The 57,129-nt window shown below is 59.6% G+C and carries 50 protein-coding genes and 2 pseudogenes (2 of these 52 cut by a window edge); 24 read left to right on the top strand and 28 right to left on the bottom strand.

Features of this window, described 5'->3' with window-relative positions; genetic code table 11:
* The 4 genes from ACM6JQ_RS10070 to ACM6JQ_RS10055 form a co-directional block, all read right to left on the bottom strand.
* A protein-coding gene (locus tag ACM6JQ_RS10070; RefSeq protein ID WP_414893694.1) for a zinc-dependent alcohol dehydrogenase family protein crosses the window boundary here: on the bottom strand, window positions 1-33 show its 5' portion. It extends 951 nt beyond the left edge of the window; the window shows 33 of its 984 coding nt (coding positions 1-33); its start codon is at window positions 31-33; its stop codon lies off the left edge, out of view.
* A 61-nt stretch (window positions 34-94) separates the two neighbouring features.
* Window positions 95-397: an ArsR/SmtB family transcription factor gene (locus ACM6JQ_RS10065; RefSeq protein WP_007910618.1), complete on the bottom strand. Its 303-nt coding sequence runs from the start codon at window positions 395-397 to the stop codon at window positions 95-97.
* A 185-nt stretch (window positions 398-582) separates the two neighbouring features.
* Window positions 583-1,416 carry a helix-turn-helix domain-containing protein gene (locus tag ACM6JQ_RS10060; RefSeq protein WP_414893693.1) on the bottom strand — a complete coding sequence of 278 codons (834 nt, stop codon included), beginning with the start codon at window positions 1,414-1,416 and terminating at the stop codon, window positions 583-585.
* 35 nt (window positions 1,417-1,451) lie between these two features.
* Window positions 1,452-1,955 (bottom strand): VOC family protein, encoded by a 504-nt coding sequence (locus tag ACM6JQ_RS10055; RefSeq protein WP_038366082.1) that lies wholly within the window; start codon window positions 1,953-1,955, stop codon window positions 1,452-1,454.
* 131 nt (window positions 1,956-2,086) lie between these two features.
* Here ACM6JQ_RS10055 and ACM6JQ_RS10050 point away from each other — a divergent pair.
* A pseudogene (locus ACM6JQ_RS10050) lies at window positions 2,087-2,278 on the top strand (hypothetical protein); the annotation flags it as partial.
* 213 nt (window positions 2,279-2,491) lie between these two features.
* On the opposite strand, the gene ACM6JQ_RS10045 reads toward ACM6JQ_RS10050, so the two are convergent.
* The 3 genes and pseudogenes from ACM6JQ_RS10045 to ACM6JQ_RS10035 form a co-directional block, all read right to left on the bottom strand.
* Window positions 2,492-3,160 (bottom strand): class I SAM-dependent methyltransferase, encoded by a 669-nt coding sequence (locus ACM6JQ_RS10045; RefSeq protein WP_007910612.1) that lies wholly within the window; start codon window positions 3,158-3,160, stop codon window positions 2,492-2,494.
* A gap of 130 nt (window positions 3,161-3,290) precedes the next feature.
* Window positions 3,291-3,641: pseudogene (locus ACM6JQ_RS10040) on the bottom strand (carboxymuconolactone decarboxylase family protein); the annotation flags it as partial.
* 232 nt (window positions 3,642-3,873) lie between these two features.
* Entirely contained in the window at window positions 3,874-4,239 is a 366-nt protein-coding gene (locus tag ACM6JQ_RS10035) for a DUF6124 family protein (protein ID WP_007910609.1), read from the bottom strand.
* A gap of 628 nt (window positions 4,240-4,867) precedes the next feature.
* On the opposite strand from ACM6JQ_RS10035, the gene ACM6JQ_RS10030 reads away from it, so the two are divergent.
* On the top strand, window positions 4,868-5,260 hold the full coding sequence (locus tag ACM6JQ_RS10030) for a GFA family protein (RefSeq protein WP_414893692.1): 393 nt from the start codon (window positions 4,868-4,870) through the stop codon (window positions 5,258-5,260).
* 110 nt (window positions 5,261-5,370) lie between these two features.
* Here the strand turns inward: ACM6JQ_RS10030 and ACM6JQ_RS10025 are convergent, their stop codons facing one another.
* The gene (locus tag ACM6JQ_RS10025; RefSeq protein WP_095047914.1) at window positions 5,371-6,201 is read right to left on the bottom strand and encodes an alpha/beta fold hydrolase; all 831 of its coding nucleotides are present in this window, start codon (window positions 6,199-6,201) and stop codon (window positions 5,371-5,373) included.
* Window positions 6,202-6,467: 266 nt separating this feature from the next.
* Here ACM6JQ_RS10025 and ACM6JQ_RS10020 point away from each other — a divergent pair, with 266 nt between their 5' ends.
* From ACM6JQ_RS10020 to ACM6JQ_RS10005, 4 genes are read left to right on the top strand one after another with little or no spacing between them, the layout of a single operon-like run.
* The gene (locus ACM6JQ_RS10020; RefSeq protein ID WP_003224136.1) at window positions 6,468-6,923 is read left to right on the top strand and encodes a (2Fe-2S)-binding protein; all 456 of its coding nucleotides are present in this window, start codon (window positions 6,468-6,470) and stop codon (window positions 6,921-6,923) included.
* Between the two features lie 22 nt (window positions 6,924-6,945).
* Entirely contained in the window at window positions 6,946-9,108 is a 2,163-nt protein-coding gene (locus ACM6JQ_RS10015; RefSeq protein ID WP_414893691.1) for a molybdopterin cofactor-binding domain-containing protein, read from the top strand.
* Window position 9,109: 1 nt separating this feature from the next.
* Complete coding sequence (locus ACM6JQ_RS10010; protein ID WP_007910597.1) at window positions 9,110-9,688, top strand: hypothetical protein; 579 nt, start codon at window positions 9,110-9,112, stop codon at window positions 9,686-9,688.
* A 55-nt stretch (window positions 9,689-9,743) separates the two neighbouring features.
* Complete coding sequence (locus tag ACM6JQ_RS10005) at window positions 9,744-10,709, top strand: sensor domain-containing diguanylate cyclase (protein ID WP_095111842.1); 966 nt, start codon at window positions 9,744-9,746, stop codon at window positions 10,707-10,709.
* Between the two features lie 273 nt (window positions 10,710-10,982).
* Here ACM6JQ_RS10005 and ACM6JQ_RS10000 read toward each other — a convergent pair whose 3' ends face one another.
* Window positions 10,983-11,408, bottom strand: a complete 426-nt coding sequence (locus ACM6JQ_RS10000) for a VOC family protein (RefSeq protein ID WP_007910594.1) — start codon at window positions 11,406-11,408, stop codon at window positions 10,983-10,985.
* 109 nt (window positions 11,409-11,517) lie between these two features.
* Between ACM6JQ_RS10000 and ACM6JQ_RS09995 the strand changes: the two genes are divergently transcribed.
* Complete coding sequence (locus ACM6JQ_RS09995; RefSeq protein WP_095111843.1) at window positions 11,518-12,372, top strand: LysR family transcriptional regulator; 855 nt, start codon at window positions 11,518-11,520, stop codon at window positions 12,370-12,372.
* A gap of 179 nt (window positions 12,373-12,551) precedes the next feature.
* Here ACM6JQ_RS09995 and fabI read toward each other — a convergent pair whose 3' ends face one another.
* The 8 genes from fabI to gloB form a co-directional block, all read right to left on the bottom strand.
* Window positions 12,552-13,346: an enoyl-ACP reductase FabI gene (gene fabI / locus ACM6JQ_RS09990; RefSeq protein WP_007910591.1), complete on the bottom strand. Its 795-nt coding sequence runs from the start codon at window positions 13,344-13,346 to the stop codon at window positions 12,552-12,554.
* A gap of 19 nt (window positions 13,347-13,365) precedes the next feature.
* On the bottom strand, window positions 13,366-14,976 hold the full coding sequence (locus ACM6JQ_RS09985; protein WP_273915542.1) for an ABC transporter ATP-binding protein: 1,611 nt from the start codon (window positions 14,974-14,976) through the stop codon (window positions 13,366-13,368).
* A 1-nt stretch (window position 14,977) separates the two neighbouring features.
* Complete coding sequence (locus ACM6JQ_RS09980; protein ID WP_414893690.1) at window positions 14,978-15,997, bottom strand: ABC transporter permease; 1,020 nt, start codon at window positions 15,995-15,997, stop codon at window positions 14,978-14,980.
* 1 nt (window position 15,998) lies between these two features.
* Window positions 15,999-17,072 (bottom strand): microcin C ABC transporter permease YejB, encoded by a 1,074-nt coding sequence (locus tag ACM6JQ_RS09975; protein ID WP_007910584.1) that lies wholly within the window; start codon window positions 17,070-17,072, stop codon window positions 15,999-16,001.
* A 4-nt stretch (window positions 17,073-17,076) separates the two neighbouring features.
* Window positions 17,077-18,918 carry an extracellular solute-binding protein gene (locus ACM6JQ_RS09970; protein ID WP_095111846.1) on the bottom strand — a complete coding sequence of 614 codons (1,842 nt, stop codon included), beginning with the start codon at window positions 18,916-18,918 and terminating at the stop codon, window positions 17,077-17,079.
* Window positions 18,915-20,747 carry an extracellular solute-binding protein gene (locus ACM6JQ_RS09965; RefSeq protein ID WP_414893689.1) on the bottom strand — a complete coding sequence of 611 codons (1,833 nt, stop codon included), beginning with the start codon at window positions 20,745-20,747 and terminating at the stop codon, window positions 18,915-18,917. Before ACM6JQ_RS09965 ends, ACM6JQ_RS09970 begins: the two co-directional genes overlap by 4 nt.
* Before the next feature lie 439 nt (window positions 20,748-21,186).
* Window positions 21,187-22,650 carry a transglycosylase SLT domain-containing protein gene (locus tag ACM6JQ_RS09960; protein ID WP_007910577.1) on the bottom strand — a complete coding sequence of 488 codons (1,464 nt, stop codon included), beginning with the start codon at window positions 22,648-22,650 and terminating at the stop codon, window positions 21,187-21,189.
* Between the two features lie 99 nt (window positions 22,651-22,749).
* Entirely contained in the window at window positions 22,750-23,517 is a 768-nt protein-coding gene (gene gloB / locus ACM6JQ_RS09955) for a hydroxyacylglutathione hydrolase (RefSeq protein WP_414893688.1), read from the bottom strand.
* Between the two features lie 66 nt (window positions 23,518-23,583).
* On the opposite strand from gloB, the gene ACM6JQ_RS09950 reads away from it, so the two are divergent.
* From ACM6JQ_RS09950 to ACM6JQ_RS09930, 5 genes are all read left to right on the top strand, one after another.
* The gene (locus tag ACM6JQ_RS09950) at window positions 23,584-24,342 is read left to right on the top strand and encodes a class I SAM-dependent methyltransferase (RefSeq protein ID WP_007910573.1); all 759 of its coding nucleotides are present in this window, start codon (window positions 23,584-23,586) and stop codon (window positions 24,340-24,342) included.
* 90 nt (window positions 24,343-24,432) lie between these two features.
* Window positions 24,433-24,903, top strand: a complete 471-nt coding sequence (rnhA, locus tag ACM6JQ_RS09945; protein WP_007910572.1) for a ribonuclease HI — start codon at window positions 24,433-24,435, stop codon at window positions 24,901-24,903.
* Between the two features lie 210 nt (window positions 24,904-25,113).
* On the top strand, window positions 25,114-25,872 hold the full coding sequence (gene dnaQ, locus ACM6JQ_RS09940; RefSeq protein ID WP_007910571.1) for a DNA polymerase III subunit epsilon: 759 nt from the start codon (window positions 25,114-25,116) through the stop codon (window positions 25,870-25,872).
* Between the two features lie 189 nt (window positions 25,873-26,061).
* A complete protein-coding gene (locus ACM6JQ_RS09935) occupies window positions 26,062-28,317 on the top strand; it encodes an Orn/Lys/Arg decarboxylase N-terminal domain-containing protein (protein WP_007910570.1) in 2,256 nt (751 codons plus the stop codon).
* A gap of 14 nt (window positions 28,318-28,331) precedes the next feature.
* Window positions 28,332-28,946, top strand: coding sequence for a GNAT family N-acetyltransferase (locus ACM6JQ_RS09930; protein ID WP_007910569.1), 615 nt, complete (start codon window positions 28,332-28,334; stop codon window positions 28,944-28,946).
* Here ACM6JQ_RS09930 and ACM6JQ_RS09925 read toward each other — a convergent pair.
* Complete coding sequence (locus tag ACM6JQ_RS09925) at window positions 28,912-29,805, bottom strand: LysR family transcriptional regulator (RefSeq protein ID WP_007910568.1); 894 nt, start codon at window positions 29,803-29,805, stop codon at window positions 28,912-28,914. The genes ACM6JQ_RS09930 and ACM6JQ_RS09925 overlap by 35 nt on opposite strands.
* 85 nt (window positions 29,806-29,890) lie before the next feature.
* Window positions 29,891-30,121 (bottom strand): hypothetical protein, encoded by a 231-nt coding sequence (locus tag ACM6JQ_RS09920; RefSeq protein WP_007910567.1) that lies wholly within the window; start codon window positions 30,119-30,121, stop codon window positions 29,891-29,893.
* Between the two features lie 184 nt (window positions 30,122-30,305).
* Between ACM6JQ_RS09920 and ACM6JQ_RS09915 the strand changes: the two genes are divergently transcribed.
* Entirely contained in the window at window positions 30,306-30,863 is a 558-nt protein-coding gene (locus ACM6JQ_RS09915) for an NADPH-dependent FMN reductase (RefSeq protein WP_007910565.1), read from the top strand.
* A 156-nt stretch (window positions 30,864-31,019) separates the two neighbouring features.
* Window positions 31,020-32,303, top strand: coding sequence for an arsenic transporter (locus tag ACM6JQ_RS09910; protein ID WP_116029626.1), 1,284 nt, complete (start codon window positions 31,020-31,022; stop codon window positions 32,301-32,303).
* Between the two features lie 289 nt (window positions 32,304-32,592).
* On the opposite strand, the gene ACM6JQ_RS09905 is transcribed toward ACM6JQ_RS09910, so the two are convergent.
* On the bottom strand, window positions 32,593-33,543 hold the full coding sequence (locus ACM6JQ_RS09905; RefSeq protein ID WP_414893687.1) for a DUF1853 family protein: 951 nt from the start codon (window positions 33,541-33,543) through the stop codon (window positions 32,593-32,595).
* Window positions 33,544-33,658: 115 nt separating this feature from the next.
* Here ACM6JQ_RS09905 and ACM6JQ_RS09900 point away from each other — a divergent pair, with 115 nt between their 5' ends.
* Genes ACM6JQ_RS09900 through pepN form a run of 6 tightly spaced genes read left to right on the top strand, consistent with a single transcriptional unit; the run spans window position 33,659 to window position 40,175 of the window.
* On the top strand, window positions 33,659-34,549 hold the full coding sequence (locus tag ACM6JQ_RS09900) for an NAD(+) kinase (protein ID WP_003224174.1): 891 nt from the start codon (window positions 33,659-33,661) through the stop codon (window positions 34,547-34,549).
* Window positions 34,549-35,520 (top strand): metallophosphoesterase, encoded by a 972-nt coding sequence (locus ACM6JQ_RS09895; RefSeq protein WP_007919225.1) that lies wholly within the window; start codon window positions 34,549-34,551, stop codon window positions 35,518-35,520. Before ACM6JQ_RS09900 ends, ACM6JQ_RS09895 begins: the two co-directional genes overlap by 1 nt.
* On the top strand, window positions 35,517-36,386 hold the full coding sequence (locus tag ACM6JQ_RS09890; RefSeq protein ID WP_095111852.1) for a rhomboid family intramembrane serine protease: 870 nt from the start codon (window positions 35,517-35,519) through the stop codon (window positions 36,384-36,386). Before ACM6JQ_RS09895 ends, ACM6JQ_RS09890 begins: the two co-directional genes overlap by 4 nt.
* Window positions 36,387-36,419: 33 nt before the next feature.
* Window positions 36,420-36,680: a YeaC family protein gene (locus tag ACM6JQ_RS09885; RefSeq protein WP_007919229.1), complete on the top strand. Its 261-nt coding sequence runs from the start codon at window positions 36,420-36,422 to the stop codon at window positions 36,678-36,680.
* Entirely contained in the window at window positions 36,677-37,507 is an 831-nt protein-coding gene (locus ACM6JQ_RS09880) for a DUF2797 domain-containing protein (protein WP_414893686.1), read from the top strand. The genes ACM6JQ_RS09885 and ACM6JQ_RS09880 overlap by 4 nt, the downstream gene beginning before the upstream one ends.
* 10 nt (window positions 37,508-37,517) lie before the next feature.
* Window positions 37,518-40,175, top strand: a complete 2,658-nt coding sequence (gene pepN, locus ACM6JQ_RS09875; protein WP_414893685.1) for an aminopeptidase N — start codon at window positions 37,518-37,520, stop codon at window positions 40,173-40,175.
* Window positions 40,176-40,462: 287 nt separating this feature from the next.
* On the opposite strand, the gene katG is transcribed toward pepN, so the two are convergent.
* The gene (gene katG / locus ACM6JQ_RS09870) at window positions 40,463-42,733 is read right to left on the bottom strand and encodes a catalase/peroxidase HPI (protein ID WP_414893684.1); all 2,271 of its coding nucleotides are present in this window, start codon (window positions 42,731-42,733) and stop codon (window positions 40,463-40,465) included.
* Window positions 42,734-43,067: 334 nt separating this feature from the next.
* Here katG and ACM6JQ_RS09865 point away from each other — a divergent pair, with 334 nt between their 5' ends.
* Window positions 43,068-45,104, top strand: coding sequence for a TonB-dependent receptor (locus ACM6JQ_RS09865; RefSeq protein ID WP_007915963.1), 2,037 nt, complete (start codon window positions 43,068-43,070; stop codon window positions 45,102-45,104).
* 118 nt (window positions 45,105-45,222) lie between these two features.
* On the opposite strand, the gene ACM6JQ_RS09860 is transcribed toward ACM6JQ_RS09865, so the two are convergent.
* Window positions 45,223-47,433: an LTA synthase family protein gene (locus ACM6JQ_RS09860; protein WP_414893683.1), complete on the bottom strand. Its 2,211-nt coding sequence runs from the start codon at window positions 47,431-47,433 to the stop codon at window positions 45,223-45,225.
* A gap of 408 nt (window positions 47,434-47,841) precedes the next feature.
* On the opposite strand from ACM6JQ_RS09860, the gene ACM6JQ_RS09855 reads away from it, so the two are divergent.
* Window positions 47,842-48,858 carry an ABC transporter substrate-binding protein gene (locus ACM6JQ_RS09855; protein WP_414893682.1) on the top strand — a complete coding sequence of 339 codons (1,017 nt, stop codon included), beginning with the start codon at window positions 47,842-47,844 and terminating at the stop codon, window positions 48,856-48,858.
* 36 nt (window positions 48,859-48,894) lie between these two features.
* Here the strand turns inward: ACM6JQ_RS09855 and ACM6JQ_RS09850 are convergent, their stop codons facing one another.
* Window positions 48,895-49,092: a helix-turn-helix transcriptional regulator gene (locus tag ACM6JQ_RS09850; RefSeq protein WP_414893681.1), complete on the bottom strand. Its 198-nt coding sequence runs from the start codon at window positions 49,090-49,092 to the stop codon at window positions 48,895-48,897.
* A complete protein-coding gene (locus ACM6JQ_RS09845; protein ID WP_414893680.1) occupies window positions 49,089-49,463 on the bottom strand; it encodes a hypothetical protein in 375 nt (124 codons plus the stop codon). Before ACM6JQ_RS09845 ends, ACM6JQ_RS09850 begins: the two co-directional genes overlap by 4 nt.
* A gap of 233 nt (window positions 49,464-49,696) precedes the next feature.
* Here ACM6JQ_RS09845 and ACM6JQ_RS09840 point away from each other — a divergent pair, with 233 nt between their 5' ends.
* Entirely contained in the window at window positions 49,697-50,197 is a 501-nt protein-coding gene (locus ACM6JQ_RS09840) for a hypothetical protein (protein WP_414893679.1), read from the top strand.
* 80 nt (window positions 50,198-50,277) lie between these two features.
* On the opposite strand, the gene ACM6JQ_RS09835 is transcribed toward ACM6JQ_RS09840, so the two are convergent.
* From ACM6JQ_RS09835 to ACM6JQ_RS09820, 4 genes are all read right to left on the bottom strand, one after another.
* The gene (locus tag ACM6JQ_RS09835; RefSeq protein WP_007915979.1) at window positions 50,278-50,757 is read right to left on the bottom strand and encodes a copper chaperone PCu(A)C; all 480 of its coding nucleotides are present in this window, start codon (window positions 50,755-50,757) and stop codon (window positions 50,278-50,280) included.
* The gene (locus tag ACM6JQ_RS09830; RefSeq protein WP_007915980.1) at window positions 50,757-51,362 is read right to left on the bottom strand and encodes an SCO family protein; all 606 of its coding nucleotides are present in this window, start codon (window positions 51,360-51,362) and stop codon (window positions 50,757-50,759) included. Before ACM6JQ_RS09830 ends, ACM6JQ_RS09835 begins: the two co-directional genes overlap by 1 nt.
* Window positions 51,363-51,518: 156 nt before the next feature.
* The gene (locus tag ACM6JQ_RS09825; RefSeq protein WP_123376747.1) at window positions 51,519-52,913 is read right to left on the bottom strand and encodes an efflux transporter outer membrane subunit; all 1,395 of its coding nucleotides are present in this window, start codon (window positions 52,911-52,913) and stop codon (window positions 51,519-51,521) included.
* A gap of 33 nt (window positions 52,914-52,946) precedes the next feature.
* Window positions 52,947-53,741 (bottom strand): helix-turn-helix transcriptional regulator, encoded by a 795-nt coding sequence (locus ACM6JQ_RS09820; RefSeq protein WP_095111863.1) that lies wholly within the window; start codon window positions 53,739-53,741, stop codon window positions 52,947-52,949.
* A 475-nt stretch (window positions 53,742-54,216) separates the two neighbouring features.
* Here ACM6JQ_RS09820 and ACM6JQ_RS09815 point away from each other — a divergent pair, with 475 nt between their 5' ends.
* Window positions 54,217-57,129: the 5' end (the start) of an amino acid adenylation domain-containing protein gene (locus ACM6JQ_RS09815; protein ID WP_414893678.1), read on the top strand. The gene runs 3,498 nt beyond the window's last position; only the first 2,913 of its 6,411 coding nucleotides appear in the window; the start codon lies at window positions 54,217-54,219; the stop codon falls past the right edge of the window.

Raw genomic sequence — 57,129 nt, 5'->3', positions numbered from 1 at the left:
GCCGCCAAATGAAGTAAGGATCATCGCTTTCATTGCATTTCCTCGTTTCGGTAAAAAGGGATATCGGGAATTCTCGATATTTTGGGGCAAAAAATTACAGCTCGCTGCCGATGATCTCGGCCAGCGCACTGATCGCTGCTTCGTTACGTTTGTAATAGGTCCACTGCCCAATGCGCCTGACCTCGACCAGGCCTGCGCGTTGCAGCGTCGCCAGGTAATCGGACACCGTCGACTGCGACAGCCCGACGCCTTCCTGAATACTGCTGACGCAAACGCCCACCGTGTGCACGTCACCTTCATCCTGGGGAGGAAAGTGCTTCTCGGGATCCTTCAGGCCTTTGAGGATTTCCAGGCGTGTGCGGTTCGAGAGGGCTTTGAAGATTTCGAGTAGGTCCATGCCGCGAAGATATCGGAATTTACCGATATGTCAATATCTGAATGTGTTGGCCAGCGATTGATCGTTCCCATGCTCCGCGTGGGAATGCTTCATCGGACGCTCTGCGTCCGGCTCTGGAAGGGACGCGGAGCGTCCCGGGCTACGTTCCCACGCAGAGCGTGGGAACGATCAATCGGGGCAAACCATCAGCCGCGATATTGGCCGGGCGTTGCCGCCAAATGCTGCTTGAACGCTCGCTGAAAATGCGCCTGATCGGCAAACCCGGCTTCCAGCGCCACATCCGCGATCAACTGGCCGCTGCGCAGGCGCTCGCGGGCAAACTGGATGCGTTGGTTGACCACAAAGGCGTGGGGCGTCATGCCGTAATGCTGTTTGAAGGCGCGGATCAGGTACGAAGGCGACAGTTGTGCCGCCGTGCAGATGTCGTCGAGGTTCAGCAGCTCGGTACAGTGTTCGCGGATGAAATCGGCCGCGCGTTCCAGCTTGAAATTGGGTTCGCGCAGCGAGGGGCCGGCGGGATTCAACCGCAGTTGCAGGTCGCTGAAAAACTCCACCGCAGCGCTTTGTTTGCGCAGTACGTCCTGCTGCTCGTCGACCAATGTTTCATAAAGTCCATTCAGGTCGTTGAACAGCGCGGTGTCGTCGAGATGAGTAGTGGAGAAACGCCGAAACTCAAGATCACTGGCGAACCCCAACTGATGCTGCAAATCCGTCAGCCATGGCGTCTCGACATACAGCATCACATACGACCAGGGCTGATCATCGATCGGATTGCACGCATGCACATCGCCGGGATTCATCAGCACCACGGTGCCTGCCGCGACTTCGAACTGCGCCTGCTCATGCACATAGGTGCTGCGACCGGCGGTGATCGCGCCGATGGAAAAGTGCGCGTGGGAATGGCGCGCATAGCAGACCTCGCGGCCATCGGCGATGGCCCGCGCTTCAATGAACGGCAGCGCCGCGTCACGCCAGAAACGCGGGGCTTTTTCAGGGTTTTTGGCGGCAGCGTGTTTCATCGTTGTTATTCCCGGCAGGCCAGCGCGCCAGTGTATTAGCTCTGGCCGGCAAAGGCGCGTTCGAGTTCGGCAATGTCGAGTTTTTTCATCGTGAACATCGCCTGCATCGCTCGCTGCGATTTGCTGGTGTCGGCATCCAGCATCATGTGCATAAAGGCCACCGGCACGATCTGCCACGACACGCCGAACTTGTCCTTGAGCCAGCCGCATTGCTGGGCTTCGACCGGGCCACCCTCGGACAGGTTGCCCCAGAAATGGTCGACTTCTTCCTGATTCTGGCAGTTGACCTGAAACGAGATCGCCTCGCTGAATTTGAACATCGGCCCACCGTTGAGGCCGGTGAAGGTCTGGCCATCGAGTTCGAAACTGACGGTCATCACCGCACCTTCCGGCTTGCCGTGAAATTCCTGACCGACCTTGCTGTAGTGGGTCAGGCCGGTGATTTTCGAATGATCGAAGATCGAGCAATAGAACTTCGCAGCGGCTTCGGCCTGATCGTCGAACCACAGGCAGGGCGTGAGTTTCTGAAAGCGTTGCATGGCAGTCATCCTCGGCAGGTTAGACACGCAGGATTAACAGCGTAGTCAGTCCTTGGTCGATTGCCGGTGCCGTAGATCGACAAGTTAGCGGGCGTCAGATCGTAGTCATAACGACTAGAGATTGAGTCAAATTGACCGGCATCTACGGCGCTTATCTCTACAACGGTCAGACGCCGATTGCGCTGCTGGTGGCGATGCACGCCCTGACCATCCTCGGCCCAACCCTGATCAAGATCGGCTACGTCATGCGCCTGCTGGCGCAGCACCGCATCCGTGGTCCCGAAACCACTGTGGGAGCTTGCCTGCAAGCGATTGCGGTCTGATATTCAACATTGATGTCGCCTGAAATACCGTCATCGCGAGCAGGCTCACTCCCACAGGTTTGTATGGTGGTCGCAAATTCCTGGCACACCCAAAACCACTGTGGGAGCTGGCTTGCCAGCGATGAGGCCAGCACCTTCAACATCAATGTTGACTGACCCGACGCCATCGCTGGCAAGCCAGCTCCCACAATGATTGATGGTGTTTCTGAAATCTCAGCGGCGCTCGGCAACCATCAGCAACGACTGCGGCACTGGACTTTGCGGATGCTGTGGCTCCTGCAAACCGGCCAATTGGAACCCGGCCATGTCCAGCGCATTCAGCCAACTCGACAACGTGCGGAAATACCACGGCATCGGCTGCCACTGACCTTTGAATCCCGCGAACGATTCTTCGCGCCAGCCATCCTGATAATCGCCTGCCGCGACAGACCATGGATGCAGTGTCTGAATGACCACAACACCTGTGGGAACAAGCAAGGCATTCATCGCGGCAAGCAGCGGAATTATGTCTTGATGCAGTAGCGAGAAATTCGCGCACACCAGGTTGTAGTCACGACCGATATCGACCTTGCCATCGACCAGCGCTTCGTAACTCGCAACATGCACCCGCGCCGCCCCCGCCAGACGCGCCGCCTCGATCAGCCGCGCATCGCCATCCACACCGACAGCTTCAATCCCGCGATCCGCCAGCGCCCGCAACAACCAGCCTTCGCCGCAACCCAGATCAAGTACGCGCTGCGGTTGGCGGCCCATGATCGCCAGCACAATCGCCTGATCGGTAACCTGCTGACGGCTTTCAATGGCGCCGCTGCGGATCGCTTCGATCCAGGCATCAGCGTTGGCATGCCAGCTCTGCAAAAGGCTGGATTCGGGGGAGGGCATGGCGGTGTCCCGACTTTTGAAAACCACAGTATGGACGCTGAACGCGGGCAAGGGCTTGTAGATCAGCGCATTCACCACAACCCCGAACGCCGATTTTCTTTAAGACATCGATATCAGGTCCATTTTCAGGTCATTTTTTCGAAGCCGCCAAAACCTCCTTGAGCGCTGCATTCGCACGTTCGGCAGTCTGCGCATCCTCGTGTTTTTTCAACTGCTCAGTGACCTCGCCCAACTGTGCCGCGCTGAGCCCGACGCGCAAGCTTGCCGCCATATGCGCGCGCAGTTGCGGTTCCACGCCCGGCGTCGCTGCCAGCGCGCCGACAGTGGCCAGTTCACGGCTTCGCCAGTCGAGGTTGTCGCGTTCGAAGATGTCGCCGAACAGGTGGGTTTGCAGGAACCGGTTGATGACTGGCGCGAACTCGAACACCGGGCCTTTGACCGGAGCGCCCGAGATCTTCGTTTGATTCGCGGTGCCGGCGGCACGGCTCAGGCCCATGCAGCCAAAGCCGAGGGCGGATACTTCGAGTGAACGGATGCCGAGTGTGCGCTTGTGCATGTCGATCTCCCATTGGGCGTGGGGGAAAGACTAAGCGAGGTGACTGGTGGGGACTAGACGGATAAATCGGGATGGCTTGATGAGTTCTGCTCATCAATCTGCGGGAGGCGGCAAAGCGAAAGTGAGGGTGTGACCCCTCACTCAGTCCGTCTGTTGACTACTGCGGGATGCGCAGCTTGTCCAGCAGTCGGTTGACCAACAACTCGTTCAGCATGATCACCTGTTGCAGCGCCAGCAGCGGTTTGCGCTCCGGGCCGCCTATCGAGTTGGCGATGTTACCGGCCATGGAGTGGGCGTAGGAAAGCGACTCACAGGCTTCGACCAACAGGGTTTCTTCATCCAGCGTGGGGTCGACCAGATAGACCGGGCGAAACGGGGGCGAGCTTGGTGGAGCACCCAGTGCTTCGGGTCGCAGGTAGTAGTCGAGGGCGCGGTCGGTGGCTTCTTTGACCTTTTGCGGGTCAAGCGCGGGGTCGTGAGGGATTGGATCGGTGGGCGGTGGATTTGGCGTGATCTTGAACATAGATAAAGCTCCAATTTGAAAAAATGGGAGCCATCACCCTCGCTACCAAACGGCGGGTGGCGGCCATGCGCGGGTTGGTAGACCGGTCAAATTGGGTAACCCGGCGCTCACGGATGAGCCCCACGCATGCCCACCATTCAAAGCCATACCTCAAAAAAAGGAGACAGCATCGACGGTGTCGCAACAACGACAATTTAAAGCGGGCTACCAAACCCGATCACTGTTTTGCAGTGACAGGCCAACGATATAGCCCGGCCCATAGCCGTGTAAGCCGGCGGATTCTGGCGTACGCGTAGGTAACGACGCAAGGTGTTGTAGGGGGGATGGCGTAACGGTTTGTGTGTTTTAAACGCGATCACGGCTTAGTGTTTATTGATGAAAATACTGGATGGCGGGGGCTTTGTGTTTTGCGGTGTGTCAGTGCGATTCCCCCCTCACCCCAGCCCTCTCCCCCAAAGGGGGCGAGGGGGAAAGGGAGCAGATCTCCAGGCCTTTCAAAACCTGAGTTCGACTCGGTATCTCAAGTCGGTGCAACTTGCACATTCAGCGCGGTCAGTTCCCTCTACCTCTGGGAGAGGGTTAGGGTGAGGGCTGTCGGTAATATAAAAATCTGAAGAGGAGGTATGACATGAATCGATTGACTGGCGGCTGCCTATGCGGCGATGTCCGTTTCGAAGTGACAGGTCAGCCCTACCGTGTCGGCATCTGCCACTGCCTCGATTGCCGCAAACGCCACGGCGCGCTGTTCGGTACCTCGGCCATATTTCCCGAGGATGCGTTGAGGGTCACCGGCGAAACCCGCGACTATAACGGGCGCTTTTTCTGCCCGCGCTGCGGCTCACCGGTGTTCACGCGTTCGGCAGATGAAGTGGAGGTCAACGTCGGATCGCTCGATGAGCCTAATCAGTTCAAACCCACTTACGAACTCTGGACCATTCGGCGTGAATCATGGTTGCCGGCGTTTCCACTGGCTCACGACTACGAGCGTGATCGCGAAAACACTGGCCGAACCGAAGATTAATTGCAGCCCACAATCTGCTGTGTAGGAGCTGCGGAACGCTGCGATCTTTTGACGTTGATTTTCAAGGCGCAAAATCAAAAGATCGCAGCGTTCCGCAGCTCCTACATTGTTCAGCCGCGAATAAAGGCCAACAGATCCGCGTTAATCGTCTCGGCCTCCGTCGTCGGCATCCCGTGCGGGAACCCCGGATACGACTTCAGCGTGCCATTGGGCAGCAACTTGGCCGACAACGGCCCCGAGTCCGCATACGGCACAATCTGGTCATCCTCGCCATGCATCACCAGCACCGGCACGGTGACTTTCTTCAAGTCCTCGGTGAAATCCGTCTGCGAGAACGCCACGATCCCGTCGTAATGCGCCTTCGCCCCACCGATCATGCCCTGACGCCACCAGTTGGCAATGATCCCCTCTGAAGGCGTGGCACCCGGCCGGTTGTAGCCATAAAACGGTCCGGTCGGAATATCGCGATAAAACTGCGCGCGATTCGCCGCCAGTTGTGCCTGAAAATCATCGAACACCGACTTCGGCAGCCCGCCCGGATTGCTCTCGGTCTGCACCATCAACGGTGGCACCGCACTGATCAGCACACCTTTGGCGACGTTGGCCTGGCCATGCCGGGCGATGTAATGAATCACCTCACCGCCACCGGTCGAGTGACCGACATGCACCACGTTCTTCAGGCCCAGATGATTAACCACGGCCAGCGTATCGTCGGCGTAATGATCCATATCGTGCCCGTCCCAGACCTGGCTCGAACGCCCATGCCCACGGCGATCATGGGCAACCACCCGAAAGCCCTTGCCCAGGAAAAACAGCATCTGCGCATCCCAATCGTCGGAACTGAGCGGCCAGCCGTGGTGAAAGTGGATCACTGGCGCGTCTTTCGGGCCCCAGTCCTTGTAGAAAATCTCGACGCCGTCTTTGCTGGTGACAAATCCCATGTTCGCAACTCCAGACCAATCTGATGGATAACCCGCGCGGTAATCGCGGACCGGTTTCGCTCATGACGAGTTTTCTACTGTGCAGGCTCGGTGAGAGCCGTTATCAACTGTAGGATTAAAGTCGACATCTGCATGACCGGTGGTCGCAACGTCTGGCTTCGTACGCAAATTAGGCTTTGCTGAAAGGGATAAGCCGAGGCGCGCGTAGGCATCGATGGCCACAGCGGCGCCCCTTCAGAACACCGTGAGTCTGAGGAATTTCCCCGATGCTGACCTTGAATATCAATGGCAAGGATCAGGAGCTCGATGTCCCCGCGGACATGCCGTTGCTCTGGGTCCTGCGCGATGTTGCGCACCTGACCGGCACCAAATTCGGCTGTGGCATGGCCCAGTGCGGGGCCTGCACCGTGCACGTTGACGGGGCGCCGTTGCGCGCCTGCATCACCCCCGCGACTGCCGTGGCCCATGGACAAAAAATTCTTACCATCGAAGGCCTGTCCACCGACGGCTCGCACCCGGTGCAGCAAGCCTGGGCCGAACTCGACGTGGTGCAGTGCGGTTACTGCCAGTCGGGACAGATCATGTCTGCGGCGGCACTGCTGGCGAAAATCCCCAAACCCACCGACAGCGATATCGATCAGGCGCTCTCCGGCAATATCTGCCGCTGCGGCACCTATCCCCGTATTCGCGCAGCGGTTAAGCGTGCATCGGAAATCGGCTGATTCAATCTGTGGGAGATAGGTGATGAACAGTCCTGTATCGCGTCGGGGTTTTCTCAAGGGCAGTGCCGTGTTGGGCGGCGGGTTGGTGGTGGCGTTTGTCGTCCCCGGCGGCCACAAATTTGCCTATGCGGCGGAGAATGAAGGCAAGGTTTTCGCGCCGAATGCGTTCCTGCGGATTGCCGCAGACAACAGCGTCACCGTGCTGCTCGGGCATTCGGAGATGGGCCAGGGCATCTGGACCGGCCTGACCATGTTGATTGCCGAGGAGCTGGACGCCGATTGGTCGAAAATCCGCGTTGAACATTCGCCGGCGTCAGCGGCGGATTACGGCATTCCGGGGTTTGGCGGCATGCAGATTACCGGCGGCTCGACGTCGACGTGGATGGAGTTCGACCGTTATCGACTGGCAGGCGCGACGGCGCGGCAAATGCTGGTAGAGGCAGCGGCGAAGCGCTTTGAAGTGGCACCGTCGGCGATTCGTACCGAATCGGGCGTGGTCATCGCTGGTGACAAGCGCGCGACTTACGGCGAGCTGGCAGATGCCGCCGGACAACTGCCGGTGCCGGATCCGAAGTCGATCACTTTCAAGGAAGCCAAGGACTGGAAAATTATCGGCAAACCGACCAAGCGCCTCGATACCCCGGAGAAAATCACCGGTCGCGCCAAGTTCGGCATGGACGTGCAGTTTGAAGGCCTGATGACCGCGATGGTTGCGCGCCCACCGGTATTTGGTGCCAGCGTTAAATCCTTCGAAGGTGCTGAGGCGCTGGCGGTGCCGGGCGTGCACAAAGTGGTGCAGGTGCCGAGCGGGGTCGCGGTGATTGCTGATCATTACTGGGCGGCGAAACTGGGCCGTGATGCGCTGAAAGTCGATTGGGAATTGGGGCCGAATGCGGACCTGAGCAGCGAAAAACTGCTGGCGAGTTTCCGCAAACTGGCCGCCACGCAAGGCACGTCAGCCAGTCAGGCCGGTGATGCCAAGGGCAGTTTTGGTAAAGCGGCGAAGAAAATCGATGTCGAATACAGCGTGCCGTATCTGGCTCACGCGCCGATGGAACCGCTCAACTGCACGGTGAAGATCAGCGCTGAAAAATGCGAGATCTGGACCGGTACACAATTCCAGACGCTCGATCAAATGGTCGCCGGCAAGATCACCGGGCTGAAACCGGAGCAGGTCGAGATTCACACCGAATTCCTGGGCGGCGGTTTCGGGCGCCGGGCCAACCCGACTTCAGACTTTGTCGCCGAAGCCGTGCAAGTGGCTAAAGCCGCGGCCATGCCGGTGAAAACCGTGTGGTCGCGGGAAGACGATATTCGTGGCGGTTACTACCGTTCGATGTTCCTGCATCAGGCGCGGATCGGGCTCGGTGCCGATGGCCTGCCGTCGAGCTGGCAGCATGTATTGGTCGGGCAGTCGATCATGGCCGGCACGATGCTGGAAAAAACCATGGTCAAGAACGGCGTTGATGCAACGTCGGTCGAAGGCGTTTCCGACAGCCCTTATGTCAAAGGCCTGGCCAACCACCAGGTCGATCTGCATTCACCGCAAACCGGGATCAATGTGCTGTGGCTGCGCTCGGTAGGTCACAGCCACACGGCGTTTGTCATGGAATCGCTGATCGATGAGATGGCCACGGCGGCAGGCAAAGATCCGGTGGAATACCGACGAACCTTGCTCAAGGAGCATCCTCGGCATTTGGGCGTGCTCAATCTGGCGGTGGAGAAAGCCAACTGGAAAGCACCGTTGCCGGACGGCCATGCGCTGGGCGTGGCGGTGCACGAGTCGTTCGGCAGCTACGTGGCGCAGGTCGCCGAGGTGTCGCAGGACAATCTGGCGATTCGCGTGCATCGCGTGGTCTGCGCGGTGGACTGCGGGATCGCGGTGAACCCGCAGAGCATCGCGGCGCAGATGGAGTCGTGCATCACTTTCGGTCTGGGCATGGCACTGCACAGCAAGCTGACGCTCAAGGACGGCGCGGTGGTGCAGTCCAACTATCACGATTATCAGGTGCTGCGGCTCAACGAGATGCCGGTGGTGGAAGTGCACATCGTGCCCAGCAGCGACAAACCCGGCGGCATCGGCGAGGCCGGTGTGCCGCCGACCGCGCCGGCGGTGGCCAACGCGGTGTTCGCCCTGACCGGGCAGCGCCTGCGCGAGTTGCCGCTGCAACTGTCGGGGGTGTGAGATGAAACGACATCTAGTGTTGGGCACGGTGGTTTTACTGGGGCTGGGCGGTTATGCCTCGGACCTGTTCGCCGATGATCAGGAAGCGCTGAAAGCGTTCGGCACGGTGCAGAAAGTTTTCCAGAGCCCGCGTTGCCAGAACTGCCATATTCCCGGTGATTCGCCGTTGCAGTTCGACGCTGGCATCCCCCACGCCATGAACGTGGTGCGCGGCATGGACGGCAAGGGCGCCGCCGGTCTGCCGTGCGCGACCTGTCACGCGGAAAACAATCCGCCGGCCAGCTACGGCCTGCATGCACCGCCGGGTGCGCCGCACTGGAGCCTGCCGCCGGCGGCGCACAAAATGGCCTGGATCGGCCTGCCGCCGGACAAACTCTGCGCGATGATCAAGGACCGCTCGAGCAACGGCGATCGCGACTTTGCTGCGCTGATCAAGCATGTCAGCGAAGACAAACTGGTGCTGTGGGGCTGGAATCCCGGGGCAGGGCGCGCGCCGGTGCCAGTGCCGCACGATATTTTTGTCGCGCAATTCAAGCTGTGGGCCGAGGCGGGCGGGCCATGCCCGGTGGCGCAAATGTGAGCCATTGCCAAATTAGCGCTACGCTTGAAAGCATTGTTGCCAATGGAGTGTGCTGATGCTGGTTCCAGGAAAACCTGCGAATGAAACGGCGCGCGTTCAAGCGTTGCACGGTCTTGAACTGCTCGATTCCGCCCCTGAAGAGCGTTTCGACCGACTGACACGGTTGGCGAAACGCCTGTTCAATGTGCCGATTGCACTGGTGACGCTGGTCGACACCAACCGGCAGTGGTTCAAATCGTGTGTGGGGCTTGATGTCAGCGAGACGCCGAGGGATGTTTCATTCTGCGGCCATGCGATTCTTAACGACGGCCTGTTGTTGGTACCGGACGCCCGCGAAGATGTGCGCTTTCATGACAACCCGCTGGTCACCGGCGCGCCGAACATTCGCTTCTACGCCGGTTACCCGCTGACTGTGCCCAATGGCAATAAAATGGGCACGCTGTGCCTGATCGACACCAAGCCCCGCGACCTCGACCAGGAAGAGCGTGCGCTGTTGCGTGATCTGGCGGAAATGGCCGAGCAAGAGTTGGCTGCTGTGCAGATCGCGAGCATGGATGAATTGACCTTGCTGTCCAATCGCCGTGGTTTCAAGCAACTGGCGCAGCATGCGCTGGACGCCTGCGCGCGCCTGGAACGGCCGGCAACCTTGCTGTTTTTCGACCTCAATGACTTCAAGCAGATCAACGATCTGTATGGGCATGCCGAAGGTGACAGTGCGCTGAAGACCTTTGCTGATGTGCTGCGTATTGCCTTTCGCGAAAGTGACGTGGTCGGGCGGCTCGGTGGCGATGAGTTCGTTGCGCTGCTGACCGGCTCCAGCCATGTCGAAACCACAGCGATCATGGCGCGGCTCAAGGATATTCTCGAAGAGCGCAATGCCACGTTGCATCGCGGGTATGCGATTCGCTTCAGCGTCGGGCAGATCGAGTACGACGCCAAGCGCCATGAGACCGTGGATCGGCTGCTGGCGGATGCCGATAGTGCGATGTACGTGCACAAGCAGGCCTTGAAGCGTTGTTGATTCGGGCCTCATCGCTGGCAAGTCGAATCGTCGCACCGCAGCTCCCACAGGGATCTGCAGTGAACCGGGATTTTGTGAACACCCGAGAAACCTGTGGGAGCTGGCTTGCCAGCGATGGCGTCCGCACATCCAACATCGTCATCGGCTGACCCACCGCCATCGCGAGCAGGCTCACTCCTACAATGGTGTCGGGTGTTCTCAAAATCCCGGTTCACCACAAATCCATGTGGGAACTAGCCTGCCAGCGAATGCGTCAGCCCGAACCCTACATATCTATTTGGCAAACAACTGCCCAATGTCTTTAAACGCCTTGAACTCCAGCGCATTGCCGCACGGGTCAAACAAAAACATCGTCGCCTGTTCCCCGACCAAACCCTGAAAGCGAATTCCCGGCTCAATCACAAACTTGGTCTCGAGCGACTGCAAACGCTCGGCCAGCGCCTCCCATTCCTGCATCCCCAACACCACACCAAAATGCGGCACCGGCACGTCATGCCCGTCGACAGCGTTGGTGTGCGCGGCTTCCTGCGAGGCGTTTTTCGGTGCCAGGTGAATCACCAGTTGATGACCAAAGAAATTGAAATCGACCCAGTGATCACTGGAGCGACCTTCCTCCAGACCAAACACCTCGCGATAAAAGTGCCGTGCGGCCGCGAGGTCATACACCGGAATGGCCAGATGAAAAGGGCTGAGCTGCATAGTGAATTCTCGATCAGGTTCGGTTGACTGAGTTTAGTGCTGTGAAATGTGATTGAAAGACGATAGTTTTTGCGTCGAGCTCAAATTATTTCGATCAGTCGAGGTGCGCATGCTGCGTGAACTGAAGACCTTTCTTGCCGTGGCGCGGCATGGCACTTTCGCTGCGGCGGGGCTGCACATTGGCCTGACGCAATCGGCGGTCAGCGCGCAGATCCGCAATCTTGAACAGGCGTTGGGGATTCGCCTGTTCGACCGCACTGGCCGCCAGGCAATGCTCAATCCGGCGGGGCAGCGGGCGGTGCCGATGGCGCAGGAGATGCTGGCGATCTTCAGCCGGATGGCGATCAGCGAGGACGTCAGTGAGTTTCGCGGCGAGCTGAAAATCGGTGCAGTGGCCACTGCGCAAACCGGGTTGTTGCCTCAGGCGTTGTTGCGCTTGCGTCAACAGGCACCGGGGCTTGAGCCAAAACTGGTGCCGGGCGTTTCGTTGAACCTGCTCAGTCAGGTGGATGCCGGCGAAGTTGATCTGGCAATCATGATCAAGCCGCCGTTCGAACTGCCCAAAGAGCTGTCGGCGCAGGTGATCCGGCGTGAGCCGTTTGTGTTGATCGTGCCGCCGCAGGTCGATGGCAACGATCCGCTGCGGTTACTCGCCGAACGGCCGCATGTGCGCTACGACCGCAATTCTTTCGGTGGGCGATTGGTGACGCGGTTTCTGCGGGAGCAGCGCATAGAGGTCAACGTAGCGCTGGAGCTGGATGAACTGGAAGCGATCGTGAAAATGGTCGAGTCGGGATTGGGGGTTTCACTGCTGCCAAAAGCAGGGCTGTGGCTGGACCATTCGCTCAAGGTCAGGATCATCGAGCTGGGCGAACTGACGTTCTATCGCGAGATGGTTTTGCTGCAGCGTTACAGTCAGCGCAATCAGCCGATTCAAAAGCTGTTCGCACAGTGTCTGGAATAACCCCAATCCCCTTGTAGGAGTGAGCCTGCTCGCGATCGCAGTGGTCCAGAGACATGAATGTTGCTGACCCGACGCCATCGCGAGCAGGCTCACTCCTACAAGGGATTTGGGTTGTTCAAGAAATAGCAGGCATAAAAAAACCCGCCAGATTGGCGGGTTTTTTATTGGCTAAGCGAAGATCACTCTTCGATGTTGCCCATGGCGGTGGTGTTGAAGCCGCCGTCTACGTACATGATTTCGCCGCTGATGCCCGACGCCAGGTCGGAGCACAGGAAGGCGCCGGCGTTGCCGACTTCGTCGATGGTGACGTTGCGACGCAGCGGGGTTTGCGCTTCGTTGGCGGCCAGCATCTTGCGGAAGTTCTTGATGCCCGAGGCTGCCAGAGTACGGATCGGGCCAGCCGATACGCAGTTGACGCGGGTGCCGTCCGGGCCCAGGGAGCCGGCCAGGTAACGTACGCCAGCTTCCAGCGAAGCCTTGGCCATGCCCATCACGTTGTAGTTCGGCATGGTGCGCTCGGCGCCCAGGTACGACAGGGTCAGCAGGCTGCCGTTGCGGCCTTTCATCATTTCGCGGCCGGCTTTGGCCAGGGCCACGAAGCTGTAGGCGCTGATGTCGTGAGCGATGCGGAAACCGTCACGGGTGGTAGCTTCGGTGAAGTCGCCGTCCAGTTGGTCGCCCGGGGCGAAACCAACGGAGTGGACGATGCAATCCAGGCCGTCCCACTTCTTGCTCAGTGCTTCGAAGACCTTGGCGATTTCTTCATCGCTGGCCACGTCGCACGGGAAGCACAGCTCAGGGCTCGAACCCCAGCCTTGGGCGAATTCTTCAACACGACCTTTCAGTTTGTCGTTCTGATAAGTGAAGGCAAGCTCAGCGCCCTCGCGATGCATGGCGGCAGCGATGCCGGATGCGATGGACAGCTTGCTGGCGACACCGACGATCAGTACGCGCTTACCGGCGAGAAAACCCATGTGTTGCTCCTCTTTCAGGTTATTGCGCAGTGGCTGGTGCCAAAAAAGCGGCTTCCAGCAACTGCTGTGTATACGGATGTTGGGGGGCGGCAAAAATACTTTGCGCGTCTCCCTGTTCGACCACTTGGCCATGCTTGACCACCATCAGCTGGTGGCTCAGCGCTTTCACCACAGCCAGGTCATGGCTGATAAACAAATACGTCAGGTTGTACTTGGCTTGCAGTGAACGCAACAGCTCCACCACTTGCCGCTGCACCGTGCGGTCGAGCGCCGACGTCGGCTCGTCCAGCAGGATCAGCGCCGGTTTCAGCACCAAAGCCCGGGCAATGGCGATTCGTTGCCGTTGCCCACCGGAAAATTCGTGGGGGTAGCGGTGCCGGGTTTCCGGATCCAGACCTACCTCCTTCAATGCCGCAATAATCGCCGCCTCTTGCTCCTCGGCGGTGCCCATCTTGTGAATCCGCAGGCCTTCGCCAACGATGTCACTGACACACATGCGTGGGCTCAGGCTGCCAAACGGGTCCTGAAACACCACCTGCATCTGCCGACGCAACGGGCGAACCTCGTTCTGCGTCAGGCAGTCTAGCTGCTTGCCTTCAAAGCGGATCGCGCCTTTGCTGCCGATCAACCGCAAAATCGCCAGGCCCAGCGTGGATTTGCCGGAACCGCTTTCCCCGACAATCCCCAGGGTCTGACCCTGAGGCAGGCTGAAATTGATGCCGTCCACTGCCTTGACGTGATCCACCGTGCGCTTGAGCAGGCCTTTCTTGATCGGGAACCAGACTTTCAGGTCCTCGACCTCAAGCAGCGGCGCGCCGATTTTATTGCTCGCCGGGCCGCCGCTGGGCTCCGCGCCGAGCAATTCCCGAGTGTACGGATGCTGCGGCGAACGGAACAGCTCTGCGCACGATGCCTGTTCGACGATGCAACCGCGCTGCATGACACATACGCGATGCGCAATTCTTCGCACCAGGTTCAAATCGTGACTGATCAGTAACAGCGACATGCCCAATCTGGCCTGCAATTCCTTGAGCAAATCGAGGATTTTCAGCTGAACGGTCACGTCCAGCGCCGTAGTCGGCTCGTCGGCAATCAGCAATTCCGGCTCGTTGGCCAGGGCCATGGCGATCATGACCCGCTGACGCTGGCCACCGGACAATTCGTGGGGCAGGGCCTTGAGACGCTTGTGCGGCTCGGGGATGCCGACCATCTCCAGCAGTTCCAGCGTGCGTTTGGTCGCCACTTTGCCGGTCAGGCCCTTGTGGATGCCGAGCACTTCGTTGATCTGCTTCTCGATCGAGTGCAGCGGATTCAGCGAGGTCATCGGCTCCTGAAAGATCATCGCGATACGATTGCCGCGAATATGCCGGATGGTTTTTTCACTGAGGCCCAGCAGGTTTTGCCCGGCGTAGTTGATGCTGCCGGCCGGATGGCGGGCCATCGGGTAGGGCAGCAGGCGCAGGATCGAATGCGCAGTCACCGATTTGCCCGAACCGGATTCGCCGACCAGCGCCAAGGTTTCGCCACGCTTGATGTCGAAGCTCACGCCTTCGACGACCCGATGCACGCGCTCGCCGAAACCGAATTCGACGGCGAGGTCACGCACTTCGATCAGATTGTCCTGATTCATTTCACTTCCTCGGGTCGAAGGCATCGCGAGCGGACTCGCCGATAAACACCAGCAAACTCAACATCAATGCGAGTACGGCGAAGGCACTCATGCCCAGCCACGGCGCTTGCAGGTTGGATTTGCCCTGGGCGACCAGTTCACCCAGCGACGGACTGCCGGCCGGCAAGCCGAAACCGAGGAAGTCCAAAGCGGTGAGGGTGCCGATGGCGCCGGTGAGGATGAACGGCATAAACGTCATGGTCGAGACCATCGCATTGGGCAGGATGTGGCGGAACATGATCGCGCCGTTCTGCATGCCCAGCGCCCGCGCGGCGCGCACGTATTCAAGGTTGCGACCCCGGAGGAACTCGGCGCGCACCACGTCGACCAGGCTCATCCACGAGAACAGCAGCATGATCCCCAGCAGCCACCAGAAATTCGGCTGGACGAAACTGGCGAGGATGATCAGCAGATACAGCACCGGCAAACCCGACCAGATTTCCAGAAAACGTTGGCCGGCCAGATCGACCCAGCCGCCATAGAAACCCTGCAAGGCCCCGGCAATCACGCCGATGATCGAACTCAACACGGTCAACGTCAGCGCAAAAAGCACCGAAATGCGGAAGCCATAAATCACCCGCGCCAACACATCGCGACCCTGATCGTCAGTACCCAGCAGATTGTCCGCCGACGGTGGCGCGGGCGCCGGGACTTTCAAGTCGTAGTTGATGCTCTGATAGCTGTAGGGAATCGGCGCCCACAACACCCACGCATCCTTGGCCTTGAGCAGTTCGCGGATGTACGGGCTCTTGTAGTTGGCTTCCAGCGGGAATTCGCCGCCGAAGGCGGTTTCCGGGTAGCGCTTGATCGCCGGGAAGTACCAGTTGTTGTCGTAATGCACCACCAGCGGCTTGTCGTTGGCGATCAGCTCGGCACCGAGGCTCAGGCCGAACAGGAACAGAAACAGCCACAGCGACCACCAGCCGCGCTTGTTGGCTTTGAACAGTTCGAAGCGGCGGCGGTTGAGAGGGGACAGGTTCATCTCAATGCTCCCGGCTTTCGAAGTCGATGCGCGGATCGACCAAGGTGTAGGTGAGGTCGCCGATCAGTTTCACCACCAGCCCCAGCAGGGTGAAGATGAACAGGGTGCCGAACACCACCGGGTAATCGCGGTTGATCGCCGCTTCGAAACTCATCAGACCGAGGCCGTCGAGGGAGAAGATCACTTCCACCAGCAAGGAGCCTGTGAAGAAGATGCCGATGAACGCCGACGGGAAACCGGCAATCACCAACAGCATGGCGTTGCGGAACACGTGGCCGTAGAGCACACGGTGGCGGGTCAGGCCTTTGGCCTTGGCGGTGACCACGTACTGCTTGTTGATCTCGTCGAGGAAGCTGTTTTTGGTCAGCAGGGTCATGGTCGCGAAGTTGCCGATCACCAGCGCAGTCACCGGCAACGCCAAGTGCCAGAAGTAATCGAGGATCTTGCCGCCGAAGCTCAGTTCATCGAAGTTGTTCGAGGTCAGGCCCCTTAGCGGGAACCAGTCGAGATAACTGCCGCCGGCAAACACCACGATCAGCAGGATCGCAAAGAGGAACGCCGGGATCGCGTAACCGACGATGATCGCCGAACTGGTCCACACATCGAAGTGGCTGCCGTGCCGCGTGGCCTTGGCGATCCCCAGCGGGATCGACACCAGGTACATGATCAGCGTACTCCACAGCCCCAGCGAGATCGACACCGGCATCTTTTCCTTGATCAGGTCGATGACCTTGGCGTCGCGGAAAAAACTGTCGCCGAAATCCAGCTGCGCGTAGTTCTTGACCATGATCCACAGGCGTTCCGGGGCCGATTTGTCGAACCCGTACATGTGCTCGATTTCCTTGATCAGCGCCGGGTCCAGGCCCTGCGCGCCGCGATAGGACGAACCAGCCACGGACACCTCGGCACCGCCGCCGGCAATGCGGCTGGTGGCGCCTTCGAAGCCTTCGAGCTTGGCGATCATCTGTTCCACCGGGCCACCGGGCGCGGCCTGAATGATCACGAAGTTGATCAGCAGAATGCCGAACAGCGTCGGGATGATCAGCAGCAGTCGCCGAAAAATATACGCCAGCATCTGATTACTCCGTGCCCGCAGGGTCGGCTTGCAGTTTGGTTTCGACTTCTATCGCCGGTTTCGCGTCAGGCTTGACCCACCAGGTGTTAATCCCGATGTCGTACTTGGGTGAGACTTTCGGGTGACCGATGTGATTCCAGTAAGCCACGCGCCAGGTCTTGATGTGCCAGTTGGGGATCACGTAATAACCCCATTGCAGCACACGATCCAGCGCACGGGCATGGGCCACCAGGCTTTTGCGCGAGTCGGCGTTGATCAGGTTCTCGACCAGTTGATCGACGATCGGGTCTTTCAAACCCAAGGAATTGCGGCTGCTCGGTTTGTCGGCGGCGGCGCTCATCCAGTATTCGCGTTGCTCGTTACCCGGCGAGTTGGACTGCGGGAAGCTGCCGACCATCATGTCGAAATCCCGCGAACGTACGCGGTTGATGTACTGCGAAACGTCGACGCGGCGGATCACCAGATCGATGCCGAGGTCGCTGAGGTTGCGCTTGAATGGCAGCAATACGCGCTCGAATTCGGTCTGCGCAAGGAGGAATTCGATGACCACCGGTTTGCCGGTGGCGTCGACCATTTTGTCGTCGACGATCTTCCAGCCAGCCTCTTGCAGCAGTTGATAGGCCTCGCGCTGTTGGGTGCGGATCATGCCGCTGGCGTCGGTCTTCGGGTTTTCGAACGCCTCACTGAACACCTGTGCCGGCAGCTTGCTGCGGAACGGCTCGAGGATCGCCCGCTGATCGGCGTCGGGCAGGCCGGTGGCGGCCATTTCCGAGTTCTCGAAATAGCTGCGGGTGCGGAAGTAGGCGCCGTTGAACAGTTGCTTGTTGGTCCATTCGAAGTCGAACAACAGGCCGAGCGCCTGGCGCACGCGCACGTCCTGAAACACTGGACGGCGCAAGTTGTAAACGAAGCCCTGCATGCCGGTCGGGTTGCTGTTGGCGATCTGTTCCTTGATCAAGCGGCCCTCGGTGACCGCCGGAATGTTGTAAGCGTTGGCCCAGTTTTTCGCGGTCATTTCCAGCCAGTAATCGAACTGCCCGGCCTTCAACGCTTCGAGGGCGACGGTGTTGTCGCGGTAGTAATCGGTGGTCATCGTGTCGAAGTTATAGAAACCACGATTGACCGGCAGGTCCTTGCCCCAGTAATCCTTGACCCGCTCGTAGCGCACCGAGCGCCCGGCCTTTACTTCGGCGACCTTGTACGGGCCGCTACCGAGGGGGATTTCCAGGTTGCCTTTGTTGAAGTCGCGATCGGCCCACCAGTGTTTTGGCAGCACCGGTAATTGGCCGAGGATCAGTGGCAGTTCGCGGTTGTTGCTGTGTTTGAACTTGAACAGCACTTTCAGCGGGTCTTCGGCGATCACTTCGGAGACGTCGCTGTAGTAGCCGCGAAACATCGGCGAGCCTTCCTTGGTCAGCGTGTTGAAGCTGAACACTACGTCATCGGCGCGCACCGGGTGGCCGTCATGAAAACGGGCTTCGGGGCGCAGGTAGAAACGTACCCAGCTGTTGTCCGGGGCCTTTTCGATTTTGCCGGCGATCAGGCCGTATTCGGTAAAGGGCTCATCGAGGCTGTGCTTGGTCAGGGTGTCGTAGATCTGCCCGATATCATCGGCGGGCACGCCTTTGCTGATAAACGGGTTGAGGCTGTCGAAGCCACCAAAACCGGCCTGACGAAAGATGCCGCCCTTCGGCGCGTCCGGGTTTACGTAATCAAACTGTTTGAAATCGGCCGGATATTTCGGCGGCTCGTTGTACAGGGTCACGGCGTGTTGCGGGGCGGCCAAGGCCAGCCCGGCGAACAGCAAGCCGCTGGCCTGGACGAGCAGGGCGCGGATAGGGTTCATCGATCTTTCTCCGAAGACTTCAGCCACCACGCGCTCAGGCCCAGGGTGTAAGGCGGCGTGGTAACAAAGGCCAACCGGTTGCGGTAGGCCAGACGGTGATAATTCAGATACCAGTTGGGAATGCTGTAGTGCTGCCAGAGCAGCACGCGGTCGAGCGCCTTGCCGGCGGCGACTTGTTCGTCGCGGGTGCGCGCGGCGAGCAGTTGTTCGAGCAGGTGATCGACCACCGGGTTGGCGATGCCTGCGTAATTCTTGCTGCCCTTGACGCTCACCTGACTGGAGTGGAAGTACTGCCACTGCTCAAGGCCCGGGCTTAGGGTCTGGTTGAGCGTCATCGAGATCATGTCGAAATCAAATTGATCGAGGCGCTGCTTGTACTGCGCCCGATCCACGGTGCGCAGGCGCGCGTCGATGCCGATGCTGTTGAGATTCTCGATGTAGGGCTGGTAGAGGCGCTCGAGGTTCGGATTGACCAGCAGCAGTTCGAACCGCAGCGGTTGGCCGCTAGCGTTTTGCAGACGCTGACCGTTGAGCTTCCAGCCGGCTTCAGCGAGCAATGCCAAGGCTTTGCGCATGGTTTCCCGCGGGATGCCGCGACCGTCGGTTTTTGGCAAGGTAAACGGCTCGGTGAATAGCTTGGCCGGCAGTTGTTCCTTGTACGGTTTGAGCATCAGCCATTCATGCCCGACCGGCAGGCCGGAGGTTGTGAATTCACTGTTGGGGTAGTAGCTGGTGGTGCGTTTGTAGGCATCGCTGAACAGCGCGCGATTGGTCCACTCGAAGTCGAACATCAGGCCCAGCGCTTCGCGGGTTTTCACGTCCGAGAACGTCGCGCGGCGGGTGTTCATGAACAGGCCCTGACTCTGGGTCGGGATCTGATGCGGGATCTGTGCCTTGATCACCTCGCCACGGCGCACGGCAGGGAAGTTGTAGCCGTTGGCCCAATTCTTCGCCTGATGCTCGATGTAGATGTCGAACTCGCCAGCCTTGAACGCTTCGAAGGCCACGTCGCTGTCGCGGTAAAACTCGACTTCCATGCGATCGAAGTTGTACTTACCGCGATTGACCGCCAGGTCCTTGCCCCAGTAATCCTTGACCCGCTCGAAGATCAACTGCCGGCCCGGCGTCACCGAAGTGATGCGATAGGGGCCGCTGCCCAGTGGCGGTTCGAAGGTGGTGGCCTTGAAGTCGCGGTCTTTCCAGTAATGCTGCGGCAGCACCGGCAATTCGCCGAGGCGCAGGATCAACAGCGGATTGCCGGAGCGCTTGAGCACGAAGCGAATGCGCTGTTTGTTGAGAATGTCGACCCGCAGCACTTCCTGCAACGCGGTGCGGTACAGCGGATGGCCGTCCTTGAGCAGCGTTCGATAGGAGAACGCTACGTCGTAGGCGGTGATCGGCGTGCCATCGTGAAAACGCGCCTCGGGACGCAGATTGAAGACGACCCAGCTGCGATCTTCGCTGTACTCCACCGATTGCGCGATCAAGCCGTAACTCGACGCCGGTTCGTCGCCGGACGGCGAATACTGGCCGGTGCCGACCATCAACGGCTCGTTCAGCTCGTTGATGCCGTACTGGAGGAAATTCGCTGTGGTGACCGGGCTAGTGCCCTTGAAGGTGTAAGGGTTGACCGTATCGAAGGTGCCGAACGCCATCACCCGCAACGTACCGCCCTTGGGCGCTTGCGGGTTGACCCAGTCGAAGTGGGTAAATCTGGCCGGGTACTTGAGCGTGCCGAACTGCGCATAACCGTGACTTTCGGTAATCGTCGCGCTTGCGGTTGAGCTCAAGGCCAGGCTGATCAGGAGCAGGAGGAGGGCACGCTTCAAGTCAGATCCGATCCAGGCGGCTTGGGCTTAGTGGGCCGTACAGTAACAGCTTGTCTGGACAGGAAAAAGATGCGGGTTAATGCGGGGTTAATCGTTTGCGCGAAGAGGCCCTCACCCTAACCCTCTCCCGGAGGGAGAGGGGACTGACCGAGTTGTTTCTTCGAGCTACGCCGACCTGAACCGTCGAGTCGAACTCACGTTTTGAAAAGCCCCCTCACCCTAACCCTCTCCCGGAGGGAGAGGGGACTGACTGTGGTGTCTAGGCGAATTGCACCGACGTGCGATATCTGAGCTGAACTCAGATTTTGAAAAGCCCCCGATCGGCTCCCTTTCCCCCTCTACCCCTTGGGGGAGAGGGCTGGGGTGAGGGGGATCGATCTAAAGCACGCCACAAAATCCGAACCAAAAAAAAGCCCCTGAAAATTCAGGGGCTCGTCTGTCAGTGCGGCTGATAAACCGTGAGCATCTGCCCCGGCTTCAATGCTTTACCCGCACCCGGATTCCAGCGCTTGAGATGCTGCATCTCAACGTTGAAGCGCTTGGCTACCACGTACAGCGTATCGCCGCGTTTGACCTTGTACTGAGTCTGCTGCGCGCTGTCGTCCTTGCCTTTGCTCTTGCTGTTGGCCGCAATCACCGTGTTCACACGGCCGGACTTGCGAGCCGGAGCACGCTTGGTGGTGTCCTGCATGACCAGAGTCTGGCCAACTTTGAGGTTCTTGCCGGTCAGCTTGTTCCAGCGTTGCAGATCCTTGACTTCGACCTTGTTGGCCTTGGCAATGGAACCGAGGTTGTCACCACGCTTCACGCGATAAGCCCGCTTGAGCTTGGCCACTTCCGATGGGTCAGCACCCTCGAACACCGGCTTCAGCGAACGCGGGCTGATCAGTTCGTCAGGCCGCATGGTCTGCAAACTGGCGGTCAGCAATTGCGCCTTCGACGTTGGCACCAGCAAATGCTGAGGGCCATCGATGGTGGTGCGTTGCTTGAAAGCCGGGTTGAGCTGGAACAGTTCGTCTTCGTCGATGTTGGCAACCGCGGCGACTTTGGACAAATCCATGCGCTGGTTGATTTCGACGACCTGGAAGTACGGTTCGTTGGCAATCGGGTTGAGGTTCACGCCGTAAGCTTCCGGCGCCAGCACCACTTGCGACAGTGCCAGCAACTTCGGCACGTACGCCTGGGTTTCCGCCGGCAGCGGCAGGTTCCAGTAATCGGTGGGCAGGCCAAGCTTTTCGTTGCGTTCGATCGCGCGGCTGACCGTGCCTTCACCGGCGTTGTACGCCGCCAGGGCCAGCAACCAGTCACCGTTGAACATGTCGTGCAGACGGGTCAGGTAATCCATCGCTGCCGTGGTCGAAGCGGTGATATCGCGACGGCCATCATAGAAGCGGGTCTGACGCAGGTTGAAGTAACGCCCGGTGGACGGAATGAATTGCCACAGACCCACCGCATCGGCCCGCGAATAGGCCATCGGGTTATAGGCGCTTTCAATCACTGGCAGCAGGGCCAGTTCCAGCGGCATGTTGCGTTCTTCGAGGCGTTCGACGATGTAGTGAATATAGAGACTGCCGCGTTCGCCGGCGTTCTCGAGGAAAGAGGGATTGCTGGCGAACCACAGGCGCTGTTGCTCGATGCGCGGGTTGACGCCGAGGCCTTCCTGCAGCTGAAAGCCCTGGCGCATGCGTTCCCAGATGTCCTGGGGAACCTGTGGGCTGGGCTTTTCGGTCAGCCAGATCGGCTTCTGCTTGGCTCGCGCAGCAATGTTCGGCGTATGGGTCGCTTCAGTCTGCGGAGCATGGCTGGAACAGCCCGCCAGCGTGGCGGACACAGCCACCGCGATAGCTTGCGCCAGGCGGGTCAATGCGTCTGAATTGACGGACTTACGTATGGATGACGACATTGGCTGGAAGTAAGTTCCGGGCAAAAATGTCGGGGGATTCTAGAAAGCGCACCCCCCTAGGTCAACCATTCAGAATTTTTGTACCAAGCGGCGGGGTACTTAGAACTTATCTTTCCAGGCCCGCAGAGCCGCAAATACCTCACTCGGCGCCCGGTTTTGAGCGCCTGCCCGTTCGTCCACTTTTTGTGTAACTAATGTTTCAGTGGTGCGCAAAAACGGGTTTGTGAGCTTTTCCAGGGCGAGCGTCGAGGGCAGGGTCATCACACCGTTTTGCCGCTGCTGGGTGACTTTTTCCAGACGGGCGGTAATGTCCGGGTTCGTCGGTTCGACGGCGGCGGCAAACTTGAGATTGCTCAGAGTGTATTCATGCGTGCAGTAGACCAGCGTATCTTCCGGTAACGCTGCAAGGCGGCTGAGAGAATGGTGCATTTGCTCCGGCGTGCCCTCGAACAGGCGACCGCAACCGGCGGCGAACAGGGTGTCGCCGCAGAACAGCAGGCCGTGGTGGTAATAGGCAATGTGTCCCAGGGTGTGACCGGGCACCGCATAGACGTCGAAGTCCCAGCCGAGCACGCTGACCGTGTCGTTGTCCTTGAGCGCCACATCGCGCCCCGGAATGTTTTCGCTGGCCGGGCCGTAGACCTTGGCGCCGGTCGCCGCTTTCAGGCGTTCGACGCCGCCGACGTGATCATGATGGTGGTGGGTGATCAGAATGTCGCTCAACAGCCAGCCCGGGTGCGCTGCAAGCCATGCCTGTACCGGCGCGGCATCGCCCGGATCGACCACCGCGCAGCGCTGGGTGCGGTGATCCTGTAACAACCAGATGTAGTTGTCGGTGAACGCGGGCAGGGCACTGATCTGTATCATCGTCGGAATTCGCCAAGCGGAAAACATTGGCGCATCTTAGTAGTTCCTGGCGCTTTGGAGAATGCGATGAGTGATAAAGCGTTCGCACAGGCTGATCCTGACTGGCTGGCCCTGATCGGTGCAGCCCGTGAATGGCTGTCCGGCCCGCTCGGGCAATTTCTGCTCGATGAAGAGCGGCGCATGCTCGAAGACGAGTTGGGCCGGTTCTTTGGCGGTTATCTGGTGCATTACGGCCCCTCGGCCGAAACCCCGCCGGCGGCGCCGCAAGTGCAGCGCAATGTGCGCCTCGGTGCGCCGTTGCCGGGGGTCGAGATTGTCTGCGAAGAGCAAGCCTGGCCGCTGAGCGAGCATGCTGCCGATGTGGTGGTGATGCAGCACGGCCTGGATTTCTGTCTGTCGCCTCATGGTTTGCTGCGTGAAGCCGCGAGCAGCGTGCGCCCCGGCGGGCATTTGCTGATCATCGGCATCAACCCGTGGAGCACCTGGGGTCTGCGCCATGTTTTCGCCCACGACGCCTTGCGTCAGGCGCGCTGCATCTCGCCGTCGCGGGTGGCCGACTGGCTCAATCTGCTGGGCTTTGCGCTGGAGAAACGCCGCTTCGGGTGCTATCGTCCGCCGCTCGCGTCCCCCAAGTGGCAGGCCCGTCTGGCCGGCTGGGAACGCAAGGCCGGTGACTGGCAGCTGTCGGGCGGTGGCTTCTATTTATTGGTCGCGCGCAAGATCGTCGTGGGGCTCAGGCCGTTGCGGCAGGAACGTCGCGAGCCGATGGGCAAGCTGATTCCGCTGCCGATGGCCAAGGTCAACCGCCGCCGCATCGAACCGTAAACCTTCTTTTATTTGTGGCCGGGCTTGTCCCGGCCTCGGTCATTGTCGATCCGTGATCGGCAAGACAGGCATTTTTCTGGATAGAGTGGCATGAGCGAAAGCGTTGAAAGCGTCGACACCGTAGAACTGTTCACTGACGGCGCCTGCAAGGGTAACCCCGGCCCGGGCGGCTGGGGCGCCTTGCTGGTGTGCAAGGGCGTCGAAAAGGAGCTGTGGGGCGGCGAAGCCAACACCACCAACAACCGCATGGAACTGCTCGGCGCGATCCGTGGCCTCGAAGCCTTGAAGCGTCCGTGCGAAGTGCTGCTGGTGACTGACTCGCAGTATGTGATGAAGGGCATCAACGAGTGGATGGCCAACTGGAAAAAACGTGGCTGGAAAACCGCCGCGAAAGAGCCGGTGAAGAACGCTGATCTGTGGAAAGAGCTGGACGAGCAGGTCAACCGCCACAAAGTCACCTGGAAATGGGTGCGTGGGCACATTGGTCATCACGGTAACGAGCGGGCGGACCAGTTGGCTAACCGTGGTGTCGACGAAGTGCGCGGTTACAAGCAGAGCTGATTTTGCCGTTACACCTTGGCGCGGCCTTCGCGAGCAGGCTCGCTCCCACAGGGAAATGCATTCCAGATCTGATGCCCTAAGTTGGAATGCATTCCAATGTGGGAGCGAGCCTGCTCGCGAATGGGACGCCACGGTCTGACTGAAACACCCCACCGAGCGTGTTAACATCCGCGTTTTTTGCAAGATCGACCCGTTGAGAGCTGAACACTGATGGCCACCAGATCCGTTGTACTCGATACCGAAACCACCGGCATGCCGGTGACCGATGGTCACCGGATCATTGAAATCGGCTGTGTCGAACTGATCGGCCGACGCCTGACGGGCCGGCATTTTCACGTTTATCTGCAGCCGGATCGCGAGAGTGATGAAGGCGCCATCGGCGTTCACGGCATCACCAACGAGTTCCTGGTCGGCAAGCCACGCTTTGCCGAAGTCGCCGATGAGTTTTTCGAGTTCATCAAAGGCGCGCAGCTGATCATCCACAACGCGGCGTTCGACGTTGGCTTCATCAACAACGAATTCGCCTTGATGGGCCAGCAGGATCGCGCTGACATCACCCAGCACTGCTCGATCCTCGACACCCTGATGATGGCCCGGGAACGTCACCCGGGGCAGCGCAACAGCCTCGATGCGTTGTGCAAACGTTATGGCGTCGACAACTCCGGCCGTGAATTGCACGGCGCTTTGCTCGACTCGGAGATTCTCGCCGACGTCTACCTGACCATGACCGGTGGCCAGACCAGTCTGTCGCTGGCGGGTAATGCGTCTGACGGCAATGGCACCGGCGATGGTGCGGACAACTCGGCGACCGAGATTCGTCGTTTGCCGGCGGATCGTCAGCCTGCGCGGATCATTCGTGCGACGGAAGAGGAGCTGGCGGCGCATCTGGTGCGGCTGGAAATTATTGCCAAGTCGGCGGGTGGCCCGGCGCTGTGGACGCAGATCGCCGAAGCCGACGCCCAAGCCTGAAGATCAAAAGATCGCAGCCTGCGGCAGCTCTTACATTGGAATGCAATCCCCTGTAGGAGCTGCCGAAGGCTGCGATCTTTTGTTTTTGGCGCCATGAAGCCAACTGGCCACCCTCGCCACTTTCGCTGCAACCCTCTACCCTGAGTGCATTGGCCGATTCAATTCTGCCGCCTCGGGACACTGAGCCTCATGTACAAAGATTTGAAGTTTCCGGTGTTGATCGTCCATCGCGACATCAAGGCCGACACGGTCGCGGGTGACCGTATCCGTGGCATCGCCCGGGAGTTGGAGCAGGAAGGTTTCAATATCGTTTCGGCCATCGACTACACCGAAGGGCGGTTGGTGGCATCGACTCACCATGGCCTCGCGTGCATGCTGATTGCCGCCGAGGACGCCAGCACTAACTCGCATCTGTTGCAGAACATGGCCGAACTGATCGGTCTGGCGCGGGTGCGTGCGCCGGATCTGCCGATCTTCGCCCTCGGTGAGCAGGTCACCCTGGAAAATGCCCCGGCCGATGCCATGGCCGAGCTCAATCAATTGCGCGGCATTCTCTATCTGTTCGAGGACACCGTGCCGTTTCTGGCGCGGCAAGTGGCGCGGGCGGCGCGCAAGTATCTGGATGGCTTGCTGCCGCCGTTTTTCAAGGCGCTGGTGCAGCATACGGCGGACTCCAATTATTCCTGGCACACACCCGGCCATGGCGGCGGCGTGGCGTATCACAAGAGTCCGGTGGGGCAGGCATTTCACCAGTTCTTCGGTGAAAACACCCTGCGTTCGGATTTGTCGGTGTCGGTGCCAGAGCTTGGTTCGCTGCTCGATCACACCGGGCCGCTCGCCGAAGCGGAAGCGCGGGCGGCGCGCAATTTCGGCGCCGATCACACCTTTTTCGTGATCAATGGCACCTCGACCGCCAACAAGATTGTCTGGCACTCGATGGTCGGGCGCGATGATCTGGTGCTGGTCGATCGCAACTGCCACAAGTCGGTGTTGCACGCGATCATCATGACCGGCGCCATTCCGCTGTACCTGTGCCCGGAGCGCAATGAACTGGGGATTATCGGGCCGATTCCGCTGAGCGAATTCAGCCGCGAATCGATTCAAGCGAAGATCGATGCCAGCCCGCTGACCAAGGGCCGCACAGCGAAAGTCAAACTCGCCGTGGTCACCAACTCGACCTACGATGGCCTCTGTTACAACGCCGAGTTGATCAAGCAAAGCCTCGGCAACAGCGTCGAAGTGCTGCATTTCGATGAAGCCTGGTATGCCTACGCGGCGTTTCATGAATTCTTCACCGGGCGCTACGGCATGGCCACCTCGCGCAGCGAAGACAGCCCGCTGGTATTCACCACGCATTCCACGCACAAACTGCTGGCGGCGTTCAGTCAGGCGTCGATGATTCATGTGCAGGACGGCGGCGCGCGGCAACTCGACCGCGACCGTTTCAATGAAGCGTTCATGATGCACATTTCGACCTCGCCGCAGTACAGCATCATCGCTTCGCTGGACGTGGCGTCGGCGATGATGGAAGGCCCGGCCGGGCGTTCGCTGTTGCAGGAAACCTTCGACGAAGCCCTGAGCTTTCGTCGCGCGCTGGCCAATCTGCGTCAGCACATTGCCGCCGATGACTGGTGGTTTTCGATCTGGCAGCCGCCGGGTGTCGAAGGCATTGATCGCGTGCAGACCGAGGACTGGCTGCTGCAACCGGATGCCGATTGGCATGGTTTCGGCGAAGTCAGTGACGATTACGTGTTGCTCGATCCGATCAAGGTCACCCTCGTCATGCCGGGGCTCAATGCCGGTGGCGCGCTGAGCGAGAAGGGCATCCCGGCGGCGGTGGTCAGCAAGTTTCTTTGGGAGCGCGGCCTGGTGGTGGAGAAGACCGGGCTGTATTCGTTCCTGGTGCTGTTCTCGATGGGCATTACCAAAGGCAAATGGAGCACGCTGCTCACCGAACTGCTGGAGTTCAAGCGCAGCTACGATGCGAATGTGCGCCTCGACACCTGCCTGCCGTGTGTGGCTCAGCAAGACGCCGCGCGTTATCGCGGCATGGGCCTGCGCGATTTGTGCGATCAATTGCACGCCTGCTACCGCAGCAATGCCACAGCCAAACACCTGAAACGCATGTATACCGTGCTGCCGGAAATTGCCATGAAACCGGCCCACGCCTACGATCATCTGGTGCGCGGCGAAGTCGAAGCGGTGCCGATCGATGAGCTGGAAGGCAGGGTTGCGGCGGTCATGCTAGTACCGTATCCGCCGGGCATTCCGCTGATCATGCCCGGCGAACGCTTTACCGAATCGACCCGATCGATTATTGATTACCTGAAATTTGCTCGCACGTTCGATAGCAGCTTCCCCGGTTTTGTCGCGGATGTGCATGGATTGCAGCACGAAGATGAAGGCAATGGGCGGCAATACACCGTCGATTGCGTCAAGGAATGAGGACTTTTCCCAGTATGCAACCGGTCATGAATCCAAAATACCCAGGGCTGTCGGTGCGCGTCGCCGATGAAGGCTTTGCGCCGTATATCTGGGGCAGCGACTTCAGCTTCGAAGTCGCGGCCTATGGTGCCGCCGTGATCGGCCAGCCTGTCGAACAATGGCGGGTGACGCCGATCGTGCCGTACCGCAAGTGCTACGGCATCGATCCGGAGGAGTTCAGCGCTTTCCACAACGCGCCGGACAGCGCGATTTTCATGGCCTATCTCGACGATGAGCCGGTCGGCCATCTGGTGATCAGTACTAACTGGAACGGCTTCGCGCATATCGATGAACTGGCGGTGCATGCGCCGGCGCGCCGCCATGGTGTGGCCAAGGCCTTGCTGGATGTCGCGCAGTTCTGGAGCCGCAAGAAAAAGCTACCGGGGATCATGCTGGAAACCCAGAACAACAACCTCGGCGCCTGTCGGCTGTATGAGCGTTGCGGCTATGTGATCGGTGGTATCGACCAGTTGCGCTATCGCGGCATTGATCCGAACACCGCCGAAGTGGCGCTGTTCTGGTATCGATTATTCGATAACCCGTTGGAGAACCCGATCAGCTCGCCAGCATCGCCTCGGCTTGTTCCGTGAGGATCGCCAGTAACGTCTGAATCGCTGCCGACGGCGCGACGTGCTTGAAGGTCAGCGCGTAGACGCTGATCGGTACGGCCGGCGACAGCGGGCAGACATCCAGCCCGGCCGGGCGCGCGCCCAGTGCAGTGAACGGGTCGACGATGGCCAGGCCTTCACCGGCCTCGACCATGCTGCGCATCATCTGATGGGTTTGCACCCGCGTCTGCACGCTCGGCGCCGGGCGCAGCGCCTGGAGTTTGTTTTCCAGTGCCGGGCTCAACGGGTCCTGACCTTCGAGGCCGATCATGGCCTGACCGGCCAGATCCTGCAGGGAAATGTATTTCTGTTTCGGCTGCAACCAGCCATGGGGCGCGAGCAATTGCAGCTTGCCCTGGGCCAATGGCCGGCAATCAATGTCGGGGTGTTCGGGGTCGTGCAGGCTTAAACCGAGATCGCTCTCGCGCAGCAACAGGCTGCGGACAATGTCGCGAGTCGGCGCGCTGAGCAGGCTGCACGGTGCGTCGGGCAGACGACGACGCAGGGCGGCGAGACTTTGTGGCAGTAATTGTTGCGCCAGCGGCGCAGTGCCGATGATGCGCAAAGGTGGGGCGAGGTATTGCCTGAGGCTGCTGGCCAGCCGTTGCACCGGCTCCAGCGCTTCATAAACGTGAGCGATTTCGACCTGCAACGCCCGCGCTTCGGGTGTCGATTGCAGGCGTCCGCGCACGCTGGCGAACAGCATGAACCCCAACTGACTCTCGGCTTCGCGCAAACGCTCTTCGACCTCGGCCACCGGCAACTGCAACCATTCGGCGGCGGTGCCCAGGTGACCGGTCTGCAAGAGCGCCTGAATCACTTCGATATGACGTAAACGCATGCGTGAAGTCCATGTTCAGCAGGTGGGGTCAGTGGCTGAATCCTACCCCAAGTCTGCGCATATGACTTCTGCTCATAACGGCCAGTTATGAAGCGACGGTTGGCTCGGGTTCACGCGTCAGGGTGATACCTGACTGGACCAGGAGAAACTCGTTCTCGCTGACCTTGTTGACGCGATCGCCAATCGCCAGTTTGTAAATCGGCTCCGAGCCAGTGGAACCGTCTGCCGACGGATTGGATTCCTGGAACTCATGCACGGAATAAACGCGGCCTTCCGCATCTCTTGCATGGAACTGACCGACGAGTACTGCTGCCATCTGCTTAGAACCTCTGGAGATAAAACGCTTGATTTGCGGCTTGGTAGACCGCCATCAAGGCCTGTAAGTTTTCCTACAGGAAAAAAATAATCAGCACGCAGGAATTTGCCCTTGTGTGCTGGTGGAATCGTCACCGAATCATCTATAACTACTGGCTCCTCCCACGGACCATCGAGAGTCTTCCATGAGCAATGTCTACAACGTCGCCGTAGTGGTCGGTAGCCTGCGCAAAGCATCGATCAATCGCAAAGTCGCCCTGGCACTGGCAGAACTGGCCCCGGCGAACCTAAAGCTTGAGATTGTCGAAATTGGCGATCTGCCACTGTATAACGAAGACATCGACGGTGATTCACCGCCGGCAGCCTACAGTACTTTCCGGGAAAAAGTGGGTTCATCCGACGCGGTGCTGTTTGTCACGCCCGAATACAACCGTTCGGTGCCAGCGCCGCTGAAGAATGCCATCGACGTCGGCTCGCGGCCTTATGGCAAGGCTGTCTGGAGTGGCAAACCGGGGGCGGTGATCAGTGTTTCGCCAGGTGCCATCGGTGGTTTCGGGGCGAATCAGCATCTGCGCCAGTCGTTCGTGTTTCTCAACGTGCCGTGCATGCAGCAGCCGGAAGCGTATCTGGGCGGTGCAGGCTCGGCGTTTGATGAGGCGGGCAAGTTGAGTGAGTCGGTGAAACCTTTTCTGCAAAGCTTTATCAATGCGTACGGTCAATTCGTCGAGCAACACAAAAAATAAGCCATACACGGAACACAATGTAGGAGTGAGCCTGCTCGCGATAGCGGACTGTCAGTTACAAATCGGTCGACTGACACACCGCTATCGCGAGCAGGCTCACTCCTACAGGTTTTGTGGTGCCCTCACTAACTCCATTTTCATGTAAGGCTGTTGCGGATGCTCGCTGCGTCACTGATTTTCCTGCTGACCATTACCCTTGTCATCTGGCAACCCAAAGGCCTCGGCGTCGGCTGGAGTGCGACGCTTGGCGCCGTGCTGGCGCTGATCTTCGGCGTTGTGCACCTGAGCGATATCCCGCTGGTGTGGCAGATCATCTGGAACGCCACTGGCACTTTTGTCGCGCTGATCATCATCAGCCTGTTGCTCGACGAAGCCGGTTTTTTCAATTGGGCCGCGTTGCACGTGGCGCGTTGGGGGCGGGGCAGCGGGCGCAAGCTGTTTGCCTTTATGGTGCTGCTCGGCGCGCTGGTTTCAGCGCTGTTCGCCAATGACGGCGCGGCGCTGATCCTCACGCCGATCGTGATTTCGATGTTGCTGGCACTACGGTTCTCTCCAGCCGCGACCTTGGCCTTTGTCATGGGCGCAGGTTTTATTGCGGACACGGCGAGCCTGCCGCTGGTGGTGTCGAACCTGGTCAACATTGTTTCGGCGGACTTCTTTCACATTGGCTTCAACCGCTACGCAGCGGTGATGGTGCCGGTGAACTTCGTCAGCGTCGCGGCAACGCTGGGTATGTTGCTGTGGTTCTTCCGCCGCGACATCCCAGCGGCGTACGACCCTGAGCAACTCGAACATCCCGAAACCGCGATCCACGATAAAGCCACGTTCTATGCCGGTTGGGCGGTGTTGGTGATTCTGCTGATCGGTTGCTTTGCGCTGGAGCCGCTGGGCATTCCGATCAGTGCGATTTCCGCCGTGTGCGCCGCGCTGTTGCTGGGCATCGCCGCCCGTGGCCACAAGATTTCCACGCGCAAGGTGATGAAGGAAGCGCCGTGGCAGATCGTGATTTTTTCGCTGGGCATGTATCTGGTGGTCTATGGCCTGCGCAATGCCGGGCTGACCGGGTATCTGGCCGGTTGGCTGGATGTCTTCGCAGGTCACGGCGTCTGGGGCGCGGCAATGGGCACGGGGGTGCTGACGGCGTTGCTGTCGTCGATCATGAATAACCTGCCGACGGTGTTGATTGGCTTGTTATCGATCGATGCGAGTCAGGCGAGCGGGGTGGTCAAGGAGGCGATGATCTATGCCAACGTGATTGGCAGCGATCTGGGGCCGAAGATCACGCCGATCGGCAGTCTGGCGACGTTGTTGTGGCTGCATGTGCTGGAGCGCAAGGGCATTCACATTGGCTGGGGGTATTACTTCCGGGTCGGGATTGTGTTGACGGTGCCGGTGTTGTTGGTGACGTTGGCGGCTTTGGCTGTGCGGCTGTCCCTTTAGACCGAGTCGGCCGCAATCGCTGGCAAGCCAGCTCCCACAGGGATCTTCTGTGTGCTCACTACCTGAGCCACACCACAAAGCCAGCTCCTATTAACTTTGTGGTGTGCTCACTACCTGAGTCGCACCACAAAGCCAGCTCCTATTAACTTTGTAGTGTGCTCACTACCTGAGCCACACCACAAAGCCAGCTCCCATTAGCTTTGTGGTGTGTTCACTATCTGGGCCACACCACAAAACCTGTGGGAGCTGGCTTGCCAGCGATGGGGCCGGTACAGGCGACACAAAAAAATCAGGCCTGGCCGGGTACATTCGGCCAAAGGTCCGACACCAGAAACAACCGCTCCGCCTCTTCCCATTGCCCTCGCGCATTTTCGATCAGGCGCACCATCAACTGCGCCGGGGCCAATGGCTCAAGATCCTCCAGCCACATCCGTAAATGCTCCAAAGTCCAGGTCTGATCCGCCGGATAATGCGCCGGCGCCAGCCAGGCGTGACGGGGCAGGGGTTGCCAGCGTCCGGCTGGACGTTGCGCGACAAACGCCGGCCAGTCCTTCTGATGCAACCAACTGCCGCGCAAATGCTGCGGATGCGCACCGTTCGGTGATTCAGCCTGCCCGGGCCACGGGTACAACAGATAACCGCCCAGCCACAGCTGCGCACTGAACACCTCGATGTCCAGCTTCGCCAATACTGCACGGCTTTCCGGGCGCGCCGAAATCGGCAACTGATGTTGCGCCAGATGCGCCAGCTTGCGGTCCAGCCGATCATGACAACCCGGCCCCAGCCATTGCGCCGGATCACGACCGTCACCATTTTGCGGCCCAAGGTAAAGCTTGATCGCCAGTTCCAGGTGATGCACGCCATCGCGATCACGCAGCAGCATGTCCAGCTCACCGAGGGTGTGGCCCTCACGGCGGATCGGCAGGTTGGCGGCGATCAATTCAATGCCCGGCGCATGCTGCACGGCAAACTGCCACAGACGCTCGTAATACAAGCCCAGCCGCCGCGTACGTGCCTGTGACAACCAATGCAGCAAGCCATAGCTGTCGCGATCCAACTGACGCAGCCAGTGTTCCAAGCGTTCAGGATCGTGCACCCAATCGCTGCCCGCCAGCGGATGGCGCTGCGGCCACGGTGTGGTGGCAAGCATCGGCGGGGCGAGGATCACCCACGCCAGATCGCGCACTTCCGGATGGCGTAATTGGTGGGGCAACTGGAGCAAGTCGGGAAATAGGATCATCTTGCGAGCATAGCCGTAAACACGAGCACACCCTTGAGGCTGAAAGGATTTTGTCTAACCGGCGCTTTCGCCCATAATCGTGTTTTTCGCGTTTTCGATTGTCCGCAGAGGTCCCATGGAGCAATTTCGTAATATCGGCATCATCGGTCGCCTGGGCAGTTCCCAGGTGCTGGATACCGTCCGCCGACTGAAACGGTTTCTGCTCGATCGTCACCTGCATGTGATCCTCGAAGACACCATCGCCGAAGTCCTGCCGGGCCACGGTTTGCAAACCTCGTCGCGCAAGATGCTCGGCGAAGTCTGCGACATGGTCATCGTCGTCGGCGGTGACGGCAGCCTGCTCGGCGCCGCGCGTGCGCTGGCCAAACACAATATTCCGGTGCTGGGGATCAACCGTGGCAGCCTCGGCTTCCTCACCGATATTCGCCCGGATGAGCTGGAAGTCGAAGTCGCCAAGGTGCTCGACGGCCACTATCTGGTGGAAAACCGCTTCCTGCTGCAAGCCGAAGTGCGCCGGCATGCCGAGGCCATTGGTCAGGGCGACGCGCTCAACGATGTCGTGCTGCACCCTGGCAAATCGACGCGGATGATCGAGTTCGAGCTGTACATCGACGGCCAGTTCGTCTGTAGCCAGAAGGCCGACGGCCTGATCGTCGCCACGCCGACCGGTTCCACCGCGTACGCGCTGTCCGCCGGTGGGCCGATCATGCATCCCAAGCTCGATGCCATTGTGATCGTGCCGATGTACCCCCATATGTTGTCGAGCCGGCCAATTGTGGTCGATGGCAACAGTGAGCTGAAAATCGTCGTGTCGAAAAACATGCAGATTTACCCGCAAGTCTCCTGTGACGGGCAGAACCATTTCACCTGCGCGCCGGGCGACACCATCACCGTCAGCAAGAAAGCGCAGAAGCTGCGCTTGATTCACCCGCTCGACCATAACTACTACGAAGTCTGCCGCACCAAGCTCGGCTGGGGCAGCAAGCTGGGCGGTGGAGGCGACTGATGCTCGATCCCGCGCGCAGTTATGACCTGATTGGTGACGTGCACGGATGCGCCCTGACCCTCGAACACTTGCTTGACCGCCTCGGTTATCACAAGCAGGGCGGGGTCTGGCGGCATCCATCGCGCATGGCCGTGTTCGTCGGCGACATCATCGACCGTGGCCCACGCATTCGCGAAGCGCTGCACATCGTCCACGACATGGTCGAGGCCGGTCAGGCCTTGTGCATCATGGGCAACCACGAATTCAACGCGCTGGGCTGGAGCACGCCGGCGCTACCGGGCAGCGGCAAGCAGTTCGTGCGCGAACACACGCCGCGCCACGCACGCCTGCTGCACGAAACCCTGACCCAATTCGAAGACCATCCCGGCGACTGGCACGATTTCCAACGCTGGTTTTACGAGCTGCCGCTGTTTGTCGACGCCGGACGTTTCCGTGTTGTCCACGCTTGCTGGGATGCCGGACTGATCGAACCGTTGCGAGCGCTGTTCCCCAATGGCTGCATCGACGAACACTTCCTGCAGGCCTCGGCCGTGCCGGACAGCTTCGCCTGCACCGTGTTCGACCGTCTGCTGCGCGGCACTGACATGCGCCTGCCGGATGGCCTGACCATGACCAGCGGCGACGGTCTGGTGCGTTCGTTCTTCCGCACCAAGTTCTGGGAAGACGATCCGAAAACCTACGGCGATATCGTCTTCCAGCCGGATGCACTGCCAGACCCGGTGGCGCAGAAGCCGCTGACCTCCAGCGAAAAAAACAACCTGCTGCGCTACGGCGTCGACGAGCCGTTGCTGTTCGTCGGCCACTATTGGCGCAGCGGCAAACCGGCGCCGATCCGCCCGAACCTCGCGTGCCTGGATTACAGCGCGGTGCTCTACGGCAAACTGGTCGCCTATCGTCTGGATCAGGAAACCCGCCTCGATCCGCATAAATTTGTCTGGGTCGATGTCGAGCGGCCGGAGGTGCTGCAATGAGTGCGGTAGCGGTATTACGTCTGCCGTTGGCAGTGGACTTGAGCGGTTTCGTCAAACTGCTGCAACGAATGCAAGTGCCGCATCGGGTCAGCGAAGAGGCCGGCGAACAAGTGTTGTGGGCGCCGGCGGAAATCAGCGATGACGTGCGTTCACTCTACGAACGCTTCCCGGCTGGCGATCCCGATCAGCAAATGGACATTCCCGTCGCGCCGACCGTCAAGCGGCCGAGCTTTGCCGAGCAACTGAAATACGCCAAGGCCACCGGGTTCATCCTGTTGTTGTGCCTGATCGTTGGTGGATTGACGTACCTCGGTGAGAATCTGCAGACCCTGCGCTGGCTGACCTTCCTCGATTTTCAGGTGGTCGGCGAGTACATCCATTTCACACCGTTGGCCGACAGCCTGGCAGCAGGGCAGTGGTGGCGGCTGGTCACGCCGATGCTGATCCACTTCGGCATCCTCCACCTGGCCATGAACGGCATGTGGTACTGGGAGCTGGGCCGGCGTATCGAGTCGCGTCAGGGCAGCATTAACCTGATCGGCTTGACGCTGTTGTTCAGCCTCGTTTCCAACTACGCACAGTTTGTCTGGAGCGGCGCGACCTTGTTTGGCGGGCTGTCCGGCGTACTTTACGGTTTGCTCGGGCATTGCTGGATCTTCCAGCTGCTGTCGCCGAACCCCGCCTATCGCCTCCCGCGCGGCGTGCTGGTGATGATGCTGGTGTGGTTGCTGGTGTGCATGTCCGGGCTGATCTCGATGATCGGTTTCGGCGAAATCGCCAACGCTGCCCACGTCGGCGGGTTACTCATCGGATGCTTCACCGGTTTGTTGGGCGGTTTGTATAACCGCCGTAAACTGGCCGCCTAAAATTTTCTGTAGATAAAGAGCACGGAGACCCTGATGTCCTCTTTTAACGACATGATCAACAACATTACCCCGGACATCTACGAAAGCCTGAAACTGGCTGTGGAAATCGGCAAATGGTCCGACGGTGGCAAACTCACCGCCGAACAGCGCGAGCTGTCGTTGCAGGCGATGATCGCCTGGGAAATCCAGAACCTGCCTGAAGACCAGCGCACCGGTTACATGGGCCCGCAGGAATGTGCGTCGAAGTCGATCGAAGTGCCGAACATCCTGTTCAAGTCGGATGCCATCCATTGATCGAGATTGGCCGCGGTGCAATCAGCAAAATGTCGGCGCGCCTGGACGGGCCGAATGTGCAATACGCGTTTCGTCTGGATGACGTCGAGGTGCCGGTCAACCCGTTGATCGGCACCACGCTGCGTCTGGAATATCTGGGGGCGATCCACTGCACCCATTGCGGGCGCAAGACCAAAACCAGTTTCAGTCAGGGTTACTGCTATCCGTGCATGACCAAACTGGCGCAGTGCGACCTGTGCATCATGAGCCCGGAGCGCTGCCACTATGACGCCGGCACCTGTCGCGATCCAGCGTGGGGCGAGCAGTTCTGCATGACCGACCACGTGGTTTACCTGTCCAACTCGTCGGGCATCAAGGTTGGCATCACTCGTGCTACGCAACTGCCGACGCGCTGGATCGATCAGGGTGCATGTCAGGCATTGCCGATCATGCGCGTCTCGACACGGCAGCAATCGGGCTTCGTTGAAGACCTGTTCCGCAGTCAGGTGGCGGACAAGACCAACTGGCGCGCGTTGCTCAAGGGTGATGCGGCGGCGGTCGATCTGGCGCAGGTACGTGACCAGTTATTCGAAAGCTGCGCCGAAGGCCTGCAAGGTTTGCAGGAGCGATTCGGCCTGCAGGCGATTCAGACCATTGCCGATGTCGAACCGCTGGAAATCCGCTACCCGGTCGAGCAATACCCGGCCAAAATCGTCAGCTTCAACCTGGACAAGAACCCGATTGCCGAAGGCACGCTGCTGGGGATCAAGGGCCAGTACCTGATCTTCGACACCGGCGTGATCAACATTCGCAAGTACACGGCCTATCAGCTCGCCGTGCATCAATAAGGACGCCAGCATGCGCACCGAACAACCGAAGATGATTTACCTGAAGGACTATCAGGCGCCCGAGTACCTGATCGACGAAACACACCTGACCTTCGAGTTGTTCGAGGATCACAGTCTGGTGCACGCGCAGTTGGTGATGCGCCGCAACCCGGCGCGTGGCCCGGGCCTGCCGCCGCTGGTACTCGATGGCCAGCAGCTGGAATTGTTGTCTGTGAGTCTGGCCGATCAGGCGCTGTCTGACGCCGACTACCAGCTGACCGAAAACCATCTGACTCTGCAACCGACCAGCGAAACCTTCACGCTCGACACCAGCGTCAAGATCCACCCGGAAACCAACACCGCACTGGAAGGCCTGTACAAGTCCGGCACGATGTTCTGCACCCAGTGCGAGGCCGAAGGTTTCCGCAAGATCACTTATTACCTCGACCGCCCGGACGTGATGAGCAAGTTCACCACCACCGTGGTCGCCGAACAGCACAGCTACCCGGTGCTGCTCTCCAACGGCAACCCGATTGCCTCGGGCCCGGGCGAAGACGGCCGGCACTGGGCTACGTGGGAAGACCCGTTCATGAAACCGGCGTACCTGTTTGCGCTGGTGGCCGGTGATTTGTGGTGCGTTGAAGACACCTTTACCACCATGACCCAGCGCAATGTCGCGCTGCGCATTTACGTCGAGCCGGAAAACATCGACAAGTGCCAGCACGCGATGAACAGCCTGAAGAAGTCGATGCGCTGGGACGAAGAGGTTTACGGTCGCGAGTACGATCTGGACATCTTCATGATCGTCGCCGTCAACGACTTCAACATGGGTGCGATGGAGAACAAAGGCCTCAACATCTTCAACTCCAGCGCCGTACTGGCCCGCGCCGAAACCGCGACCGATGCTGCGCACCAGCGCGTTGAAGCGATCGTCGCTCACGAATACTTCCACAACTGGTCGGGCAACCGCGTGACCTGCCGCGACTGGTTCCAGCTGTCGCTGAAAGAAGGCTTCACGGTGTTCCGTGATTCCGGCTTCTCCGCCGACATGAACTCGGCCACGGTCAAGCGCATTCAGGATGTGGCTTACCTGCGCACCCACCAGTTCGCCGAAGACGCCGGCCCGATGGCCCACGCTGTGCGCCCGGACAGCTTTATCGAGATTTCCAACTTCTACACCCTGACCGTGTACGAGAAGGGTTCGGAAGTGGTCGGCATGATCCACACCTTGCTCGGCGCCGAAGGCTTCCGTAAGGGCAGCGATCTGTATTTCGAGCGCCATGACGGTCAAGCGGTGACCTGCGACGACTTCATCAAGGCGATGGAAGATGCCAACGGTGTCGATCTGACCCAGTTCAAGCGCTGGTACAGCCAGGCTGGCACGCCGCGTCTGGCGGTGAGCGAGTCGTACGACGCCGCCGCGAAAACCTACAGCCTGACCTTCCGCCAGAGCTGCCCGGAAACCCCGGATAAAGTTGAAAAACTGCCGTTCGTGATTCCGGTCGAACTCGGCCTGCTCGACAGCCAGGGCAACGAGATTGCCCTGCGTCTGGCTGGCGAATCATCGGCGCAAGGCACTACTCGCGTGATCTCGGTGACTGAAGCCGAGCAGACTTTCACCTTCGTTGATATCGCTGCACAGCCGCTGCCATCGCTGCTGCGCGGCTTCTCGGCGCCGGTGAAACTGAGCTTCCCGTACAACCGCGATCAACTGATGTTCCTGATGCAGCACGACAGCGACGGCTTCAACCGCTGGGATGCCGGTCAGCAACTGTCGGTGCAGGTCCTGCAAGAGTTGATCGGCCAGCAGCAGAAGGGCGAGAGTCTGAAGCTTGATCCGCGTCTGGTGTCGGCGCTGAAAACCGTGCTGTCCGATGAGTCGCTGGATCAGGCGATGGTTGCGGAAATGCTCTCGCTGCCGGGTGAGGCCTATCTGACCGAGATCAGCGAAGTGGCGGATGTCGAGGCGATTCACACCGCTCGCGAATTTGCCCGCAAGCAACTGGCGGACAGTTTGTTCGAGGCGCTGTGGCTGCGTTATCAGGCCAACCGTGACCTGTCGAAGAAAACCCCGTACGTGGCCGAAGCCGAGCATTTCGCTCGTCGCGCGCTGCAGAATATTGCGCTGTCGTACCTGATGCTCAGCGGCAAGCCGGAAGTATTGGCAGCGGCGCTGGAGCAGTTCGAGAGCGCCGACAACATGACCGAGCGCCTGACCGCTCTGGCCGTGTTGGTCAACTCGCCGTTCGAAGAGCAGAAAGCGCTGGCACTGGCCAGTTTCGCCGAGCACTTCAAGGACAACCCGCTGGTCATGGATCAGTGGTTCAGCGTGCAGGCCGGCAGCACTTTGCCAGGCGGTCTGGAGCGCGTGAAAGCGTTGATGCAGCACCCGGCGTTCAACATCAAGAACCCGAACAAGGTGCGTGCGCTGGTCGGTGCATTTGCCGGGCAGAACCTGATCAACTTCCACGCGGCGGACGGTTCCGGTTATCGCTTCCTCGCGGATCTGGTGATCGAGCTGAACGGCTTCAACCCACAGATTGCTTCTCGGCAATTGGCGCCGCTGACTCGGTGGCGTAAATACGACGGTGCGCGGCAGGCGTTGATGAAGGCCGAGCTGGAGCGGATTCGGGCGTCGGGGCAGTTGTCGAGTGATGTGTATGAGGTGGTGAGCAAGAGCCTGGCTTGATGGTGTGTTGGAGTCGGTGTTCCAGCTGTGAACCGACCCTCACCCTAACCCTCTCCCAGTGGGAGAGGGGACTGACCGAGGTGAATGTTCGAGTTACGCCGACCTGAAAGTCCGGAGTCGAACTCAGGTTTTGGATAGCACGAAGATCTGCTCCCTTTCCCCCTCGCCCCCCCCTGGGGGAGAGGGCTGGGGTGAGGGGGTAGGGTTTACGCATCACCATAAAACCCAAGCCGTACACACAAAAAACGCCGCATTGAAACAATGCGGCGTTTTCATTTTCCGAAAAATTACTTCAGGTCAAACCGGTCCAGGTTGGTGACCTTCGTCCACGCCGCCACAAAGTCCTTCACAAACTGCTCCTTCGCATCCGAACTGGCATACACCTCAGCCAGCGCCCTCAACTGTGCATTGGAACCAAACACCAGATCCACCCGCGTCGCCGTCCACTTCACGCTGCCGGTTTTACGGTCGCGCCCCTCGAACTCATCCGCATCCCTTGAAGTTGGCTTCCACTCCACGCCCATGTCCAGCAGGTTGGTGAAGAAGTCGTTGGTCAGCGCTTCAGTTTGCGAGGTGAACACGCCATGCCGGGTTTGCCCGACGTTGGTATTCAACACCCGCAAACCACCCAGCAGCACAGTCATTTCCGGTGCGGTGAGGGTCAGCAGTTGTGCCTTGTCGATCAGCAGCGCCTCGGCCGAAACGGTGTACTTGCCTTTGCTGTAGTTGCGGAAGCCATCGGCAATCGGTTCAAGGAAGCCAAAGGAGTCGACGTCGGTTTGCTCTTGGCTGGCATCCGTCCGTCCCGGAGTGAATGGCACCGTGACCGAATGGCCGGCATTTTTCGCTGCTTGTTCGACCCCGGCATTCCCGGCCAACACGATCAGGTCCGCGAGCGAGACTTTCTTGCCGGCAGCGCCGCCATTGAACTCGTTCTGAATGCCCTCAAGGGTTTGCAGCACTTTGGCCAGTTGCTCAGGCTGGTTGGCTTGCCAGAACTTCTGCGGTGCCAGACGCAGGCGGCCGCCGTTGGCGCCGCCGCGTTTGTCCGAACCGCGGAATGTCGAAGCAGCGGCCCAGGTGGTCGAGACCAGTTGTGACACCGAAAGCCCCGACGCGAGGATTTTGCTTTTCAGCGCGGCAGCGTCGCTGTCGTCGATCAGTGGGTGCGTGGCATCCGGAATCGGGTCTTGCCACAGCAGTTCTTCGTTCGGCAGTTCCGGGCCAAGGTAACGAGACAATGGACCCATGTCGCGGTGGATCAGTTTGTACCAGGCACGGGCAAACGCATCGGCCAGTTGATCGGGATTGGCGAGGAAGCGCCGCGAGATCTGCTCGTAGGCCGGATCGAAACGCAGCGCCAGGTCAGAGGTGAGCATGGTTGGCGAGAGTTTCTTGTTTGGATCATGGGCATGCGGAACGGTGCCAGCGCCGGCGCCGTTCTTCGGAATCCACTGGTGCGCACCGGCCGGGCTTTTGGTCAATTCCCACTCGAAGCCGAACAGGTTTTCCAGGTAGTTGTTACTCCACTTTGTCGGTGTGGTGGTCCAGGTCACTTCCAGACCGCTAGTAATGGTGTCGCCACCCTTGCCGGTACCGAACGCGTTGCGCCAGCCTAGGCCCTGTTCTTCGAGGCCTGCCGCTTCCGGCTCAGGCCCGACGTTATCGGCAGGGCCGGCGCCGTGAGTTTTACCGAAGGCGTGACCGCCGGCGATCAACGCGACGGTTTCTTCATCGTTCATGGCCATGCGGCCAAAGGTTTCGCGGATATCGTGGGCCGACGCGACCGGGTCAGGATTGCCTTCAGGCCCTTCGGGGTTTACGTAAATCAGGCCCATTTGCACCGCAGCGAGCGGGTTTTCCAGATTACGTTCGCCCTGATCGGTGCGGCTCTCTTCTTTGCCGTGCAGATCCGGCTCGGCGACCAGCGTGCCGTCACCGGGCTCCTGCATGGCTGACTTGTCTTTGCCGTAACGGCTGTCGCCACCGAGCCATTCGTGCTCGGAACCCCAATAGACATCTTCGTCCGGCTCCCACACATCGGGGCGGCCACCGGAGAAACCAAAGGTTTTGAAGCCCATGGATTCCAGCGCGACGTTCCCGGTGAGAACGATCAGGTCGGCCCAGGAAATGTTGCGACCATATTTCTGCTTGATCGGCCATAACAGGCGCCGGGCCTTGTCGAGACTGACGTTGTCCGGCCAGCTGTTCAGCGGCGCAAAACGTTGTTGCCCGGAGCCGGCGCCACCACGGCCATCGGCGGTGCGATAGGTGCCGGCGCTGTGCCAGGCCATGCGGATGAAGAGGGGGCCGTAATGGCCGAAGTCGGCCGGCCACCAATCCTGGGAGTCGGTCATCAGTGCGTTGAGGTCTTGTTTCAGGGCTTGAAAGTCGAGGCTCTTGAAGGCTTTGGCGTAGTCGAAGTCCTTGCCCAACGGATCGGACTTGGGCGAGTGCTGACTCAGGATTTTCAGGTTGAGTTGATTCGGCCACCAGTCACGGTTCGTCGTACCACCACCGGCGGCGTGGTTGAACGGGCATTTCGATTCGTTTGCCATGTTCGGGTCCTTATCAGGTCTGCTACGGCCGGCTCGTGCCGACTTCGGACTAGTAAGGCTAGACCCGACTTGAGGAGTCAGCTAATAGGCCGACTATTGGAGGCTGATAGGCAAAGTCTTTCAGCTTCTTTCGGAGCACTTCACGGATGAGCCGATAGGGGCTGCCTGCTTGAAACATGCGTTGTTGAGCCTCTGCAAAAAACAAAATGTGAAAATCGGGATGACAGGAGGAAATGTTATTGTATAACATAAAATTCGTTTCATTCTGTTTCTACCAGCGTTAAAGCAAAACGCTGGCAGCGATCCTCACATTTCAGCGCATGGAAATTTTGCAATGCCTGCCCGTTCCCACCCCCTGCAACGACGCCTCAATCCGTTGGCCGCCGCGCTGCTTTTTGCGTCGCCGGTATTCGCCGCCGACACCCTCGAACTGCAACCGCAAGTCATCACCGGCAATCCGCTCGGCAGCCAGACACTTGCCTCGCCCTCGACGGTACTTAGCGGCGACGACCTCACGTTCCAACAGAAGGGCAGCCTCGGCGAAACCCTGAACAAGCAACCCGGGGTTTCCTCGTCGTACTTCGGCCCGGGTGCGAGCCGACCGATTATTCGTGGCCAGGACGGTGATCGCATCCGTATTCTGCGCAACGGAGTCGGCGCGCTGGATGCCTCGTCGCTGTCTTACGACCACGCCGTGCCGCTGGACCCGGTCAACGTCGAGCGCGTTGAAATCGTCCGTGGCCCGGCGGCTCTGCTGTACGGCGGCAGTGCCATTGGCGGGGTGGTCAACACCTTGGATAACCGCATCCCGACTGAGGCCATCGATGGCATTCATGGCGCTGGTGAGTTGCGCTATGGCGGTGCCGACACCACGCGCAGCAGCGCCGGCAAACTGGAGGCCGGTAACGGACAATTCGCCTTGCATCTGGACGCTAGCGCCCGCGAGTTCAATGACCTGAAAATCCCCGGTTACGCGAAAACCGCTCGCGAACGCGCAAACGACGACGGCGACTCGAAAAAACATCGCCTGGCCAACAGCGATGGTCGCCAGGATGGCGGCGCGGTCGGCGGGTCGTACACCTGGGATGACGGTTATGCCGGTCTGTCCTACAGCAACTACGATTCCAATTACGGTTCGCCCGCTGAACAAGACGTACGTATTCGCATGCAACAGGAGCACTACGCCTTTGCCTCGGAGATACGCAATCTCGACGGGCCATTCACCTCGATCAAACTGGATGCCGGTTACACCGATTACGAGCACCGCGAAATCGAAGGCGGCGAGGTTGGCACGACGTTCAAGAACAAAGGTTACGAAGCACGGGTCGAGGCGCGGCATCAGCCGTTGGGGCCGTTCAATGGCGTGATTGGTGCACAGGTCAGCCGCAACGAGTTTTCGGCATTGGGTGAAGAGGCGTTTGTGCCGCAGACCGATACCAATGCCGCTGCGCTGTTCATTCTTGAGGAGTTGCAAGCCACCGATCGACTGCTGTTCACCCTCGGCGGACGCCTTGAGCACACCACGGTCGACCCGGACGCGAAGGGTAACGAACGCTTCGCCAGCGCCGACCGCTCCAGCAGTTTCACCGCTGGCAGTCTTTCCTCTGGCGCGGTGTACACGCTGACGCCGATCTGGTCGGTGGCTGCGACGCTGGGCTACACCGAGCGCGCACCGACGTTCTATGAGCTTTACGCCAACGGTGCCCATGTGGCGACCGGCACCTATGAAGTCGGTGATGCCGGGCTGTCGAAAGAAAAAGCCGTATCCAGTGATCTGGCGTTGCGTTTCGATAACGGCACGCACAAGGGCAGTGTCGGTGTGTTCTACAGCCACTTCTCCAATTACATCGGTTTACTCGGCACGGGCCGCACATTGAATGATGAAGGCGAGGAGGACGCCGATGGTATCCCTGAATACACCTACTCCGGCGTGCGGGCGCGCTTCAGCGGTATTGAGGCGCAGGACCGCTGGAACCTTGGCGAAAATGCCTACGGCAAGTTTGCCCTGGAGTTGTCCGGTGACTACACCCGCGCGAAGAACCTGGACACCGGCGAAGATTTACCGCGAATCGCGCCGCTGCGGCTCAACAGCGGGCTGCTGTGGGAACTGGACAAGTGGCAGGCGCGCATCGATGTAGAGCACGCCAGTTCACAACATCGGGTGCCGGATAACGAAAGCGGCACCGACGGCTACACCACGCTGGGCGCCAATGTCGGGTATCACTTTGATGTCGGCCAGAGTAAATGGCTGGCCTTCGTCAATGCCGAGAACCTGACCAATCAAACCGTGCGTTACGCCAGTTCGATCCTGCGCGACATTGCGCCGGCAGAAGGGCGCAGCATTCAGGTCGGATTGCGCACGACGTTCTGATAATCACTGATTCCCACTGTAGGAGCGGCCGCAGGCTGCGATCTTTTGATCTTTATTTTAAAAGCAAAAGATCGTCCGATCGCGGCCCGAGCCTGCGGCAACTCCTACACGGGCGTGATCAGGTGGATTGGGCGGTGTCGTCATCCGGCACGTCGTCGAGAATATCCTCTTGCCCCGGCAATTCAGTAATCACACTGAAATCCGTCACTTCAACCGCACCCAACCCATACCCCAGCAAATGGAAAGAAAACGCTTTGCGCTCTTGCGGGTTGTCGAAGCTGAAGTTCATTTCCAGCGGCTGCTCGGCGGTTGCCACCATCTCCTGCGGCAAGCCGATCTGCACGTCCTGTTCAAACTCCTTGGCCTTGAGCTGAATATACGCCGCCTGCTGCGGATCGACTGAGCGCACGGTCAGACGCACGCGTGTGTGCGAGCCTTTGGGCATTTCCAGGTATTGCGCGCCAATCAGATTGTCGGCCCAGTCATCGTTGATCTGCGCTTGCAGCGGGATGACGTTGGTGCTGCCGAATTGATAGCGATGATTGAGCGGCGTGCGCAACAGCGACAGGTCGAGGGCGTTGGCACGGGCGGCGATCTGTCGGGCCGGGTGGCCGCTGTAGTTGCCTTTATAGATGGCGCTGTCGGCGATGAACCCGGCGCTTTCGTAGTAGCGGCAGCGACGCGGCATATCGCACTCGGAAAAGATCCCCTGACCGTTGTGATAGCGCAGCTTGCCGTTGGTGAACGACATGATTTCGCGGCCGCTGTCGTAGTCGCGAAACAGCGAGCGACCGCTCAGCGCGGAAGGCACCGGCAAGTCAAAGTAATCGAGAATCGAGGTGCTCAGATCGACGTGGCCATACACGCCTTTGTTCAGCCGCGGCAGTTGTGCCTGCTCCGGTGCCAGGGTCAGGTTGAAGCCCCACGAAGAAGCCAGGCGGACACCGTCGATGCCGTGGGATTCGTCCGAGGTGATCACCACCAGCGTATCTTTCAGGACGTCTTGGCGTTCGAGGCCGCTGAGGAACTGCTCCAGCGCATCGTCGAGATAACCGACGGCCGCCTGTTTTGGCGTTTCGTAGCGTTCCAGATATTCCTCGGGTGCGGAGTAGGGCTGATGCGTGCCGACGGTCAGCAACGTCAGCATCCACGGTTTTTTCTGTTTTTTCAGTTGGCCGACATAGTCCAGCGCGCCTTCGAAAAATGCCTTGTCATCCTTGCCCCACGGGAACTCCAGATAGTTGCTGTTGGTGAACCACTCCAGACCGTGCGTCGCATCGAAACCGATGTGCGGCATGATCTTGTCTTTGGCCATGAAACGCAGCCCGGCACCTTGCAGATAGTGAGTGCTGAAGCCGTGATCTCGCAGTTGCGCCGGCAGGCAGGCCTGATTGCGCTCGTTGAGGGTGAGCATTTCCACGCCTTTGGGCGTGCCGTTGTTGAGCTTGTCATAATCGCCGCAGAGCATCGCGTACAGACCGCGAATGGTCTGGTGTGTGTGCAGCACGTAATCCGGGGTGTTCATGCCGCGCTCGGCCCAGCGGCTGAGGTTGGGCATCAGGTCTTCCTGATAATGGCTGCCGATCGCCTCGCGGTTGGCGCGGATATAGGCGCCGGGAATGCCTTCCAGCGCGATGATCAGTACGTTGCGCGCTTGCCCCGGCGCGGCCAGCAATTTCTGCCCGTTGAGGTCGACGTCGGTGAGTCCGGCCATGGCCGGCGCGGGTTCTTCGACGTCACCGTCCAGCCACTCCTCGGCCTGGATCTGCAGATCAGCGGCCTCGCTGGCCAGCAACTGGTGTGGCAGGTTGTACTGGCGCCACGGATCGGCTTCGCTCGGCCACAGGTTTTGCGCACCCCAGTGCGCGGCGAACAATAGCAGTGGCGCGCTCCAGGCTGCGCGGGGCAGGGGCGGGCGCGGCATGCCACGGCCGGCAAATTGGGTCAGCAGCCAGAACACCAGAGCCAGCAGCAAAGTGATGCCCAGTGCAGGATGGGCCAGGCCGCCACCGGTGGAATTTTCCACGAACTGCGGATCGATCAGGTAATGAATGTCGGAAGGTGTCGGCAGACGCCCGACGGCGCTGACCAGTTCAGCGGTCGCCACCGCCAGCAAGGCCCAGAACAGCAGCACCGGCAAGGCCAGCCACCACGCCCGGCGATGCAGCAACACCACCAACAGGCTGCCAATGGCCAGATCCGATAAATAGCCCAACGGCGCCGACCAGCCCAGCGCCGCACGCAGGCACACCGGCACCACCAGCACCAGAACAATCAGCGAAAAGAGGCGGGCATGCGGCTGCCGCAACCGGTTAAAAAGAGCACTCACAAAAAAGACCTTCCAGCCATTAAATCGTCATAAAAGTGTGCGCGATGATACCAAGGGTGGGCTGTCTGATCGCCCTTTTAAACGCTCAGCTGATGCGCTGGCGTGCGGGCTAATCAAGGTGATGGTGCGTCCGCAGGCCTGACCGGCCCTCGTGTTGCACGACCATTGGCGATATTGCTGCCGACGGATTTATTGTTTCAGGCTGTTTAAGGTGCCTAACCATCACCGGCATCCAATGTAGGAGCTGTGCAACGCTGCGATCGTTTTAAACCTCACAATCAAAAGCGCGCAGCCCGATTTCGCTCAACAACCCGTGCTATCGATATGCGATAAAGATATTTAATTTCTATTTTTTATAGCGATAAAGTCAGGCCTTTCAGCAAACCACCCCCATCCTGCGAGGTTGTCATGGCCACACCGTTCAAACGTCCCGCACTGACTCTGTTGGCCGCTTCTCTGGCCGCGAGTGCGTTGTTCAGCGCCGGCGCTCAGGCCGAAGGCAAGATCAGCATCGCCCAGCAATTCGGCATCGGTTACCTGATTCTCGATGTGGTGCGCGATCAGAACCTCATCGAAAAACACGGTAAGGAACAGGGCCTCGACATCAAGGTCGACTGGAACAGCATCTCCGGCGCCACCGCGATGAACGAAGCGTTGCTCACCGGATCGCTCGACGTGGTTTCCGCCGGCGTGCCGCCAATGCTCACCGTGTGGGATCGCACCAAGGGTAAACAGAATGTCAAAGCCATCGCCGCACTGGGCTCGATGCCCAACTATCTGCTGACCAACAATCCGAACATCAAAACGCTCAAGGACTTCACCGACAAGGACCGGATTGCCGTGCCGGCCGCCGGCGTCGGCTTCCAGTCGCGCACTTTGCAGATCGAAACCGCCAAGGAGTTCGGTGACGCGCAGTACAAGAAATTCGACGACATTTCAGTCAGCCTGCCGCACCCCGATGCGACGGCCGCGCTGATCGCCGGCGGCTCGGAAATCAACTCGCACTTCTCCAGCCCGCCGTTCCAGTACCAGGCCCTGCAGAATCCCAACGTGCACAAAGTGCTGAGCTCTTATGATGTGCTCGGTGGGCAGGCGACGTTCAACGTGCTCTACACCACAGAAAAATTCCACGACGAAAACCCGAAAACCTACAAGGCGTTCTATGACGCGTTGGCCGAGGCCGAGAAGATCATCAAGGCTGATAAGCCGGCGGCGGCTCAGGCGTACATTCGTGTCGAGCAGTCGAAACTGCCGCTGGCTCTGGTCGAGCAAATCGTCAAGGATCCGGAAATCGATTTCACTGTGGTGCCGCAGCGTACGTTCATCTACGCCGAGAAATTGCAGGAGCTGGGCGTGCTGAAGAACAAGGCCGACAGTTGGAAGGATTACTTCTTTGAAGAGGCGCATGGTGGCGCGGGGAGTTGATAGAAAAGGGGCAACGTCTGTTGCCCCTTTTTCCATTCAGGATTCGCCATCATCGAAGATGCTTTCAATCGGTAGCTCGAACGCCCGGGCAATCTGAAAGGCCAGTGGCAGACTCGGGTCGTAGCGTTCGTTTTCTATAGCGTTAATCGTCTGACGCGACACGCTCAGGCGTTCAGCCAGATCGACCTGCGACCATTTGCGCTCGGCGCGCAATTCCTTGAGGCGGTTTTTCATTGGTAACGGCGTCGCGCAATGTGCAGACCGACAATCCACATCAGCCCCATCACCGGCCACACGCACGTCCACGGAATGTGCGGAGCGCCGACGTTTTCCAGAAAACCGTAGCTGAACGTCAGCAGTGCCGAGGCGGCAAAGGCAAAACCCAAGGCTTCGAACTGGATGCGCAGATGCATTTCATCCATGCGCCGCATATTGCGCACGATGGCCCAGCACATCAGTCCCGCCGGAACGATCGGCGTCAGTGCGACGGCCGAGCGCAGCACGATGGGGGCGTCCATCTGGTATTGCGAGGCAATCAATGAGGCTGTCAGGACCAGCATGTAGATGATTAATGCTGCGCCCAATTCGAGGTAGTACCGGTTCATTCTTCACTTCCTATGTAAAAGACCCTTTACATGGTCGCCGAAGATTTATCCGATGTAAAGCAAGCTTTCCATCATGGCTGGTAGCCTCGAACAGACTCATGCCGGAAGATTTCGCCTAGGTCAGTAGCTTAAAAGCACACTTTCTGGACAGCGTAATAGCCACTCAGTAGCATTCGAGCCCAACGGATTATCCCTTCGCACGTCGTCCGACGTGGAACGCTCAAGGAATCGATATGCGCGACACCCCCATTGACCAAAAACGAACGATCGTGACCCAGGTCAACGGCGAGATTCGCTATGAAACCCGGATCAGTTTCAGCTCCACGTCGCTCGTCGATGGCGAAATTCGGGTGCATCGTGCTGAAGGCAATCAGCTAGATGTTCCGGTGGCCGGGGCGGACTTCGCTTTGCGCTTTGATCTGGATGGGGTGCATAGAGTACCGGTGACGCAGCAGGCAGCGGTTGAACCGGTTGAACCGGTGCCTGCCGATAACAGCTTGAAGTTATTCACCTCGAAAACCGTGTGGATCACCCTCGGGTTGTGGTTCTTCGTCAGTTCGGTGTTCGGTTGGCTGGGGATTGTGGTGGCAGGCGGATATCTCGGTTACCAGTGGCGTGAGTTGGAAAAGCGCAAGAAACAGTTGGCCAAGGCGCCCGTAGATAAAGCCGTGACCCGTTCCGGCTCGGGGATGTCACGGGAAAGCGTACGCAAGGCATTGGCCCGCAGGCATTAATGTGGCGCACAGCAAAAACAAAAAAAGGGGCGGCGTGATCATCGATCAGGCCGCCCCTTTTTTATTGCTGCTCAGTCAGATCAATGCATTTTGCTGTGATCGTGACCTTCCATGTTGGTCAGCGCGCGAACCGGCGCTTTAACCTCGAGGGTTTCTTTATCACCCTTGGCGTTTTCCACGATCAGGGTCAGCGGCACAGTTTCGCCTTCCTTCAACTGAGCGGTCAGGCCCATCAGCATCACGTGGTAGCCGTTCGGATCAAGCTTGACGGCTTTGCCGGCCGGCAGCTCGACAAACTTCACCGGGCCCATGCTCATGACGTCGTTCTTCATGGTCATTTCGTGGATCTGCACGTCTTTGGCCGCTGGCGTCGCGACGCTGAGCAACTTGCTGTCGCTGTCGGCGGTGAGGGTCATGAACGCGCCGCTGGCGGATTGGGTCGGCACGGTGGCACGGACCCAGGCATCGTCGACTTTGGTCGCTGCGGTCGCCTGGAATGCCAGACCCAGCAGAGAAAAACCGATGACAGCGCGTTTGAGGTGGTTCAGAACAGGTTGCATCAGCAAACCTCCATAACAGTAAGCAAATCTTCCGTACATTGTTCTGCCGAAAGCGACGTGGACAGACCCAGGCGCAAGCCGCCGTTGGAGTCGTAAACGTAACTGGTGGCAGTGTGCGAGATGGTATAGGTGTCGCCGGCCGGGACTTTCTCGTAGAACACGTCGAATTCCTTGGCCGTGGCCGCGGTTTCCTCAAGCGTGCCGTACAGCGCAACGAACGTCGGGTCGAAGGCTTTCATGTAGGCATCGAGGATTTCCGGGGTGTCGCGCTCGGGATCGAGGGTGATGAAAATCACCTGCAAGCGATCGCCATCGGCGCCCATCAGCTTTTTGATTTTCGCCGCGCGGGCGAGGGTGGTCGGGCAGACTGCCGGGCACTGGGTGAAGCCGAAGAAGACCATCGGCATCATGCCGCGAAAGCTCGACAGCGTCATGGTTTCGCCATCGGTGTTCTTCAGTTTGAAGGTGCGCCCCATGATCTTGTTACTCAGATCCTTGCCGTACTTGTACGACAGTTGGCCACGGGTGTCGCAGCCAGCGAGCAGGCCTAGCCCGAGCACGCCCATTCCCGCAAGCACCTTGCGGCGAGTCAACAAAGCCGTCATCTAATACCGCCTTTTGCAGCCCGTCAGTCAGCAGGACTGGCGGGGGGTTAACCGTAAAAGCGGCGCATGATACCAAACTGAAGGCAGAGGCCGGCCACGGATCGCCGCACGGCGCAGGATCGAGCGACAAAAGGTGTAAGAAAAAGTGACCACAGCTTACTGCACGCGTGATTCAGCGGCGCTCCAGCCCCCGCCCAGCGCGGTGTAAAGGTTGACCTCGGCGACCAGTTGCGCGAGGCGATCGGTGATCAGGCCTTGCTGCGAACTGAACAGCGAACGCTGCGCATCGAGGAACGTCAGGCTGCTGTCGACGCCATTCTGATAGCGGTTCTGCGCCAGGTTGTAATACGTCTGCGTGGCTGCGACGAGATCCCGCTGCGCCTGCAATTGTTGCTGATAGGTGCTGCGCGCGGCGAGACCGTCGGCGACTTCCTGAAACGCGGTTTGAATCGACTTTTCGTATTCGGCCACCGCCACATCTTTCTGTAATTTCGAATAATCAAGACTGGCGCGCAGGCTACCGGCGTTGAAAATCGGCAGGTTGATCTGCGGCTGAAAGGTCCAGGCGCCAGAGCCGCCGCCGAACAATCCGGACAGATCGCGACTCGACGTGCCGGCATTCGCCGTCAAGCTGACACTGGGGAAAAACGCCGCCCGCGCCGCACCGATATTGGCGTTGGCCGCTTTCAGTTTGTACTCCGCCTGAAGGATGTCCGGCCGACGCTGCAGCAGATCCGAGGGCAACCCGGCGGGCAGTTGTTGCACCAGATCGCTGGCCAGCGGACGGGCGGGCAGGGTCACTGGCACCGGCGCGCCAACCAGCAAGGTCAGGCTGTTCAAGTCCTGGGCGACCTGGCGCTGGTAGCGCGCCAGATTGGCCCGAGAGCTGTCGACGCTGGTCTTCGCTTGCGCCTGTTCCAGCGCCGACGATTTGCCGGCCTCGCGATTACGGGTGGTCAGGTGCAGGCTCTGTTCATCGGCGGCGAGGGTGTCGCGGGTCAGCTCCAGCAACTCCTGATCGGCGCGCCAGGTCAGGTAGGCGTTGGCGACGTTGGCCACCAGGCTCAGCTCGGCACTGCGCCGCGCTTCTTCAGTCGAGAGCCAGGTCTGCAAGGCCTCCTCGCTGAGGCTGCGCACGCGACCGAAGAAGTCCAGCTCATAAGCGCTGATGCCGAGGTTGACCGAGTACGTCGAATTGATCAGCGCTTTGCCCTGGGTCACGCTCGGCGGCATCCGCTGGCGTAACTCGTTGGCGTTGGCCGACACCGCCGGGAGCAGGTCGGCGCGCTGAATGCGGTATTGCGCCTGGAACGCTTCGACGTTGAGTGCCGCCACGCGCAGGTCGCGGTTGTTGACCAGCGCGCTTTCGATCAACTGTTGCAGCGCCGGATCAGTGAACAGCGTGCGCCAGTCCTCGCTGCTCGTGGCTGGCTGCGTGGCTGCGGGATACTGCGCGGCAGTGGGTGAAGCGGGGCGCTGGTACTCGGGAATCAATGAACAACCGCCCATCAGCATCGCCATGGACAGCAGGGAAAGTCGCAACGTCAACATCGAACTGCCTCATGCATTAAAAGAGCGTTGTGCTCAGGCCCCGGCCATCCATTTCGCCAGACCATGGCGACCACTGACCCCGAGTTTGGCCGTGGCGCGTTTCAGATATGTCTCGATCGAGCTGTTTTTGACTCGCAGTTGTTCGGCCATTTGCGGCACGGTGCCGCCGGTCAACAGGCCCAGACAGACTTCTTTTTCGCGCACTGACAGGGCGATGTCGCTGATCGCCAGGCGTTCATCGAACACCTGCGCCAACGGTGCCTGATCCAGTTCGGCCAGGGGCTGGCGCGGTTGTCTGGCGAGGATTTGCCGGCTGATCTGCGCGTGGCGTTCGATCAGTGGCAGCAAGGTGTCGGACAGGCGCTTGAGAAACGACAGTTCCGGCAGGGAAAACACCCGTTGGGTATGCGGTCGGTAAAACGAGATCACGCAACGGCGATTGGACGTGCGCGAAACCAGATTGCATTGATGTGCGCTGTGTTGCGGATGGCGAGGCTGGAGCGAGGCTTTCAGTTGAATCAGCAGCGAGTCGTTCATCTCGATCATCTTCTGCAGCAGCGGATGATCGTCGGGGCTCTCCAGCGGATCGGGCGCGGCACAGGTCTGCGCCAAACCGGCGCTGCCCAACGGTTTGATGTCGACCACGCTGGCCTGACGCTCATCCAGCGTCCACTCACTGAGATCTACCCGGTTGACCGGCACCAGCGTGTCGACCAACTGGAACATGTTCGTGGCGAAGTGATCATCGCCGGTGCTGGCTATCAACTCACCCAGTTGCCAGTAGAAGTGCGGGTTTTCCATATTACGAATGCTGCCGGTCAGATTCATATCCTTCATCCTTGGTTCAGAGCCATCACTGAATCGTCTGCCGTCTCTGTAAAAGCCGCCCACGCAGTCATTTCTCCTTGAACATGATCTGGAGCGGGATTTAAGCCTATGGATTTGTCCTACGTCTGTAGGGGAAAACAGGGACACAAAGTGCCACTATTTCTGAATATTGGCGCCGGGGTTCTGACGCTGTTGAACACCGGCTGTAACGGCGAGAGTGACTGTTCAGTCACGCTCAAGCCCCGGAAACCGGGCGATGATGAATTCTGATCGGCAGCGCTCGGGTAAATGGCGGCGCTGGTATGTGGTTTTTTTCCTACAAACTTTTCAGTCTTTCCTCTCCGAATTTTTAGACAGTGCCTGCGATAACCACGCCCATAGCGCGTACCAGGGTGGTGGTTGTCCGGGTTTCAGGTGTCATGTCGGTGGCGGGGCCGATGCTTGAATACCGGCAAAATTTCATGAGAAGGACCTTATGCAGCCTACTTCTGCCAACGTGGCGGGCGATCTGTCCGTGCCTGTCGAGACATTCGCGCTGACTGCCGCTCAGCGGGATATCTGGCTGGACCAACTGAGCCGCGGAGATTCGCCGCTGTACAACATTGGCGGTTACGTCGAACTGAGCGGGCCGCTGGATCCGGCATTGATGCAATCGGCACTCGAATGCCTGGTTGCGGCGAACGACGCCTTGCGCATTGTGCTGCTGGCGGACGTCGGTCACGACGGGCTGCCGTTGCAAGGGTTTGCACAGACGTTGCCGGTGCCCATGCCGCTGTTTGATTTCAGCGGGCACCCCGATCCCCAGTCGGCGGCTCGGGCGCTGGTCGAAGAGCAAATGGCCCAGGCTTATGTGATGAGCGGGCAAGCGCTGTTCCGCTTCTGTCTCATTCGCCTCGATCAGCACCGCCACTGGCTGGCGGCGCAGGCCCACCATTTGATTATCGATGGTTGGGGTTTTGGTCTGCTGTTCAAATCGGTGGGCGACATTTACAGCGCGTTGTCCCGTGGCGAGCGTCCAGATGTGGCGGCACAGTCCTATGTCGCCTTTATCGAAGATGACGCGCGCTATCACCAGTCATCACGCTATGAACTCGATCAGCGCTACTGGCTGGACAAATACCGCAGCCTTCCCGAACCCTTGTTGATTCCCCGTCATCGCGAACCCCTTGACCCTGAAGCGGCGCCGAGTTGCATCCACGTCGAGGCTTTTCCGGCCCTGCTGCACGAGCGCATGAAAGACACCGCGCGACACCTCGGCGGTTCGGCCTTTCACGTATTGTTGGCGGCGCTGCACGTGTATTTCAGTCGTACCGCCCAGCGTGATGAGTGGGTTGTCGGCTTGCCGATTCTCAATCGCTCCGGTGCCCGTTTCAAAAGCACCTTGGGCTTGTTCACCCAGGTCAGTGCGATGCGCATGGACTTTGGCCGTGAGCTGTCATTCGCTGACTTGATCAAGGCGATCGGCGATGGCCTCAAACAGGACTTCCGCCACCAACGCTACCCGCTGAGCGAGATGAACCGCGCGCTGGGTCTGTTACGCGAAGATCGCTCGCAACTGTTCGAGCTGTCGGTGTCCTACGAGCAGGACGACCATGACTACCGTTACGCTGAGGCGCCGGGGCACGTGGTCAAAGTCTCCAACCAGCACGAGGCGACACCGCTGGCCATTCACCTGCGCAGCAACCGTTACAACGACAAGGCCTGGTTGCATCTGGTGTATTCGCCGGCCTATTTCACGGCTGACGAGATCGCGGCGTTGACCGAGCGCTTGTTGCTGATACTGGAGCAAGGGCTGGAGTGTCCGGAACTGGCAATCGCCGATTTCAACCTTAATAGCCCGGCAGAACTGGCCCGGCTCAATCAGTGGAACGACACTCGCGTCAGTTATCCGCAAGGGCAACTGATTCATCAGCGATTCGAATCGCGAGTGGCCGAACAACCGGACGCCGTGGTCGCGACGTATCAGGGACGAACCCTTGGTTATGCCGAGCTGAACCGGCAAGCCAATGCGTTGGCCCATCATCTGCTGGGCCTCGGTGTGCGGCCGGATGACCGGGTTGCAATCGTTGCCCGCCGCGGCCTGGAAACGCTGGTCGGGCTGCTGGCGGTTCTCAAGGCTGGCGCCGCTTATGTGCCGATTGATCCGGCGCATCCGCCCGAGCGCCTGAGTTACTTGCTCGGCGACAGCGCTCCGGTGGCGCTGCTGACGCAAAGTGATGTGCGTGATCGCTTGCCCGCCACAGCGCTGCCAGTGATCGAGCTTGATCGCCGAGAATGGTCGCTCGACAACGTGACCGATCCCGACGTGCCGGGGTTGAACACCAGCCACCTCGCCTATGTGATTTACACCTCCGGCTCAACCGGGTTGCCCAAAGGCGTGATGGTTGAACACCGCACCTTGGGCAATCTGCTCGACTGGCATTGTGCGGCGTTCGGTCTCGGCCCCGGGCAGCACACCTCGAGCCTGGCCGGCTTCGGTTTCGACGCGATGGCGTGGGAGGTCTGGCCGGCGTTGTGTGCCGGGGCGACGTTGCATTTGTCACCCGCGAGCGAAGGCAACGAAAACATCGATGCGCTGCTGGCGTGGTGGCGGGCGCAGCCGCTGGATGTCAGCTTCCTGCCAACGCCGATTGCCGAATATGCCTTCAGCCAACAACTCGATCACCCGACCTTGCGCACCTTGCTGATCGGCGGTGATCGTCTGCGCCAGTTCAATCGTGCGCAGAGTTTTGCGGTGATCAACAACTATGGCCCGACCGAAGCCACGGTGGTCGCCACCTCAGGTTTGATCCTTCCGGGGCAGGCGTTGCACATCGGCAAACCGGTGAGCAATGCCACCGCTTACCTGCTCGATGATCAGCAGCGGCCGGTGCCGATCGGCATCATCGGCGAGTTGTATGTCGGCGGCGCCGGGGTTGCCCGGGGCTATCTGAATCGCCCGGAATTGACCGCAGAACGCTTCCTCGACGACCCGTTCAGTGCGCAGCCGCATGCGCGCATGTATCGCACCGGCGATCTCGCACGGTGGCGCACCGACGGCAATCTTGAGTACATCGGGCGCAATGATGACCAGGTGAAAGTCCGTGGTGTGCGCGTCGAGTTGGGCGAAATCGAAGCGGCACTGGCCAGCCATGATGCGGTGCAGGAAGCCGTGGTGCTGGTGCGCGACGGTCAACTGCTGGCATGGTTCACCGAGCGCGAAGCGCTAGACATCCTGCAACTGCACGCGCACCTGACAGCGCGTTTGCCGGCCGCCCTGTTGCCCGCCGCTTACGTCCGTCTGGCGAGTCTGCCGCTGACGGCCAACGGCAAGCTCGATCGCCAGGCGTTGCCGGCGCCGGGGCCGGACGCGTTGATCCGTCGTCAATACGAGGCGCCACAAGGTGAC

Origin of the sequence: Pseudomonas sp. IT-232MI5 (assembly GCF_949767845.1) — a bacterium.
Taxonomy (GTDB): domain Bacteria; phylum Pseudomonadota; class Gammaproteobacteria; order Pseudomonadales; family Pseudomonadaceae; genus Aquipseudomonas.
Note: the sequence above shows the minus strand (reverse complement) of the source record. Positions and strands in the feature narration are given on the sequence as shown.

Coding starts and splice junctions, on each gene's coding strand:
- ACM6JQ_RS10030 (WP_414893692.1), top strand. CDS start 4,868: ATGAATCGATTGACTGGCGGCTGCCTATGCGGCGATGTCCGTTTCGAA.
- ACM6JQ_RS10035 (WP_007910609.1), bottom strand. CDS start 4,239: ATGTTCAAGATCACGCCAAATCCACCGCCCACCGATCCAATCCCTCAC.
- ACM6JQ_RS10005 (WP_095111842.1), top strand. CDS start 9,744: ATGCTGGTTCCAGGAAAACCTGCGAATGAAACGGCGCGCGTTCAAGCG.
- ACM6JQ_RS10025 (WP_095047914.1), bottom strand. CDS start 6,201: ATGGGATTTGTCACCAGCAAAGACGGCGTCGAGATTTTCTACAAGGAC.
- ACM6JQ_RS09895 (WP_007919225.1), top strand. CDS start 34,549: ATGCTCGATCCCGCGCGCAGTTATGACCTGATTGGTGACGTGCACGGA.
- ACM6JQ_RS09975 (WP_007910584.1), bottom strand. CDS start 17,072: ATGCTGGCGTATATTTTTCGGCGACTGCTGCTGATCATCCCGACGCTG.
- ACM6JQ_RS10045 (WP_007910612.1), bottom strand. CDS start 3,160: ATGCCCTCCCCCGAATCCAGCCTTTTGCAGAGCTGGCATGCCAACGCT.
- ACM6JQ_RS09995 (WP_095111843.1), top strand. CDS start 11,518: ATGCTGCGTGAACTGAAGACCTTTCTTGCCGTGGCGCGGCATGGCACT.
- ACM6JQ_RS09820 (WP_095111863.1), bottom strand. CDS start 53,741: ATGAATCTGACCGGCAGCATTCGTAATATGGAAAACCCGCACTTCTAC.
- ACM6JQ_RS09950 (WP_007910573.1), top strand. CDS start 23,584: ATGAGTGATAAAGCGTTCGCACAGGCTGATCCTGACTGGCTGGCCCTG.
- ACM6JQ_RS09915 (WP_007910565.1), top strand. CDS start 30,306: ATGAGCAATGTCTACAACGTCGCCGTAGTGGTCGGTAGCCTGCGCAAA.
- katG (WP_414893684.1), bottom strand. CDS start 42,733: ATGGCAAACGAATCGAAATGCCCGTTCAACCACGCCGCCGGTGGTGGT.
- ACM6JQ_RS09900 (WP_003224174.1), top strand. CDS start 33,659: ATGGAGCAATTTCGTAATATCGGCATCATCGGTCGCCTGGGCAGTTCC.
- ACM6JQ_RS09845 (WP_414893680.1), bottom strand. CDS start 49,463: ATGAACCGGTACTACCTCGAATTGGGCGCAGCATTAATCATCTACATG.
- ACM6JQ_RS09970 (WP_095111846.1), bottom strand. CDS start 18,918: ATGAACCCTATCCGCGCCCTGCTCGTCCAGGCCAGCGGCTTGCTGTTC.
- dnaQ (WP_007910571.1), top strand. CDS start 25,114: ATGGCCACCAGATCCGTTGTACTCGATACCGAAACCACCGGCATGCCG.
- ACM6JQ_RS10065 (WP_007910618.1), bottom strand. CDS start 397: ATGGACCTACTCGAAATCTTCAAAGCCCTCTCGAACCGCACACGCCTG.
- ACM6JQ_RS09985 (WP_273915542.1), bottom strand. CDS start 14,976: ATGAATCAGGACAATCTGATCGAAGTGCGTGACCTCGCCGTCGAATTC.
- ACM6JQ_RS09835 (WP_007915979.1), bottom strand. CDS start 50,757: ATGCAACCTGTTCTGAACCACCTCAAACGCGCTGTCATCGGTTTTTCT.
- ACM6JQ_RS09850 (WP_414893681.1), bottom strand. CDS start 49,092: ATGAAAAACCGCCTCAAGGAATTGCGCGCCGAGCGCAAATGGTCGCAG.
- ACM6JQ_RS09885 (WP_007919229.1), top strand. CDS start 36,420: ATGTCCTCTTTTAACGACATGATCAACAACATTACCCCGGACATCTAC.
- ACM6JQ_RS09825 (WP_123376747.1), bottom strand. CDS start 52,913: ATGTTGACGTTGCGACTTTCCCTGCTGTCCATGGCGATGCTGATGGGC.
- ACM6JQ_RS09935 (WP_007910570.1), top strand. CDS start 26,062: ATGTACAAAGATTTGAAGTTTCCGGTGTTGATCGTCCATCGCGACATC.
- rnhA (WP_007910572.1), top strand. CDS start 24,433: ATGAGCGAAAGCGTTGAAAGCGTCGACACCGTAGAACTGTTCACTGAC.
- ACM6JQ_RS10010 (WP_007910597.1), top strand. CDS start 9,110: ATGAAACGACATCTAGTGTTGGGCACGGTGGTTTTACTGGGGCTGGGC.
- pepN (WP_414893685.1), top strand. CDS start 37,518: ATGCGCACCGAACAACCGAAGATGATTTACCTGAAGGACTATCAGGCG.
- ACM6JQ_RS09840 (WP_414893679.1), top strand. CDS start 49,697: ATGCGCGACACCCCCATTGACCAAAAACGAACGATCGTGACCCAGGTC.
- ACM6JQ_RS09925 (WP_007910568.1), bottom strand. CDS start 29,805: ATGCGTTTACGTCATATCGAAGTGATTCAGGCGCTCTTGCAGACCGGT.
- ACM6JQ_RS10055 (WP_038366082.1), bottom strand. CDS start 1,955: ATGCAACGCTTTCAGAAACTCACGCCCTGCCTGTGGTTCGACGATCAG.
- ACM6JQ_RS09980 (WP_414893690.1), bottom strand. CDS start 15,997: ATGAACCTGTCCCCTCTCAACCGCCGCCGCTTCGAACTGTTCAAAGCC.
- gloB (WP_414893688.1), bottom strand. CDS start 23,517: ATGATACAGATCAGTGCCCTGCCCGCGTTCACCGACAACTACATCTGG.
- ACM6JQ_RS09855 (WP_414893682.1), top strand. CDS start 47,842: ATGGCCACACCGTTCAAACGTCCCGCACTGACTCTGTTGGCCGCTTCT.
- ACM6JQ_RS09905 (WP_414893687.1), bottom strand. CDS start 33,543: ATGATCCTATTTCCCGACTTGCTCCAGTTGCCCCACCAATTACGCCAT.
- ACM6JQ_RS10015 (WP_414893691.1), top strand. CDS start 6,946: ATGAACAGTCCTGTATCGCGTCGGGGTTTTCTCAAGGGCAGTGCCGTG.
- ACM6JQ_RS09830 (WP_007915980.1), bottom strand. CDS start 51,362: ATGACGGCTTTGTTGACTCGCCGCAAGGTGCTTGCGGGAATGGGCGTG.
- ACM6JQ_RS09865 (WP_007915963.1), top strand. CDS start 43,068: ATGCCTGCCCGTTCCCACCCCCTGCAACGACGCCTCAATCCGTTGGCC.
- fabI (WP_007910591.1), bottom strand. CDS start 13,346: ATGGGTTTTCTCGCCGGTAAGCGCGTACTGATCGTCGGTGTCGCCAGC.
- ACM6JQ_RS09910 (WP_116029626.1), top strand. CDS start 31,020: ATGCTCGCTGCGTCACTGATTTTCCTGCTGACCATTACCCTTGTCATC.
- ACM6JQ_RS09960 (WP_007910577.1), bottom strand. CDS start 22,650: ATGTCGTCATCCATACGTAAGTCCGTCAATTCAGACGCATTGACCCGC.
- ACM6JQ_RS10000 (WP_007910594.1), bottom strand. CDS start 11,408: ATGCAGCTCAGCCCTTTTCATCTGGCCATTCCGGTGTATGACCTCGCG.
- ACM6JQ_RS09930 (WP_007910569.1), top strand. CDS start 28,332: ATGCAACCGGTCATGAATCCAAAATACCCAGGGCTGTCGGTGCGCGTC.
- ACM6JQ_RS10020 (WP_003224136.1), top strand. CDS start 6,468: ATGCTGACCTTGAATATCAATGGCAAGGATCAGGAGCTCGATGTCCCC.
- ACM6JQ_RS10060 (WP_414893693.1), bottom strand. CDS start 1,416: ATGAAACACGCTGCCGCCAAAAACCCTGAAAAAGCCCCGCGTTTCTGG.
- ACM6JQ_RS09890 (WP_095111852.1), top strand. CDS start 35,517: ATGAGTGCGGTAGCGGTATTACGTCTGCCGTTGGCAGTGGACTTGAGC.
- ACM6JQ_RS09920 (WP_007910567.1), bottom strand. CDS start 30,121: ATGGCAGCAGTACTCGTCGGTCAGTTCCATGCAAGAGATGCGGAAGGC.